Raw genomic sequence first — 43,009 nt, forward strand, 5'->3', positions numbered from 1 at the left:
ATACAGGGTATGGGTGTACTATGCCTAATTTTAGGCAATTAACTGGGTGATTTTTGTTTAAATTTTTTCTTGACATATTACCCTACCACTTAGTAGTTATATATTAAAGTTTGCTTTAATTGTAATTATATATAATTACAATTAACAAGATTTTCTATTCTTGAGCTAGCATTTAGAGGGGGGAATCTTTTGGTATTTTGAAGGTCTTTTAACTTAGATGCTTAAACTATATATTAAGATAATGATAATTATAATTCCAGAAGGAGTGATCAGATGTTATATAGTGTAATTATAAGGTTTGAAGTTAAGAAGGAAGGAAGCATTAAGTATTATCCAGGAGAGGCCCTTCATGGGATGTTCTTTAATATCCTAGCCCAGGTAGATGAGCAGAAGGCAACCTTGCTCCATGATGAGTATGATACCAAGGCCTTTACAGTCTCACCTATATTGCCTTATCCAAGATTCAAGAAGGGGAGGAGGGTGCTAGAGGGTGGTAAAGAGTACTTCTTTAGGATTACCTTCTTAGAGGATGAATGGTACCTGCTTTTCATCGACCACTTCCTCTATAATGGATCCAAGCTTTCGCTACAAGGGGTAGAGATAGAGGTAATAGAGGTGCTGACCACCTCTAATGATGATAAGAGGTGCAATGCAATAGAGTATAAAGAGCTAAGGGAGAGGAGTAGTAGCAATAGGAGGATAGACCTACAATTCCATTCGACTACCACCTTTAGAGTTGGAGATAAGCACATTATCTTCCCTATGCCCGAATACCTCTTTTATAACCTACTAAAGAAGTGGGAGGAGTTTAGTAGTATAGAACTATCATTGGAGCTAGAAGACTTTGAGAAGGTTTATGCTTCTAGGTACAAATTAGAATCTACTATGGAGACCTTTAAGAGGTATAGAATCAAAGGATTTAGAGGTGAGTGCCAATACGAGATAGATCTTTGCCTGTCTAAGGATAAGGTAAGGGATATAAATTTATTGGTTGATTTCGCCTTTTATTGTGGTGTTGGTTATAAATCTACTATGGGCTTGGGGCAGGTTGCGAGGAAGAGCGGTTGAGAGTTGAAAGTTGATAATTGAGAGTTGAAAGATTAAGAGCAAAGGCGTTTACGCTGACTAAGTTCTGATAAGAGCTGACAAGTTCCCGACAAGAGCATAAAGAATAAAAAACAAAAAAGGTCTAGTCAGATTTTAGTCATCTTTTGTCTAGGACCTTGTCTGAGCTAATGCCTTTAATCTTTTAATCCCCTGTTGATTCCAGACTCCTAATTCCCGATTCCAAAAAAATCTTGCATTCCACCCATAAATGGTGTATAATGTTAATAGTGTCAAAAGAAGCACCGCCTTATCAGTAATGGTTCCTATCTCCGACCTCTAAAGTAGCAAAAAAGAGGGGGGGTTCGCGCAAATGGATCATAAGGGAGATAGAGTGAGTATTAGTGAGGATGATAAAGCTAATCAGATCCAGATTTTCGCACTTTTTCTGAGATTTTCAGAGAAAATAGTTCAAAAAGTGGGGGTCCGCGCAAATGCCATTTTGAGCCCAGTAGTTATAAGGGTTCGCGAGGGATGCTCTAACAATAATCATAATTCCGCTTAAGGAATTGACACAATGTAGCAGTTGAGGATAATAGTTTATCTCTGTCGCCTAACAATAATCATAATTCCGCTTAAGGAATTGACACAAGATCAAACATTCCACATACCTTTTCGGCCAACTGTCCAGCTAACAATAATCATAATTCCGCTTAAGGAATTGACACTGTACCCAAGGGGTTCCATCTCCTACAGGCTCACCATCTCTAACAATAATCATAATTCCGCTTAAGGAATTGACACAGCAACTGCTTTCAGCCAAGCAATTGTTTCGCCTTTGGCTAACAATAATCATAATTCCGCTTAAGGAATGAAGAGCAAGGGATAAGGGATAGTTAAAAATTCAAAATCAAAAGCCAAACACCATCACAAAGTAGCACTTGTGATGGTGTTTGGCTTTTTGTAATTAGGTAGTTAGGTGGGTAGGTGTTTGGGAAGTTCTTAACCCATCAACCTAAGGAGTTAAAAATTTAACTCCTTAGGTCTTTAATCAGATATAATCGGCTTTTATTCTCTCTTATCCGTGCCTGACCTTTAATCTTTTAGTCTCTCACTGATTCCAGACTCCTGACTCCCGATTCCAAAGAAATCCTTATCCAGCTAACAATAATCATAATTCTGCTTAAGGAATGAAGAGCAAGGGGTAAGGGATAGAGGATAAGGGATAGTTAAAAATTTAAAATCAAAAGCCAAACACCATCACAAAGTAGCACTTGTGGTGTTATTTGCTTTTTAGTTAATATATAAGTTGAGAAGTTGATATCTTTATAAATATCTAAAGGTGTCTATCTCATTTGAAATATCAAAGATATAAATAAGGCTAATTTAATCTCAAATAATCGGGAATGATAATGATATCAAATAGCTAAAGGGGGACTCTAATGGAGCGAATATATATTACAAAACGGGGAACAAAGATATCTAAGAGGGGAAAGAGGATTATAGTAAAGGAGGAAGGAAAGAAGATAGCCGATATTCCTTTAATCAATGTAGATCAAGTAGTTGCTTTAGGGAGTGTAGGTATAACAGGTGCAACTATACAGCTTCTCCTGAAGGAAGGAATACCAATTACATACCTATCTTACTATGGGAGGTTTAAAGGGCGCTTGGTTCCAGAGTATTCTAAGAATTCTATATTCCGACTTAGGCAGTTTAGTGCCTACAATGATGAGAAGGTTTCTCTAAGACTTACTAAGGCCTTTGTAAGGGGTAAACTGAAGAATATGAGAACTGTATTAATGAGAGATAAGAATGGAAAAGGAGAAGCGGGTATAAAAGAGGGGTGCAGTAGAATAAAGGGGTTTATAAAAAGCTTGGATGAGGTAGATGATATAGAGAAAATTAGAGGGTATGAGGGTATAGGGGCCAAGGTCTACTTTGAAAACTTTAAGTATCTCTTAAAGGATGGTTTTGAATTTGCTGGTAGGAATCGAAGGCCACCAAAGGATCCAGTCAACTCTCTATTGAGCTTTGGGTATAGCCTCTTGTTAAATGATGTTATAACCGCCTTATACCTATCAAGTTTTGATCCTTATATAGGCTTCTTCCACTCTATAAAGCATGGCAGACCTTCCTTAGCCTTAGACCTGATGGAGGAGTTCAGACAGCCAGTAGTCGATAGGCTGGTCAAAGCTCTTTTAAATAAGGGAATGTTGACTTTAGAGGACTTTAGAATAAAGGAAGAAGGAGTACTCTTAACAGAAGAAGGGCGTAAACTATTCTTAACTGAATATGAGAAGAAGTTGGAATCTCTTATCGCTCACCCTAGTTATCAAGAGAGTATTAGTTGGAGAAGGTGTATAGAGGAACAGTCTAGGCTGTTGCGCAAAAGTATTGAAAAAGGTGAAGATTATATAGCTATGGGGGTTAGATAATGGTTAATTTGGTGATATCCTATGATATATCTGATGATAAGAGGAGAAATAGAGTCTTTAAGACTTTAAAGGATTATGGTCAGAGGGTACAGTATAGTGTTTTTAGGTGTGATATTGATAAGGAGATTTATTTAGATCTTAGAGATAAGTTGGAGGGTGTTATTAAGAAAGGGGAAGATTCTATACACTTCTACTCTCTATGTGCCGACTGTTGGGATAAGTCTTATATCTTAGGTGAAAAGGACAAAACTAATATTGAGGATAGGGTTATTATTATATAGCTTAGTTTAAAACCTTAATGTCTTAAACTAAGGTTCTAAGTTGATAGTTCACAATTATAATTTAGATAGTAAAACAAAGAAGGCAGTTTATTCAGATGAATTGCTGTTTTTTTACTTTTTTTGCAGGAGATTATCAACTTTTGAATAAAGTATTTATTGGTATATCTTTCTAATTATATAATTATTTAAAATATATGATGGAGGTGGAGCCATGGAGAAAGTAGGGGGTAAGAGCTCCAAGAAGATAGAGTCTAAGCTTGAAAGGTTAATTGATAAAGGGGTTAAGGTTGAAGATTTATATGAGAGTTTAGACCTGGATAAGGAGTCTTTTATAAAATTTTTAGAAGAGAAATTCTATGAAGAGAGGATATATATTTATGAGGATGGTTTAGAAGAAGGGATGAGAAGGGCCAACAAAACTTTACAAATGTTCTTAAAGGCCACAGAAGGTGATAAGGGCTACGTAAGAAGACGAGCCAACCTTATGGGTCAGATGGGTGATTTGATTTATTTCACGACTTCACATAAACAAGGGCTCAAAGGAGAAAAGGAGGCGATCTCCTGGTTAGAGAAAGCACTAGATGAAGATAGGGAGAACTACTTTGCTAAGGGGAGGCTAAAGGATTTAAAAAGGAGCCTACTCTTGAGGCAGCAGATAGATAAGTTTAACCATGATGCATCCTCTAAGATATCCTTCTTAAGGGATAAGGTAAGAGGGATGATTAAGGAGGAAGAAAATAAACGTATAGAAGATGATTTGTTAGAGGTCTATGAGCAGATAGAGGTCATAGAAGGGATCTTTAGGTTGACAAAAGGGGAAGGTCCAAAGTTTGAAATAGTGAATATAGAAGAACTTTTGAAGAATTTAGTATTATCCTTTCCAGAGCTTGATGAGAAGGCATTATATATTAAAGGGGAATCCAGAGATATAGAGGTTGATAGGAGTTATCTAATTATTGCTCTAAGAAATTTAATTAAAAATGCTTTGGATGCTTATCGAAGCCGAGGGATAGAGATCTCTGATAGGCCAATAATTTTGACATTCAACTATGATAGGCTCACATTTAAGGTGAAGGATAAGGCAGGGGGGATTGAGGAGAAGCTCAAGGACAAGGATAGACTCTTCTCACCCTATGTTAGCTCTAAGGGCTCCTATCAGAATGTGGGTCTAGGGCTAGCTTTAGTAAAGGAGGCGGTCCAACTTCAAGGAGGAAGTATAGATTATTCTAATAAAGATGGTGGAGCAGAGTTTATTATAAAATTAGAGGAGGGTGAATTTTAGTGAAAAGAGAAGATTTTAAGATTCTTTTTATGGATGATGAGATAGATATAACTGGACAAGCAAAGCTTGGTTACCAAAACTTAATAGATAGTGGGTATCAAGTAGATAAGTCTGATAAGATATCTGAGGTTATAGATGGCTTTGATGATAACTTTTATCATCTTTATATCTTGGATATAGATATGCAGAAGGTGGATGATGTAATTAAAGGTACCGGAATGACTGTAGGTGAGACTCTAAAGCGCTTAAGTTCAATCTCTGAGATATTGATCTTTAGTGCCTTAGGTAATGTAGAGGACTGGTTTGAAGCAGCTAACTACGGCTTTAGGGGTTATGTACATAAGCAAGAAGGTATAGAGAGACTCTTAGAGAAGATCGATGAGTTTAGGCAGAACTATCAATTAGATGATACTTTCTCTTTAAGGATAGATAAGCCCAAAGAGGATAAGGCCCTACTTTATTATAAGGGTGGCGATAAAGTCTTAGAAAAAGATAGAATAGTAGATCTTTTAAAGACTAAGGGTATAAAGGAAGTTGATAAGGTCAGCAAGTTAAGTAAAGCACTAGAGAAAGTAAAGAAGGAAGATTATAAGATTATACTATTTTTTGCAGATACCTTCCCAAATAGGGGGAGAGTATATGAGCCATTAATGGAGGTGGCTAAGCTATCGCCATCCCCACATATTATAATAGGCGTTTATGGTGATGAAAGAAGTAGAAATGATATTATTCCCCTCGTTAATTTAAGGCCCTTTAGATTATTAAATTTAGGATGGGCTAACTTAATGACACGTCTAGAAGAAGGGGTAGAGGATGCCTTGACTTGGTATGGAAGAAGAGAGATACTAGATCTTCCAGAAAAGGAAGGAGCAATATCTAAAGGCTTGGATAGTAGAGATTTTAAAGGATTAATAGAAGAGTCGGGTATTTTATTAGAGGAAGAGGGTGATGGTAATGAGTAAGGAGAAGATATTTATACCTGATACCAATGTACTGTTATTTTTAACATCATTTTATCTTGATGATGCCCCGGATAATTGGCAGAATGCTAAGGCAAAGAAGTTTTATAATAAGGCTAAGGATAGAATCTATATCCTTGATCTAGTTTGGGCTGAGTTTTTAGGTATCTTCCTCCATAAATCAATTAATTTTTCTCGCTATGATCTCTGGTATAGAAATAGAAGATCATTGATTGAGAAGTTGTTTAGTGAATTTATAAGGGAAGGGGTTAATTATATAAGTATTAATGATGGTGATAGCTATAAAGATTTATTTGAGATATCCCGTTCTTTTACTAATGGTCTTCATATTAAAGGTATAGCTAAAAAGATTAATGAAGATAGTGTTAGTAAACTGCAAAAAAAGATAAAAAAAGCAAAGAGATGGGGAGATAGAAATAAGGTCTGGTCGCTCCAAGATACGGTAAAGAGAATAAAAAGTGATGGAAAGATATTTGATGGTATAGATTCTGCTTTAGCAGTCTATGCTTATTTGGTCTCCAAGGACAATCCTAAAAAAGAGGTTATATTAGTAACTGCCGATAAAAGCTTAGAGGTAGGGATTAATTACTGTAATAAGATTGAATATTCTTTTGCTAAAGAAGAGAAGTGGGATATAAAAGCAGTTGGCCTTTATAATGCAATTGAGTATTGTTAAATTTAGTGTCTTATTTAGATAGGATATATAGGCTTAATCTGTAAAAGGGGGAGAGCAATGATAGTTAGTATTGACTGGGATAGGGGTAGTGATTTTAAAGATAAAGCTAGGCAATCCTTTGCCCATGAAGATTATCTAAGTACAGTCAAAGTTCTAGAAGAGTATTTAGATAGGTACTTAGATGAAGTGGAGGGGCTATTTACTAAAGAAAGGGAGGTTATAACCTCTTTAATTGTTTCTAGCATATCGCCTTCTAATCTAAAGCAGCTAAGATTATCATCTAAGAGAAGAGATCTAGTCTTTCAAAGTTTCTGTCAAGAGTATCTTAATGCTTATCTCAGTAGTTTGGAGGGTTATCTGCGGGATAAGGTGGATATTTTAGATATGCTAATGGTCTCTTATTATAATCTAATTAAGGAAGGTGTCTATGATTTAAATAAAGTCGGAAGTTTTGAGATTTATAGAAGTGAGTACTTTGAGATTGCTAGGTGGTTTAAGGAAGAAGGTAAATTAAAGAGCTGGAGTGAGGCAAAGCTTGAGAATCTGATTCGTTATAATATAGAAATCATATTTAAGAAATTTACAGAAGTTAGGTGCCAATCCCTTAAGCAGATGGAGGTTCAAATTAAAGGAAAATTAAGGGGGCTTCTCTCTAGTTTTCTCTCTACCTTCACCCCAACTTTCTCTGAATATCTCTTTATTAAGCAGGTACTAGTGAATATATATGATGAACGCCAGAATTTTAGGAGAAAGGGGTGGGATAGGTATCAGAATATAAGAAATACAGAGTGGCTTATAGATATATTCTTGGAATTTACTCAAGGTAATGAGGAGTATAGAGATGTAAGGGGAGATCTAATGAATTTGATGGCCGATATAACTTACTTTTTCAGTGAAAATCAAGGTGATAGAGGAAGAAGAGAGAGAAGGGCAATCAAATGGTTAGAGAGAAGTTTAGAGGAATTTTCTGATAATCGCTTTACTGAAAGCAGGATCAAAGAGTTAAGAAGGAATATAACTACAAGAGATCAGATCAATAAGTTTAGACATGATACTATAAATAAGATCCACTTTCTGCGTGAGAACCTAAGCCTTCTCCTAGCAGAAGGTAGGTCTCAAGAAGAGATGAAAACTGATATAAAAAAACTTATCCAAGAGGTAGAGGATATAGACCTTCTCTTTAGAGTTACAAAAAGGGAAAGCCCTAAATTTGAAGTATTTAGCCCAGAAGAGATAATAAAAGAGATAGAAGCAAATCTTCCTTCTAAGCCTAAACTTTCTCTAACCTTTAAGGGGGAAGAGAGGGAGATTGAAGGTGATAGGGGCTACTTTAAGATAATCTTGGAGAACTTAATTGAAAATAGTCTTGAAGCTTATAAAAGGATTGGGGTTGGTCCAGAAGCTTCTCAGGTCATAGTCGAGGTAGACCCTCAAAGTATGGAGTGGAAAGTTATAGATAATGCAGGAGGTATTCCAGAAGAATTTCAAGAAGGTAATAAATTATTTGAGCCTTATATAAGCTCTAAAGGAGTTTGCCAAGATGTAGGCTTGGGGTTGGCCCAGGTATCTGCCGCCGTTGAGGTACAAGGTGGAGAGATAGATTATAGTAGTGATTCTAAAGGTACCGAGTTTAGAATTAAGATCCCTTTAGAGGAGTATTAGATAAAATAAAGCGAAATAAATATAGAAGTTATAGATTATGTAATTAAAGTACTCATTATAGCAATAATAATAGTAGCAAAGGGTTAAAAACTAGAAGGGGTGTGGTGGGTAGTTATGAAAGATTACCTATTCTTATTGGGCGGTAAGGACTTAGAGATGGTAGAGATAAGGAAGATTCTCGAGAATGAAGGGTTAAATTTTATAGATAAGGACTTAAGCTGGGGAGCAAAGCTTAGCCATTATAAGGAAGAGATAGGAGAGATAACTGAAGATAAAACCATTGTTGGAATTGAGCTTTTAAAGGATATGGAGGTGGGTCAGGAATATATAGAGGTAGACCATCATAACCAGAGTACAGATAAGCCTTCATCTATTGAGCAGATAGCAAAACTCTTAGATATAGACCTTAATAGGTTTCAGAGGCTGGTAGCAGCTAATGATAAGGGGTATATAGATGCAATGAAGGATCTTGAAGCAACTAAAGAGGAGATAGAAGAGGTAAGGCTTAGAGATAGAAGGGCTCAAGGGGTGAGTCGAGAGGATGAGAGGTTGGCCCGAGAGTCTATAGAAGATAACAAGAAGATCTATGGAGATCTAGTAGTCGTTAAGGCCAAGACCGACAAGTTCTCTCCAATAGCAGATAGGCTCTATCCAACTGAGAAGCTATTGATCTATACCGATAAGGAGTTGACCTACTATGGTGTGGGAGCAAGGGAGTTAGGTGAGCGATATATGAAGGAGTATGGAGAGGAAAAGGTCTACTATGGAGGGGGTGATGATGGATACTTTGGCTTTGGCAAAGGGGCTTTTAGTAGTGAGAAGATAGAAAAGAGGGTAGAGGAGGTAATCGAATTTGGAGGATAATAAGCTAAATAGTTATCACATCTTTATGTTCCCTTTTAAATGGGACTATAAGGCAGAGGATAAAGCTTTAAATGAGATAAGCTTTGAGAAGAGAACGAGTGTAGAGAAGGTACAAGAGATCTTAGAAGAGGGTGAATGGGAAGAGGGAGAATTTGATGTAAATAAAGAGGATAGAAATTATAATGAATATGTCTACTTCCATGAGCATGTCAGAAGGGTAGTCTACAATAATAAGGATAATAGGGTTACGAAGTACTTTTACTATGAGGGTGGCGAGAATGGTAAGTATAATATTACTATTAAAAAAGGCGATAGGTGCATAAAAAGTAATTTAGATAGTATAGATGAGGAAAACAAATTAATTTTTGGCTATGATCACCTTTATTTATATAAAAAGAATAACAAAAAAGAACTTTGCATATTTGATGGTCTAATGGCTGAAGAGATTGATGAAGAAGTTTTAAATGATTATGAAAAAATTGAGTTAAAGGATGTAAAGATATCTATAGAGGATGAAAAAAAATTAATACTAGAAAAAGATAGCGAAGTAATAGTTAGAACTGATAATATCAAGGAAAAACTATATTATAGTTTAGAATTGGATGGGGTAGCATTAAGGCTTTATGATACTGGTATAGGGGTCTTATCTTACCATCTAAAAAACAGTAGGTATAGCAAAAAAGAGGATATCTTGAAGATAAATGAATATGGTAGGAGGATATATCCTCAATACTTACCTATTAATAAAGTAAAAAATTCTTTTCTGGCAGACAGGTTAGAGCTAAAGATGGATAAGAAGGATCCTATCTGTGAAGATTTTGAGGGGGGTTGCGGTCCTTCTGATGATTATGAACTTGGGAGATTATCTAAAACGGTTATGGACCTACTTGGAGACAAATTTAGAGAGAAAGATTTTATAGGTAAAAGTGTGAAAAAAGGTGAGGTTGTTATCTGTCCAGTGATTGATGATAGAATGTTTACTATCTCTTGGTATCTAAATGATGAAATAGCTAATGAATTAAAGCGTTCTGGTTATAGAGGAGAATACAAGTACTTGAAAGATGATTTTTGGCATAGATATACATTTGTAGATGGTGGGGATAAGAGCTGCCACCATCGAGATATGTTCAAGGACTTTAATAGAGATATAACTTACGAAAGATGGGTGGATTATGGTAGCTTTTTTGGTATAACTAGATACTCTTTTGTTTTTTTAGGGTACGAATCTGACTTTAATAATGATGTTATATTAACGCATATAAGGACAATGTACTATCAATTGGTAGTTCTAGCCTTAGTGCAGAGGGCATCTATATTAAGGTTCTCTGAAGAGGTCTTTAATATTTCTGAATTGGAAGAGAAGAAAAATATCTACAATCTGGTTGATAGGATTAGGGAGTTGCACAAGCATTATATACAATTTATAAATAAGATCTACTTTAGGGATATTACAGCCCAAGAGCAGGGGGCTGAACTTTATAACAAGTTATTGCAAGCAATGGATACCGAAAGGGAAATAAAAGATTTGGACAATGAGATAGATGAATTGCATAAGTATGCTACTCTTATAGAAGAGAATGAAAGAAATAAGAGGTTAAATTGGTTAACAATAATAGGAGCTTTATTTGTAATACCTTCTTTCTTCACAGGATTTTTTGGAATGAATATAGTCGATATAAATAATGAGTTATTTACATCGGATGGTCCTTTGACATTAGGTAGGGTTTTGTCAGCGCCTTCATTTTGGGATTGGGCATTCACATATCTAGTATTACCAGCAACTCTTATTGGATTTTTTATTTGGAGATTAAAGGACTGGTTATATAACTTTTATAGATCTAAGAAAAAGGTAGGAAATGTATTGTTCTATCTATTAATATTTATAAGTTTTTTAGTATCATTAGTTGGAATTGAAACTCTGTTTTCCTTCATAAATAAATTCATCAAATGGATATTAAGGAGTTGATTAAATGCCAAGGTTGAATGTTAAGTTAAAGCAACACACCCCTATGATCCATTTTCAAGCTGAACAGAAGGGTGCTACTTTAAGAGCTACTGAGTTAAAACCTAAGTTGGACAAGTTTCTGATTGATAAGATGAGTGCTAATGGGTCTGATAGTTATAAGAAATATTTAATTGGTTATAAAGAAGGTAATAAAAATGATGGTTCTTCTGATATTATGTCATTAAACTATAAAGTTAGAGTTCTGAATCCTATATCTTGGACGAGAGAGAAGATTGATGATAAATATCCTTTGTTTTTTGCTAACATGGGTGAGGGTAAGGATAAAGAGTTTACCTTCTGTAAAGAGTTAACGTTAGAGTTTTTTAGTTTAAAAAGTGATTTAATAGAGAATATAAGAGATAATTTAGCCCAATTTTTAATGTATAATAATTTTGGGACTAGACAGTCAAAGGGGTTTGGTTCTTTTTATATTGATCCATCAGATGATTTATACGAGGAGAAGAAACTAAGGTATCAATTTGATGTTTCCGTAGGTAAAGGTCTGGATGAACTTGACTCATCTAGGAAAGTTTTTGAAGAAATAGAGGTGTTCTATAATTCGATGAGAAAAGGTCTTAATTATAATAAGTTTGATCCTATGATAAAGAAGTATTGTGATTTTAAAAAGATAAAGTGGGATAAACAAGTTATAAAAGAGAGGTATTTTAATGAAAAGAAGAAGCATGGTTATAATGAAGAAAATCTATTAATGAAAGATCTTTTTGGGTTATCGGTCGAAGAAAAGTGGATTAATCAAAAACCAAGGGGAAAGATTAGTAAAGAAGATGTTAATGAGAATGTTACAAGGTTTAAATCCCCTATATTATTTAAGCCGATTAAGTTATCTGCAAAAAAATATAGAGTCTATTTTGAGGCTTTTGAGATTAATAAGGGTTTCTTAGGTACAGAGTTTAAGATTAAAAATTGGGGGAAAGGCGATTTGAGATTAAAGATACCTGAAGAATTTGATTTCAATGATTTTTTCGATTATATCTTTAATAATGATATTAATTATGGGGACGCAACTGGGGTTTATAAAAAAATCAAGGATAATTATAAAATAGGTGATAATAATGGATAAAAAGTATATTGGAGTTACCATTGGGCCAATAATTAAGACGTTAAACAATTCTAAAAAGACAGGCCAACTTTGGGGTGGTAGTTACATTTTTTCTTATCTGATGAAGAATATCATTTCGATGGTTAAAGACAAGGGGTTAGCTAAGAATATCATATTACCTTATGCAGAAAAGGATGAGGTATTTAATGAAAAGTTAGGCGTTGGACGACTTCCAGATAGGTTCATATTTGAGGCAGAAGATAATGCATTTGAAGATATGGGAAAAGTGGTAGAAGGGGTCTTAAATAATTTAGCAGAAGAGATTAGCGAAGAAATTTCTAAAGATAAAGAGAAGGTTAAGACCTTCTTAGATGAGTATATACAGATATACTATTTAGAGAAAGAGCTAGAAGATAGTTCTAATCCTATTTTGGAGTTATCACCCCATTTAGATATCTTGGAATTGAATGAGAAGGTAGTTGCCAAAGAAGAAGAAAATTACTTAATGGAGTTTTTGAAAAATAAAACTGTAAAGAAGAGTTTTCTAGTAAAAGATGCTTTTAAAAAAAATGAAGTTAAAACTCTTAATTTCAAGAAAGATAAAGAGACTGGCGAACTAAAAGCATATAATAAATCTGAGATGAATATAAAGTCAATACCCGAGATTGCAGTATCAGGAACTGAACTGGATGAAGAGGATATAGCTAAGGTAGCTTATAAAGCTCAAAAAGAAGATAAAGATTTTTATAAAGTATTGAAGAGGGAATATCCAAAGATAAAGTTGAATAAATATCACAAATATATAGCAATTGTACAAGCAGATGGCGATAATATAGGGAAGGTAATTAAGAATATAGATAAACTTTATGGAGATGAAGATCTTAATCAAATGAGCCAATATGAATTCTTCTCAAAAAAACTCTTCGATTATGCTAAAGATGCAGTTAAGATTATAAAAAGCTATGGTGGTTTTCCCATCTATGCAGGGGGAGATGATCTACTATTCTTTGCTCCTATAGTAGGAAAGAAGTCGAATATCTTTGAAATGTTGGATAGCATATCTGATGAATTTAACTCTAAATTTCAAGTAGAGATTCAAAGTGATACTTTGAAGAAGAAGCCGTCTCTATCCTTTGGCTTGTCTATCTCTTATTATAAATATCCATTATATGAAGCATTAAATAGTGCATTAGGGCTTTTATTTGGTGAAGCAAAGAGTTTTAAGTCTAAAGATAAAGGAAAGGATGCAATTGCTTTTAAAGTTTTAAAGCACAGTGGTCAATACTATGGTGCTACAGTTGGAAAGAGTAGTGACTCATATGATAAGTTCAAAAAGCTATTGAAAAAAAATATAAATGATAACAATTTCTTAAGCTCATTGCAGTATAGAATACAGGAAGATAAGGTATTGATTAGTGAAGCTTTAAATAGAGAAGGTGGAAATTTAACTGCTTACTTTGACAATAACTTCGATGAAGATGCTCACGAGGAAGCAGGAGAGTTTTTAGAGGGTGTAAAGGAATTAATTGAAGTAACTTATGAGGAAGTAATCACTAATGAAGATAATAATAAAAGCAAACAAGATGGAGATGAAAAGAAGAAAATTGATACTACCTTCATTGATATAGTTCATTCTTATTTGAGGTTTATTAAGTTTTTAAATGTAGAGGAGGGGGAAAATGCCTAAATATATGATAAGGTTAAAGCCACTTGGAGAGTTCTTCTTTGGTGGTGAAGAGGGATTTGAGGACAAAAAATGGGGAAGATCTGAAGATAATCAAACTAATATAATCAAGTCTAGGCGTTTCCCACAGCAGACTGCTCTTTTAGGGATGCTTAGAAAAGAGGTTCTTATACAGGATGATGAGTTTGAATTGAAAGCTTCTTTCAATTATAAAGACAAAGAATGTAAAAGGATGAAAAGTTTAATAGGTAAAGGAAGTTTTAATATAGAGAATAGTAAGCAATCTTTTGGATTGATAAATAGTATTTCACCGTTATTACTCACAAAAAAAATTGATGAACGCCATTTTTATATGCCAACGCCACGAGACCATAGTAAAAAGGGTCATGGTGAGAAGAAAGAAAAAATGAATACCTCATATTCTCCCTTTGAAAGGGAAGAAGGTGAGACAATTAGAACCAATTTTGGTGAAATAAAAGCCTTTAAAAAAGGTAGTTTTGATGCTAAAGAAGGTTTGAGTGACTCTTTTATAGATTTAACTGATAAAAAGAAGATTATAAAGTCTGAGAAGAGTGGTAGCGATGAAGGTATCTTCATTAATTTTGAAAGGGTAGGTATTGAAAAGAAGGGTGAAAAAGATGCATTCTATAAGCAAAGTTTCTATAAATTGAATAAAGGTTTCGAATTTGTCTTCTTTGCCGATGTTGATACTCCTTTAAAGTCTAGCATAGTAGAGTTAGGTAAGGGGAGGTCAACCTTTAAGATGGAGGTTGAAGAGATTGATATAAGTTACAAAGACATTGTTGGAGGATTGAATAATGAAAGTGATAAAATTATCTTAACAAGTGATGCTTATATTGAAGAAGATATAGATAAGGTGATAGACTTCTCAATTAAAGGAAGTATATCCTTTAGAAATATAAAGACTGATAAGAGGCTTATTAGGTCAAAGAAGAAGTATAACTTTTGGCAACGAGGGTCGGTAATCTACTTAAAAGATGAAAAAAAAGAAGATGTAATTGAAAAGATTAGAAAGGAAAATTTAAACAAGATAGGCTATAATAAATTTGTATAGGAGGAGATATAGATGAAAATTGATATTTATAATATAAGAGCGTTGACCAATATGCATGTAGGTAGTGGTGATGTTAACTTTGATATTATTGACAATCAGGTACAAAGAGATGTAGTCAGTAAATTTCCGACAATTAATTCTTCGAGTTTAAAAGGGGCATTGAGAGAGCATTTTGATAGTAAAGAAGGATTTGCATCAGTAGTTGAGATATTTGGAGGTAAAAAAGAGAAGGAAAAGGATAATATAACTGGGACACATAGATTTTTTAGTGGGAATCTTTTATCTTATCCAGTTAGAAGTAATAAGCGTCCATTTTTTAGAGCAACCTGCCCTATGATCATAGAGGAGTTTATATCTACTTTGGATAATTTCTCTTTAGAGTATGATTTGAAGGATGAATTAGAAGAGTTTGGCAATTTGTTTGATGAGAGTTTTGATGAGAGTGATGAAGAAAAAGTATTAGTCTTCGAAGAGAGTCTTGATGGAGCAGTTATAGAAGATAAGGAAGCAGAATACAATGATTTTTCAGAAGTTAAAGCCTTAGAGGGTTTATTTGGTGAAAATATAGTGTTGTACTCAAATGAAGATTTTAAAGATTTAATGGATGAACTGCCTGTAATAGCTAGAAATAAGCTTGAAAATGGAGAGAGTAAGAATCTTTGGTATGAAGAGGTGGTGGCAAGAGAGAGTAGATTCTATTGTGTAATTATAGATTCAAGCAAAAATGATAATAATGATTTTGAGAAAGCCTTAGAATCAGATATAATTCAAATCGGGGCCAACGCCTCCATCGGTTATGGGTATACTAAATTCAATAAGATAGTTGGTGGTAGCAATGGGTAAGAAGAGGATTGAGAATTATATTCCAAAGGCTATAGAAGTTATAGAGAAAGAGTTTAAAGGTGAGTCAATACCAAAGGTTTATAAGAGTTATATATCCTCCTTTGGTGCGAGTATAGTACAGAGTGGTTTAAAGCCTACCCTTGCTTTTTATGAGAAGGATGATAATGTTTCTCAAGGTGATAAAGGGTCTAAACATGATAAAGGTCCTAAACATGATAGAAGTAGACTGAGTAGGATGATATTGAAGTTGATTGATGATAGTGAAGGCTCCTTGCTTAGATATGTAATCGAGGAGGAGGAGCAGGGAAAGGATGGAAGGAGTTTAAGGGAAAAAATTAAAGATGCTGCTATAGCTATAAAGTTAGCTCTAAGAACCTTTAAATTGTCTGAAGATAGTGGTGGTAATGATGAAGGGTAATTATAGTGGGAATTTGGGCTGGTTATTTCATAATGATTACTATCGTAAGAATGATTTGAGTACCGTAATCAATAAGGATTGGCTTAAAATTAACTATGAGGAAGAAGATAAAAAGATTAAAGCTGAAATAAATCGTGTGCTAGATAAAAAGAATAAACAATTATTAAGCTTTAAGTTAAAAGGAAGAAAAAATGATAATATAGGTAAGCAGAAGATTGAATGTAAGACTATCTATCCTGGTCTTCTAATTGGAAGCGGGTTAATTCATGGTATCGGAGAGAAGGAAGATTTCACTATAGGTTTTCAATTTGATCATACTAGTGGGTTGCCTATTATCCCAGGGTCTTCTGTTAAAGGGCTTTTAAGGAGTGTGTTTCCAGAAGATGGGGATGTCTATAAGGAAGAGAAAGAGGAGTATATAAGGTCGCTTATAGAAGATATCACTGAAGTTCAGGTAGATATAGAGTCTTTAAGAGATGAAATATTTGAAGGTAGACTTAAGGATGGAAAGAGGATGCCTCTTGCAAAGCGTGATATATTCTTTGCTGCTCAGGTAATTAAAGGGGATAGAGATAATATGGTATTAGGTGAGGACTATATAACTCCACATGGAGATCCCCTTAAAGATCCACAGCCATTGAAGTTTTTAAAGGTACTACCAGATGTTGTCTTTGAGTTTAACTTTGATTTGAAGGATAGTAATTTAGGGTTTAGTAAGAAGGATAAGTTAAAATTATTTAAAGATATAATCCTAGATTTTGGTGTAGGGGCCAAGACTAATGTAGGCTATGGATATTTTGATAGGGATTATACAGATAAGATGATTAGAAAGAGGGAGGAAGAGTTGGAAGCTAAGAAAGAAGAGGAAGCACGTAAGAAGAGAGAAGCAGAGTTGGCAAAGATGAGTGAGTTAGATAGAAGGTTAGCTACAGTTTTTGATGACCCTAACATAAATGAAGTAGAGAAAGAGTTAAAGGAGTTATTTGATGATCTCGATGAATTTGGTGAAGAAGATAAAATGAAAGTAGCAAAGTTCTTAAAAGATGGATATTTGAGGGTGGAGGCTGAGAAAGAAGAGGCTAAGTGGAGTAAAAAATTTGGTAAACCAAGCAAGAGACAGAAGAAGAAGATTAAGAAGATAAAAGGTATTTTAGGTGAGTAGTAAGAGTTAGAGGATCTTCGATAGTATTATCGAAGGTCTTCTTTTATATTTAAGAGAAGAGAACCCTCTCTTTAATTCTTTCCCTGATAAGGAGAGGAGAGAAAAAATCTCTTGCATTCCATCCATAAATGGTGTATAATGTTATCAGTGGCAAATGAAGTGCTATCTTATCGGTAATAGTTCCTATCTCTGACCTCTAAAGTAGCAAAAAAGAGGGGGGGCGCGCAAGTGGAGTATAAGGGAGATAGAGGGAGTATTGTTGAGAATGATGGAGCTAATCAGATCCCGATTTTTGCACTTTTTCTGATAATTTCAGCGAAAACAGTTCAAAAAGTGGGGGTCCGCGAAAATGCCATTTTGAGCCCAGTAGTTATAAAGGTTCGCAAGGGGTGCCCTAACAATAATCATAATTCCGCTTAAGGAATTGACACTGTAGCCTTAGGGTCAAATAGTCCACCCTCATACTCCTAACAATAATCATAATTCCGCTTAAGGAATTGACACCTCATTTACAACAATATACAACCAAGATTTCGAATCGTTGCTAACAATAATCATAATTCCGCTTAAGGAATTGACACTCAAATCTTTTTTTCCATTGCTTACTACCCATTACATCTAACAATAATCATAATTCCGCTTAAGGAATGAAGAGCAGAGGATAAGGGATAGTTAAAAATTCAAAGTTAAAAGCCAAACACCATCACAAAGTAGCACTTGTGGTGGTGTTTGGCTTTTTCTAATAGAGGATAAATTTGATCATAGATTAATAAATAGGCATGCTTTATTAAGAGCTGAAATTGGAGGTTGGAGAGGAAGGGATTATCGTCTTTTTTTTGAGAGGAGGTTTTAAAACACTAATTCAAGTAAAAGTGATTTTTATTATTTGATTGGTTTAACTTAATGGGAGCAGATCAAGAAAAGAGTGTTGACCTTTCTTAATTTGCAAATTAAGTTGCCGACATTTTGCCGACATTCTGCCGACAAATTAAATGAAAGCTAATTTTATTTATGATAACTTATGTTATACACGATGCACAAACCCTCTAATATAGAGGGTTTAATGCTTTTAATTTTTAGTTAAGAAATCCTTTAACATAGCTGGGGCTTGGGGTGGATGAGTTAACTTTATAGTTTTAAAGTCTTAATATTTATAGATAAGAGAGTTCTGAAAGGAAATATTTTTTATAGTCTTATTTGATTTTAATATATAATCTTACTGAAATAAATGGATCCTTTTAAGTCTATACTTTCTTTTTTCCTCAATATTACTTTTAAATATAAGAAATTATGTTATAATAAATACTGATACATACAATAAAGCACTTGTTCTAAAGGAGGAAATATAAATGTCAAAACATAAAGATAAACTCGCGTGTATCATCACCTACGGTTGTCAAATGAACGAGCACGACTCCGAAAAGTTAGCTGGAGTCTTAGAAGGAGAAGGATATAAAGCAACAAAAGAGCTAGAAAAAGCCGATATAATAATCTTAAATACCTGTTGTGTCCGTGAAAATGCAGAGCTTAAGGTCTATGGTAAGGTGGGCCAACTTAAGAGGCTTAAAGAAGAAAATCCCGACCTTATAATCGGTATTTGTGGATGTATGATGCAACAAGATGAGGTTGTAAAAGAGATTAAAGAGAAGTATCGCCATGTAGATATCGTCTTTGGAACTCATAATATCCACCACTTCCCTGAACTATTACAAAAGGCCAAAGAGGATAAGAACCCTCTGGTTAGAGTCTGGGACGAATCAAAGGAGTTAATTCCAGATATGCCGGTACAAAGAACCGATGACTATCGAGCATGGGTCACCATTATTTATGGATGTAATAACTTCTGTACATACTGTATAGTTCCTTATGTTAGAGGAAGAGAGAAGAGTAGACCTTTAGAGAATATTGTAGGAGAGATTAAAGGCTTGGTAGAGGATGGCGTCAAAGAAATAACTCTTCTTGGCCAAAATGTTAACTCTTATGGAAATGACTTTGAGGATGGTACAGACTTTGCCGATCTATTAGCAGCAATTAATGAGGTTGAAGGTTTAGCTAGAATTAGATTTATGACCTCCCACCCTAAGGATTGTAGCGATAGGCTTATCGAAGCTGTAGCTAAATTGGACAAGGTATGTCCTCACTTCCACTTGCCTGTACAAGCTGGTAGCAATAATGTATTAAAAGCTATGAATAGAGGATATACTAGAGAGGAATATTTAGAACTGGTAAGTAAGATACGAGAGAGTAATCCAGAAGCATCTATAGGTACAGATGTTATAGTTGGATTCCCAGGAGAAACAGAAGAAGACTTCCAAGATACCTTAGATTTATTTAAAAAGGTTAAGTATGATATGACCTATAACTTTATCTACTCTAAGAGAACTGGGACTCCAGCAGCTAAAAAAGAGGATCAAGTATCTGAGGAAGAGAAGAAAGAAAGATTACAAAGGTTGATCGATCTACAAAAAAATATCAGTATGGAGAATAATCAGAAGTATTTAGGGGAAACTGTAGAGGTATTGGTAGAAGGTGAAAGTAAGAACAACCCAGATAGGTTAACTGGTCGAACAGATACCAATAAGATTGTCATCTTCGAGAGTGACGAGGATTTGACAGGTGAATTGGTAGATGTTAAAATAGACAAAGTGCAGAGTTGGACATTATATGGAAATTTGGTTGATTAACTCTGTCTAATCAGAATAAGGGGGACATTATTTTATGTCAATTATGAAAAAAGCTGAAGAATTAGGAGAAGCTATTGTAGCCTCTCAAGAATATGATCAAATGAAGGGTGCTGAGGATAAGATGCAAGCTGATGAAGCAGCTAAAGCTATCCTACAAGAGTTCCAAACTAAGCAAAGAATGGCACAAATGGCACAGATGAATGGTCAACAAGTAACTGAAGATATGCAAAAAGAACTTCAAGCGATCCAAGCTAAGATGCAAGGTAATGAGAACATTAAAAACTTTATGGAAGCTCAAGAGAAATTCAATAAAGTTATGCAAACTGTAAACCAAGTTATCACTGCAGCCTTAACTGGTGAAGAACCACAAGAGTGTGGTTCAGATTGTGGCGCTGGATGCTGCTAATTAAATAGAATTTATCAAAACCTCTAGGCGACTAAGCTTAGAGGTTTTTTCTTGTTTAGGTATCTGGAATTAGGAATCAGGAGTCTGGAGCCTGTAAGGTCAAAGCATTGACTTAAAACCTTAAGTTCAAAGAATTGACGCTGACAACACCTACGACTAAACCTTTGACTGGATCTGACTAGACCTCTTTTAATTTTATTTTTTTATGTTCTTGTCCTGGTTTTGTCAGCCTTTGTCCGAACTTAGTCAGAGTCCAGCCTTTGATTTTGACCTTCTTAAAACCTCAAATTCAAAGACTTAGCACCGATTAACGCAGATCAGATCTGATTAAGTCTGATTTCAAAGCTTTTTAATATTATCTTTAAATGCTTTGATCGGATTTTTATCGGCTCTTATCAGATCTAATCAGCGCAAAAGTCTTTAGTTTTTATCTTTTTAAAATCTTGACTTTGAACTATGCTCTTACAGATTCCTGATTCCTGATCACCCTTTAAAAGAAACCTCTTTTATGATATAATGTCCTTTTAGTAATGCAGGATCAAATTAGAATTCTAAAATTTACATAAATCTTTTAGCTGACGACTGATGGCTGAAAGCTATACAGGAGGTATTTAAAATGGCAAAGTTGACACCGATGATGCAGCAGTACTTATCGATAAAAGAAGAGAACCAGGATGCTATTCTCTTTTTTAGGTTGGGTGATTTTTATGAGATGTTCAACGAAGATGCTAAAATTGTAGCTAAAGAGTTGGAATTGACTTTAACAGCACGAAATAAAGGGAAGGGCCAACCTACTCCTATGGCTGGAGTTCCTTATCATTCGGCTGAGTCTTATATCTCCCAACTAATAGAGAAAGGCTATAGGGTAGCAATCTGTGAGCAGGTTGAGGATCCTAGTGAAGCTAAGGGGATCGTTAAAAGAGAAGTTGTTCGAGTTATAACCCCAGGAACTGTAATTAATAATAAAATACTAAAGGATAAGGATAATAACTACTTAGTCTCTTTAGTTGGATCCAAGGATGGTTATGGCTTCTCCTTTGTTGACATATCTACAGGGGAGTTTGGACTGACCCAAATAGATGGACAAGATTCTATAGACAAGGTGATAGATGAGATATCTAGGATAAATCCAGCTGAGGTGATAATAGATGAGACGATAAGTTCTTCTAAGAGAATTATGAATTTTATTAAGTCTAATATTACATCAATAATTACAGATATAGAAGAGTCATTTAATTATGATCGAGCCTATGAACTGTTGACTGATAGCTTGGAAACTATGAGTCTAGATGGCTTTGGATGTGAAGGACTTAATATCGGTATTGAAGCAGCAGGAGCTATTATAGATTTTTTAAACAAAACTCAAAAGAGGAGTTTATCCCATATCAACTCTCTTCTTACATATTCGACCCTTGATTATATGGTTATGGATGCCAATACCCGTAGAAACTTAGAGTTGGTTAAGACTATGCGGGATAAGAGAAAGAAAGGAAGCTTACTGTGGGTAATAGATAAGACTGTAACGGCTATGGGTGGGAGGATGTTAAAGAAGTGGTTAGAACAGCCTCTTTTGGACGTTAAAGAGATAAATAAACGTTTAGATAGTGTTGAAGAGATATCTAAGAATATCTTACTCAAAGAAGAGTTAAGGGATCTTTTAGACCAAGTTTATGATATTGAGAGGTTAATTGGTAAGGTTGTCTATGGCTCAGCCAATGGTCGAGATCTGATAGCTTTAAAGAACTCTTTGATCATACTTCCAAAGTTAAAGGAGGTATTAGAGCAATTCTCAACACCTAAGTTAAAGGATCTAAAGGAATCCTTAGACAATTTAGAGGATGTAACAGCTTTGATTGAAAGTTCTATCCAAGAAGAGCCACCTACAACAATTACTGAAGGTGGTCTGATTAAAGAAGGATATAATGAAGAATTAGACAAGTACCTAGATGCTATGAATAACGGCAAGGACTGGATTGTTGGACTTCAAAAGCAAGAAAGGGCGAGAACGGGAATTTCCTCGCTTAAGGTTGGACATAACAAGGTCCATGGTTATTATATCGAAGTTACCAAGGCCAATTTAGATGCAGTACCTGAAGATTATGTTAGAAAGCAGACTCTAAGTAATAGCGAAAGGTATATAACTCCAGAGTTAAAGGAGAAGGAGTCACTCATCTTTGAAGCCCAAGAAAAGAGCGTTGATTTAGAGTATAAGATTTTTCTTGAGGTTAGAAAAAGAGTTGGTAAAGAGATTGATAGAATCCAAGGGTCAGCCCAAGGCTTGGCCCAGTTGGATGGGCTTATATCCTTAGCTGAGGTGGCATTGAATAATAATTATAAGAAGCCTATAGTTGATAATGGAGGTACAATTAAGATTGAAGGTGGGCGTCATCCAGTTGTAGAGGAGACCATTGAAGAGGAGGTCTTTGTTCCTAATGATACTTATTTAGATGGAGAAGGGAGCAGATTCTCTATTATTACTGGGCCAAATATGTCCGGTAAATCTACCTATATGAGACAGGTTGCTCTTATTACCTTGTTGGCCCAGATTGGAAGCTTTGTCCCAGCCTCTAAAGCCCAGATTGGGATCGTCGATCGGATATTTACTAGAGTTGGAGCCTCTGATGATCTTAGTACAGGCCAAAGTACCTTTATGGTGGAGATGAATGAGGTGGCAAATATCTTAAATAATGCTAGTGATAAGAGTTTAGTTATCCTAGATGAGGTAGGGAGGGGAACCAGTACCTATGATGGTCTAAGTATAGCTTGGGCAGTAATTGAATATATTAGCGATAAAGAGAAGATAGGGGCCAAATCTCTCTTTGCTACCCACTATCATGAACTAACAGAGCTAGAGGATAATCTCCCAGGGGTCAAGAATTATAATGTAGCTGTTAAGGAAGAGGGAGAGGATGTAGTTTTTTTAAGAAAGATAGTCCCAGGTGGAGCCGATCAGAGTTATGGAATCGAGGTAGCCAAGAGAGCAGGTGTTCCTTATCAAGTAATAGAGAGGTCAAAGGAGATATTGGCCCGTTTAGAAGAAGGGGAGGAGAGAACCCTTCAACTTGCTAAAGAGGATAGCTTTGTAGAGAAGAAGGTAGAAAAAGATCCTTCTAAGGTAAAAGAATCTCCAGCCCAGCTACCTTTATTTAGTGAGCCTAATGATGAAGTGGTTGAAGAACTCTTAGAGTTAGACATAATGTCTATGAACCCTCTAGAAGCTATGAACGCCCTACACCAGCTACAGCAAAAAGCGAAAAACAGATAACAGATAACAAAAGGGGGTGTAAAAATGGGAAAGGTAAAGTTATTATCTGAGGAGGTAGCTAATAAGATAGCTGCCGGTGAAGTGATAGAGAGGCCTGCCTCTGTGGTCAAGGAATTGGTTGAGAACTCAATAGATGCAGGAAGTGATAGGATAGAGATCAAGGTTAAAGATGGTGGTAAGTCCCTGATTCAGATAATCGATAATGGCGAAGGGATGGATGAAGAGGATGCAAGGCTTGCCTTTGAGCGCCATGCCACCAGTAAAGTAGAAAGGGCCAACGACCTTTTTGCTCTAAGGACCCTTGGTTTTAGAGGGGAAGCTTTGTCTAGTATTGCTGCAATATCTCGCCTAACCCTAATTACTAAAACCAAAAGCTCCTTAAGTGGGTCCAAAATTAGAATTGTAGGAGGAGAGGTGGAAAAGGAAGAGAGCTGTGGTGCACCTGTAGGTACCAACATTAGCGTTAAAGATCTCTTCTTTAATACCCCAGTTCGTTATAAATACTTAAAGCAGACTTCAACAGAGATTGGTCATATTAGTGATATAATTAATCGACTTAGCTTGGCTTATCCTAATATATCCTTTTCTCTAGAGCATAATGGGAGAAAGATATTAGAGACTACAGGTAATGGAAATTTAATTGATGTGATCTTTAATATCTATGGAAAAGATCTAGCTAAAGAGATGATAGAGATCGATTATTCAGATGATTATATGTCAGTGAAAGGTTATGTCTCTAAACCAAAGGTTACTCGCTCTTCAAGAAAACATCAATCTTTCTTTGTCAATGGAAGGTATGTTAAGAGTTATCTAATGAGTAAAGCGGTTGATGATGCCTACCACACCTTATTAACTGTTAATCGATACCCAATTGTAACCTTAAGCCTTAAGTTAAATCCTATTCTTGTTGATGTGAATGTTCACCCTACCAAGTTAGAAGCCAAATTTAGCCGTACTGATAATGTATATGATCTAGTTAAGATAGGTGTTAGGAAAGCTTTGGGAAATAGTGATCTAGTTCCTAAGTTAGAGCTGAAAAATCAAGTTAAAAAGAAAGAAAAGCTAGTAGAACAAGGAGAATTGGAATTAAAGAAAAAGAAACTTTCTTCTCCCAAGAAGGCTAAAGAAGCTAAAGACTACTCTAAAGCTAAAAGCTCTTATAGAGGTAATTATGATAACTTTAAGCCAAAAGATAGCAAAGAAGAGCGAAGAGAAAAGATAGAGAAGCTCTTTGGGGTGAATAAAACTGGAGGTAAAGAGGGTATTAAGGTTAGTAAAGTTGAAGATATTAATGTTCCTAAAGAAAGTATCAAGGAGGAGCAGGGAGAATATAAAGAGGATCAAGAACTTAACTTGATTCCCATAGGTCAGATACACCAAAGTTATATAGTTGCTCAAGGCTTGGATGGGATGCATATTATAGATCAGCATGCAGCCCATGAGAGGGTTATGTATGAGCAATTGACCAAGGAATTTAAAGGTGGAAAGCTTAGATCTCAAGAATTATTAATTCCCTTGACTTTAGATCTTACTCACCAAGAAGTGGAGGTTCTAAAGGAGCGAGGGGAAGAACTCCAAAAGGTAGGTTTTTCTTTAGAGGAGTTTGGCGGTAATAGTTATCTACTCAGATCAGTTCCCGTAGGCCTCTTTAACTTAAATAATGAAGAGTTGATTTATAAATGTATAGATTCTTTGTTAGAGGGCCAAGAGATTGATGGATATAAATTAATTGAAGATATTTTAATAACAATCTCCTGTAAGAGTGCAATTAAGGCTGGAGATAAATTATCTTCACAAGAGATGAATAAATTAATTGATGATATGGAAAAGTATGGAGTAACCAACTGTCCTCATGGAAGGCCAGTAATGATGCACTTATCTAAAAGTCAGTTGGAGAAGGAATTCAAGAGGAAATAAATTTAGAACGATTGATAGTTGAAAATTTAGAATGAAGAATTAATAGGTTGTGAGGTTATTGTATAGTATAAATTAAAAGATCAAAAAAGTTAAAATCTTTTTTGGAACCACTAATAGGTACTAATTAACACTAATATAATTTAAATTATTATTAGATTATAGTGTATATATAGGAGGTTTATTAAATTAAGATAGATTAGATGTTTTAATTTTTTATTCGTATTCATTAGTGGTAAAAAAGATTTTATTTTTGGTTTTAACTCTCAACTATTAATTAACTTAGGGGAGGTTTTTATTAATGCGAGAGCCTTTATTGGCAATTGTCGGGCCAACGGCTGTGGGAAAGACTAGACTTTCTTTGCAGTTGGCCCAAGATTTAAAAGGAGAGATAATATCTGCTGATTCTATGCAGGTATATAAGGGGATGGATATAGGAACTGCTAAGGCTTCTAAGAAGGAGCAGGAGTTAGTTCCTCATCATCTAATAGATATAATAGATCCTAAAGAAGAGTTTAGTGTAGCAGATTTTCAAGAAAAAGTAGATGGGTTGATCCCGCAAATTTATAATAAAGGTAAATTACCAATGCTTGTAGGGGGTACAGGACTTTATGTTAAGTCAGTAATTGAAGGTTTTATCTTTCCTGAGATGGAGACTAATTGGGACTTAAGAGAGAGCTTAGAAGAAGAGGCAAAAGAATTAGGTAATCAACATATCCATAATAAGTTAAGGGAGGTAGATCCAGATTTAGCAGATAAACTCCACCCAAATGATCTAAGAAGGGTAATCCGGGGGATTGAGGTTTATAAGCAGACTGGAAAAACTACAACTCACTTCAAAAGGTTGGCCCAAGAGAGAAAGCCGCGTTATAAAGCACTGAAGATAGGTTTAAAAAGGGATCGAGAATCTTTATATCGAAGGATAAATAAGAGGGTAGATTTAATGATAGAAGAAGGATTGCTAGAGGAGGTTAGAGAATTATATAATAAAGGTTACCATCGTGATCTTATATCTATGCAAGGTCTTGGTTATAAGGAAATATTAGCTTATTTTGAAGGTGAGTATGATTTAAAAGAAGCAATTAGGTTAATTAAAAGGGATACTCGCCACTTTGCTAAGCGTCAATTTACTTGGTTTAAAAGGGATAAGAGTATTAAGTGGTTTGATGTAGATAGGTATGAATTTGAGAATCTTCTTATTGAGGTTAAGAAAATGGTTAATAATAAGTTTAGGACTTAGTTTAAAATCGAACTTGATTGTTATGACTTAAGTTGGGAGTGAGCAATTTGCTAAAGTATAATGAAGAGATTGCCAAGTTATTACTTAGGTTGAAGAATAAGAGTGATGTGAAGGATATAAAGAAGGATGACGCTATAAAGGGGAAGGTTAACTGTCCTATTTGTAACTGTGAAAGTCAAGAGCATGAAGAGTACAGTTATTGTGAAGTAGTCTCCTCTTATATCTGTGATATCTGTTGTCGTTATGAAGTCTGTAATGATTACAAATTAGTAAATAAAGCACTAAAAAAAGAAGTTTTTAAAGATAATAAAGAGCTTATAGCCTTATGCGAATACTGTAACTAAGGACACCCAAGGTGGGTGTCCTTTTTTATGTTCAGCTTAAAGTTTAAATTACTAGTAATAAAGCTCAGCTTTATTACTTTTATCAATTCTATTTTACTTCCCTTTAAGCATATAATATAAAAGAAGTTATAAAGGGGGTATTGTAGATGCCCTTAAATAGTATAAAGAGAAGGGAACTTTTAAGGCGCTTTGAAGCTGGTGATATCTCACTTACCCAATTCTTTAAGATGGCAGATGATACTAAAGAGATGGATTTAGACAGGCACGATTCTTCTAAGCTAAGTGAAGAAGGGATAGAGGAGATCTTAAAAGACTTAGATAGTATGATAGGATTAAAAAAAATCAAAGAATTAGTGACTCAACTAAGGGCTTTTGTTATGGTACAAAGAGAGAGAGATAGGCAGAATTTAAAGGTTGATTCTTTAGTCTTGCATATGATCTTTAAAGGAAATCCTGGTACCGGAAAGACTACAGTTGCTAGAATACTAGCAAAATTTTTTAAGGAGTTAGGGGTCTTAGAAGATGGTGGCTTTAAAGAGGTAGATAGGGGAGATTTAGTAGGAGAATATATAGGCCATACAGCCCAAAAGACAAAGAAAGTGATTAAAGAAGCTCTAGGAGGGATATTATTTATCGATGAGGCTTACTCCTTAGCTAGAGGTGGTCATAGGGATTTTGGTAAGGAGGCTATAGATACTATGGTAAAAGCAATGGAGGATAAAAGAGATAATCTAGTTATAATCTTAGCAGGATACCCAAAGGAGATGGAAACCTTCCTTAGCAGCAATCCAGGTTTAAGATCTCGATTCCCAATACAAGTAGACTTTGAAGATTATTCCCTAGAAGAATTAATCGAAATAGCCAAGATGATGATAGCTGAACGGGAGTATAAGCTTACTAAAGGTGGGGAAGCAAAACTTTACAATATCTTAAGTACAATTAGAAAGGGTGTTGGCCCAGAAGAGGGTAATGCTAGAACGGTACGCAATATAATTGAGGAGGGAATTAGAAATCAAGCTTTAAGGTTAATGAAGAAGGATAAAGTAACTAAAGAAGATCTAATGGCTATTACTAGAGAAGACTTGAGTCTAATTCTTAACTCTTAACTCTTAATTAATATAACGCGAGGTGATAAAATGGTATCGGTTTTAATAATAGGTCAACCTAATGTTGGGAAGACCTCCTTTCTTCTTAATTTTGCTAGATATTTAGGTTTAGAAGAGGTTAAATTTATGATAAAACAGCCAGCAGGTTTTATCTCTACTAGAACATATACATTAGACCAAGCCTACGATACCTTAATATCAGATGATCCTCATAAGACTGATAATATTCATAGTATAAAACTTAACCTGCCTGTTGGCAAGCATAATAAGGTAATACGTTTAGTTGATAGTTGTGGTCTAAGTGATGAAGGAGATATTAATATAAAAAATAGAAAGGCTATGGCTCAAACTCTCCAAGAGTTAATAGAGTCTGAGATAATCCTTCATATGATAGACTTAAGCCAATTTCAATCTGATTTCCATTTAGGGGTTATTGATCAAGAAATTTATAGTTTTTTATTCAATAAAGCAGGTTATAAGGTATTGGCCAATAAGGTAGATTTAGATTTTGGGTTTAAGAAATTATCTAAGTTAAATAAAGTAGTAGATAAGCGTTTAGTAATTCCAATTTCAGCTCTTTATCAAGAAGGATTTACCAAGGTTAAATCGTTTTTATTAGAGAATGTTTAGGGGGATAATATGGAAGGATTGAATGATTTTTCGGTTATCTTCTTGACCGGTTTGGTAATTAAATTGATGGACGACTATCTAGACCAGGAGATTGATAGATTAAATGGACGCAAGACCTTGGTCCTGAGATTAGAGAGGGGAATTCTTCCTTATGTACTTATATTGATGACATTTTCATCTTTGATAGATCCTTATCTGACAGTATCTCTGTTTTGGGCTAGTTATATAATTGGAATGGGTATGGATATGGATGGAAATAAGTTACCTACTGGATTAAAAGCTTATCAAGAGGTTATAGTAATGTTAGGACTAGGATTTATAGCTTTAGATAAGGAGGAGTTTATCTTTTCTTTAGCAATAATGCTTTTCATACAGTTACTAGATGATTATATAGATTATTATTTAGAAGAGTTTATTAATAGGGATAACTTTATCAATTATTTGGGTAAAGGGGGGACAGTTTTATTATCTTTTTTATCTCTTGTAATATCCTTAGGGATAAGTTGGGAGAGAAGTGTAATTGTTATTTTTGCTACACCAATAGTTGTATGGCTTCTTCATAGATAATGATGGGAGTGAATTATATGATTTATAGAATATTAATAATCGTACTATCTTCTATGCTGTTTGGTTATCTTTTAGGAAGAAAATTAGGCCGGGAAGAAGGGCTAAAAGAAGGAATATTATTTACCCCAATTATCTTAAGAAAGAGAAGTTTAGAAGAAGGTAAGTGTACTAGCTGTGGTAGAGAGTACTTTGATTTAGACGGTCAAAGTTAAAGTTGAGTTGATAAATGGGTAATGAGTAATATTAAAATTTAGCCTCAATATGTCTTGTGATTTTACTCATTACCAGTAATAAAAAAGGAGGAAGGTTAATGAAAGGGCAGATAAACTTGCAAGATAATTTCTTAAATGAGTTAAGAAAGAGAGAAGAGGAAGTAAAGGTCTTTTTAGTTAATGGTTTCTGTTTATCAGCAGTAATAGAAGGTTTTGATAGTTTTGTGCTTGTAGTAAGAGAAGGAGAAAGACAGCAGATGATATATAAACATGCAATATCTACAATAGTTCCACAAAATTTAGTTGATAATCTTTTTGAAGATAATTAATCTTACAAAGAATTAAGAAATATTGTTTTTGTATTTATCTTTTATATTAAGCAGGTATAAGCTCCTGATCTATTGAATAATGTAATTAAGTAAGAAAAACTTGCTATTGTAGTTTCTGTCGGGGTATAGTTAAAGTATAGATTACATTTAAATCATATAGATTACGGAGGGATTAATATGAGAAAAGTATTATTCTTTTTTATGATTATATTGGTATTATACTCATCAACCTCTTTTGCAAGCAGTAGATTTGAAGAACAGTGGCAAGAAGCATTAAGGATTAATGAAGATTTAAGAAGTGAATCAGGTGAAGAGAATATAGTGTTAGATTATCAATTAGCTGTTATTTATGCCAATTTTGGAAAAATAGAAGATTCTATGGATGTCTTACAATCTATAGATAAAAGTGAAGGGCGTGAGAAGTTAAGAGATATTATTCCTGAATACGAAGAAAGGTTTTCAATTAATCCTTTAGATATAGTAAATAGTAATTATTTGGCTTTTGCTTACTATATTGTAAAGGATTATGAAAAAGCAAGGGAGGTCTTTACAGAACTTAGTTATATAGACGATCAAAATATCTGGACATATAATTATCTAGCAGTTGTAGAGCATCAGTTAGAGGATTACGATAAGGCCCATAAAACTTTAGAGAGGTCATTAGAAATTGAAGATAATGAATATACCCACTTTCTTTTAGGTGTTAATTATTATAAGAATGGGAGTTACTTTAGAGCTATGAACCATATTAGAAGAGGGAGAAGGGGAGTTAGGTTATTTTTAGATTAGCTTTAAAAATCTTAGGTACCATAATTATTTAGCTTGATATTAATATAAGTCGAATTGTTTATAATTTTCCAAGAGATATATTTCTAGGTGATATAATAATAATAAATTTTGATATTGGATCACCTGCCACTTTAAGGTTTAATTATCATTAATAGGCTATAAAACCCTTTAATTTTACTGCTTTTTCTGTTATAATGAGGGTAGTTAATAATTTTGGTGCTTATATTCCTCGATTTTTTCTAAGCTTAAGGAGGAATTTTTTTAGATATGGAGAAAAAAGTAGAGAGAAGTTTATATAATAATTGTATCTATATTGGGAATAATATGATGTAGTAGTAGATGTGCTACTGTGCTGGAAGGGGAAGCAATTATGGAGATTATCTTAGCAAAGCATGCAGGATTTTGTTTTGGTGTTAACCGTGCTATGGATCTAGCTTTAGAGATTGGTGATAAAAAGGAAGGTGCAGTACATACCCTTGGCCCTTTAATTCATAACCCTCAGGCTGTTAAAAAACTTGAAGGTGTTGGGATAGGAGTAGAAAAAGAGATAAAGAATATAGAAGAGGGAACAGTAATAATTAGATCACATGGTGTCCCTCCAAATATAATCAACCAAGCTGAAGATAAAGGTTTAGAGGTTGTTAATGCAACCTGTCCTTTTGTTAAAAGAGCCCAAGATAAGGCTAGAGAGTTACTAGAAGATGGATACCAAGTTGTAATAAGTGGAGACAAGGATCATCCTGAAGTAGTAGCTATTTTAGGGTATGCAGATAATAAGGCAATTGTTGTAGAAGATGAATCAGATTTTTCAAAGTTAGATACTTGTAAAAAGGTTGGAGTTATCGTCCAAACTACTCAGTCTTTGGATAGATTACAAAAGCTAAGTAACTTTCTCTTAGAAAGGGTTGGAGAATTGAAAGTTTATAATACCATCTGTACTACAACAGGTCAACGTCAGGATGAGGCGGGTCGATTATCTCAAAAGGTAGATTTAATGATAGTTATAGGTGGTTACAATAGTGCTAATACCAATCGTTTAGCCCAAATCTGTCGTCAAAATGATGTACAAACTTATCATATTGAATCTGCAGATGAGTTAAAAAATGGTTGGTTTGCTAATAATATTAATAAAGTGGGTATTACCGCAGGGGCATCAACCCCTAATTGGATAATTAAGGAGGTCTTAAGTCGAATGACAGAAATTAATGAAGAAGTTCAAGAGAATTTTGAAGCTGTTGAATTAAGTAAAAATGAAGTAATTAGTGGAAAAGTAGAGCAGGTGAATAGTGATGGTGCTTATGTTAATATAGGTACTAAAACAGAAGGGTTTGTGCCTGCTAATGAAGTTAGTGATGCAGGAAAGGAAGTAAGTGAAGTTCTTTCTGTAGGAGATGAGGTTAATCTTTTAGTTTTAGAAGTAGAAGATGAAGAAGGAAAAGCTATACTATCCAAAAAGAGGGTGGATAGAGAGCAAGCATGGGAAAAAGTAGAAGAGCTTGTTGAAAGTGGTGAAGTTATAGAAGCAGAAGTGACAAGAGAGGTAAAGGGTGGCTTAGTTGCTGATATCGGTCTAAGAGGTTTTATTCCTGCTTCTCATGTTTCAGTAGACTATATAGAAGATTTAAGTCAATTTGTTGGAGAAAAATTAGAATTAAGGGTTATTGAAGTTGAAAGAGAAAATAATAATGTAGTTCTTTCTCACAAGGTAATCTTAGAAGAAGAGCTAGAAGAGAAGAAAAAAGAAGTTCTAGCTTCTTTAGAAGAGGGTCAAGAAATAGAAGGTGAAATTACAAAACTTGTAGACTTTGGTGCTTTTGTAGATTTAGGAGGAGTAGAAGGGTTATTACACATATCTGAAATTTCTTGGGGAAGAATTGCACACCCTTCTGAAGTTTTAGAAGAAGGAGAGACAATTAAGGTTAAGGTCTTAGGTGTAAATCCTGAGAAAGAAAGAATCTCTTTGGGATTAAAGCAGATTCAAGCAGATCCTTGGGATGAATTTATTGAAGAGAGTGAAGCAGGAGATAAGGTTAAAGGAAAGATAACTAAGATAGTAGATTTTGGAGCCTTTATGGAAGTTAAGCCTGGTGTAGAAGGTTTAATTCATATTTCTCAACTATCTAGAGAGCATATCGATAAAGTAGAGGACGTATTAACTGTTGGTCAAGAAGTTGAAGCTAAGGTTATTAATATAGAACCTGGAGATAGAAGGGTTGGTTTAAGCCTGAAAGAGTTAGAAGAAGCACCAAAGGTTAAAAAGAAAGTAGCTAAAAAGACTTCAGCTCCTAGAACCGAGCAAGTTAATGATGATGAAGGTTCTGGAGTAAAATTAGGTGATGTGTTTGGAGATTTATTTAATAAATAATTTCTTCTTAAATAACCCCAGCTGTTAACTCAGCTAGGGTTATTCTTATTTTTGAGTTATAATTTAATTGGGCCAACATTTATTTTTTATCATCCTTCATATCCCTTCTAATAGGACCATAAAATTAAATTAGGAGGGATGAATATGTTAAATAAGATATGGTGGATAATGATAATTGGTGGAATAATAATTGGAGCTATAAATGGGAGAATGGAAGAGGTCTCTATAGCAATCTTGGAATCTGCTCAAAATAGTGTTCAGATAGTTATTAGATTAATAGGGCCAATGGCTCTTTGGTTAGGATTGATGAAGATTGCTGAAGAGGCTGAATTGACTAAAGTCTTAGCTAAATTATTTAAACCTATAGCCAGGGTCTTATTTCCAGAGATACCAAAAGACCATCCAGCATTGGGGTCGATAGTTATGAATTTAAGTGCTAATTTATTGGGCTTGGGTAATTCGGCTACTCCATTAGGTATCAAAGCTATGAAGGAGTTACAAGAGTTAAATAGAGATAAGGAATCTGCATCAAATGCTATGTGTACTTTTTTAGTTATAAATACCTCTAGTGTAACCTTGATTCCTACAACAGTTTTGGCCTTGAGGGTAGGAGCTGGGTCTAGTAGTCCAACTCAAATTATTGGAACGACTATCTTTGCTACAGCAGCCTCTACTTTAGCTGGAATAAGTGCTAATAAGTTACTAGCTAAGCTGAGAGGTAATTTTTATGATTGAGTTGGTTAATAACATATCTCAGTGGGCTATCCCAATTATAGTGGCAATTATTTTAGTAACTGCAATAACTAAAAAGGTAAATGTATATGATACTTTTACTGAAGGTGCTGTAGAAGGAATTGGAGTTGGAGTTAAGATATTACCCTATTTGGTTGCTATGCTAATGGCTATCTCTATATTTAGAGCGTCTGGAGCCTTAGATCTATTACTAGGAGTAATTGCCCCTATATCTACTGCTTTAGGTATTCCTGAGGAAGTCGTTCCTTTAGCATTGCTTCGCCCTTTATCGGGAACAGCATCATTGGGTATTGTAAGTGATCTAATTAGTGAATATGGTCCTGATTCTTTTATAGGTAGATTAGCCTCTACTATGCAAGGAAGCACAGAGACTACTTTTTATGTGGCTGCTCTTTATTTTGGTTCAGTTGGAATTAAGAGAAGTCGCCACTCTATTGTAGCAGGATTAATAGCCGATTTTGTAGGATTTTTGGCAGCAGTTTTTATCTGCAAGTTGGTCTTTTTTTGAAAGAGGTTTTTTATTTATTATATAGAAGTAGTTATTTAGAGAAAAGATAAAATTAGTGTTTATAGATAGTATATTTTAAAGATTGCTTAGTTTTAGTATGGTTTTAAGGTTTTTAGCTTAAAGCACATAGCTTATTTTATACTAGTAGAGTAATCGATTTTGTGTTAAAATAAACTTAGTATGCAAAAATAACAGAGTAGGAGTGGAGATATGTCTGAAAAATACGTTGATTTACATTTACATACTACTGCTTCTGATGGGAGTTTTACTCCTAAGGAGCTGGTTAAAAGAGCTGTAGAATTAGGTTTTAGTGCAATAGCTATTACAGATCATGATACAGTAGGTGCTTTAAAAGAAGGAGTAGAGCTTGCTAAAGAAAACGGGATTGAAATGGTACCTGGAATTGAGTTAAATACAGACTATGAGAATACAGAGATTCATATCTTAGGGTATTATATCGATTTTTCAGATGAAAAATTAGTAAATAAGTTGATTTCTTTACAAGAGGCTAGATATAATAGAATCAAGAATATTGTCCAAAAGCTAAATGAAGTGGGAATTGATATTGATTTTGATAATGTTGCTAATCTTGCCCAAGATGCTGCTTTAGGTCGCCCTCATATTGCTCAACTGATGCTAGAAAAAGGCTATGTTAAAGAGTGGAGTGACGCCTTTGATAAGTATATAGGTAAGGGTTGTCCAGCTTATGTAGAAAGGAAGAAGCTAACCCCTAAAGAAGCAATCCAATTAATTAAGGGGGTTGGAGGTGTTCCCATTCTTGCTCATCCAGTTTTAATGGAGAGAGATGATCTACTTCCTAAATTGATTGAGTGGGGAATTGAAGGTTTAGAGGTCTATCATACAGAGCATGATAAAGGGGATATAAAGAGATATTTAGAATTTGTAAGGGAGAATAAGCTCTTGATGACAGCAGGTTCAGATTGTCATGGACCAAAGAGGAAAAAAGAGATATTAATGGGTAAGATCAAAGGGCCAATTTCAATCTTAGAAGAATTAAAGTCTGCTAAAAAATAACTTAAAAGATCTTCTGCCACGAATCTAAACTAATAAAAGCTTAAAAATAAATTATAAAGTTTAAAAATAGTTTTGATTTGTGGCTAAGTAATTATAGTTGATAATTTTTAGAATTTGATCTTTAAATTTCAATTAAAATCTAAAGTCAATATTACTCATAAGATTCGTTGTTGAAGTAAAGATGTTTTCAGATGGATTGATCTTTTAATTTAACTTGGGACATACTCTAGTTGCAAATTATTAGATTATAAAAAGAAAAATTCACAACAAAGAGGAGGAGAACTTATGTTAGAAATTTTAAAATCAGGTGGAGTTACAGTCATACCTCTAGTAATCTGTTCAGTTATTAGTCTTGCAGTTGCTTTAGAAAGGTTTATTTATTTAAAGAAGGCTAAAGCAAATAATTTCAAGTTGATTAAAAAGGCTAAGTTGAAGATGGATAGTGGTAAATTTGTTGAAGCTAAAGCAATTATTGAAGAAGAGAGAGGGCCAGTTGCTGGTATTTTAAGAGAAGGCATGAAGTATTATGGTAAGGAAAAGAGTGAGATTAGAAGTAATTTAGAGTTGATAGGTCAAAATGAGGTTAAAAAGATGGAGAAAGGTCTTAATGTTTTGGATGTAATTGCTACAATTGCACCATTGCTAGGACTTTTAGGTACTGTTTTAGGAATAATAGATAGTTTTAATATTTTGGCAGGTGCTCAAGGTATGGCATCACCTAGTGCTTTAAGTGTTGGTATCTCCCAAGCACTAATCAGTACAGCAGTTGGTTTGATAGTAGCTATTCCTACTATGCTAATGTATAGTTACTTGGTTAGTTTAGTTAATGATAGAGTAAAGGAGATCAATACTTGGTTTGTAGATTTGGCGGATCTTCTAAGTCAAGGTGATCAGAATGTTCAAATCTAACTTAAAGAGAACCCCTAATATTCAAATATTACCGATGATTGATGTTATATTCTTTCTTTTAGTATTCTTTATGCTATTTACTACCTTTAAGGTAAGTCCAACTGGTTTGGAGATTAATTTGCCTACAGCAAGGACTGTAACTGAGCAAGAAGAAGATTTGCAGGTTAACATAACAATTGATAGTAATGGTGAGGTTTATTTAGATGATGAGAAAGTAGAGATGAGATACTTAGAGTTTGAAATAAGTAAGTATATTAATGATAGTCCTGATGCCTTATTCATTATCAAAGGTGATAATGATGTAAAATATGAGAGCATAGTTAAAGTTATGGATATTGTAAGAGATATGGGTGGTTATCGATTAGCTTTAGCAGCCGACAAAGAAAGTTTAAATTAGGTGATAATATGAAAAATGACAATGGATCTAGAGGGAAATTTTTCAAATATCTATTTTCTTCTTTATTAATCCACTTAGTAATTCTCTTCTTATTCTCAACTATAACTGCTGGTATTCAGCCAGCTTTTCAAAGTCAGCCTACTGATAAAGTAAGTCAGTTGAATTTAATTCATTTAGAAGAGGAAGTTATTGATGAGTCTGATTACTCTACTAAGGTTGATGAAGAAGTGGTAGATGAGGTAGAAGAGGATGAAGAAGAAGAGTTAGAAGAAGATCTTAAAGAAGGTGACTTAGAAGAGTTACAAGAAGAACCTAAAGATGAGATTGAAGAGGTTGCTGGAGAGTTAGAAGAAGAGAGTGAGCAAGAAGTTGTACAAGAAGAGGTTGGTTCAGAGGAAAAAATCATAGAAGATGAAGCTGAAGATATCCCTGATGAGCCTACTATAGACGAAGATCAAGAGGAAGAGTCTGAAGATATATTGACAAGTGAAGATAGCACAGAAGAGGTTAAGGTCTCAGAAGGTGAAGGTGAAGAGAAGCAGAAAGAAAAAGATTCTACCAAAGAGGAAAATGAAGAGATCAAAGAGGGTGAAGAAGTAGAAGGTGAAGAGGTTAAAGAAGAAGCTAAAGAGGATCCTCCACCACCTCCAGTAGCACAAGATATGATCTTTTCTAATATAATTCCAAGTTACCCTAAAAATGCAGCAAATGCTGGAGTAGAGGGTGAAGTGGAGTTATTGGTTAGAGTTAGTGCAGATGGTAGTATTCAAGGAGTAGATATTGTAGAATCTTCTCAAAATCAGAATCTTGATAATGTAGCAAAGCTTACTGTTGAAAGAGGTTGGGAGTTTGAGCCTTATAACTCTGACTATAGTATTCGCTTACTGGTCACCTTTGAGGATAGAAATCACGTTGATGTTAAGTATTTAGATCTCTCTTTTGAGGAATGAGGTGTTAATAGATGAATTGGAAGTTGAAATTTAGTCTTTTGTTAGTATTAGTGATGATCGTTCTTGTTTCTTCTCTTGTCTATGCTAATACAGACGAATATGGTAACTTGCAGTTGAAAAATGAATATGTAGAGATTATTGTTAATCAAAATGAACTTAATAATGGACGATTCGGTATTAATGTTACAGGGGGAGATCCTATAAGAAGTGATGATAATAATAAACCATTACTATATGGATATCCTTACCCTTGGAGTTCTTATACTACAATCAGAATTGATGGTGAGAACTATATCTTTGGTGGTGAGACTGACAAAAGAGCTGGTAAGTCTGGCAGTTATGGAAAAGTTGTAGAAGATCCAAGGATAAAGGACGATAGCATTTCAACTAAATATAGGTTTGATGATATCTTAGTTGAACAGGTACTTTCATTTGTCCAAAGTACTACTACTGGTTTACCAGATACAGTACAGATTGAATATAGAGTTGAGAATAAGGGCCAAGAGCTTAGAGATGTTGGAGTAAGAGCTATGATTGATACTATGTTAGGGGAGAATGATGGTGCTCCTTTTAGAGTTGGTGATGAAGCAGTAACAGGCGATAAATTATACTCTAAGGACGATATGCCAGTTTTTTGGCAAGCCTTTGATCAATTGAGTAATCCTAAGGTAATGGCCCAAGGGACTGTTATTGGACCAGGCTTAACTACACCTGATAAGATGTACTTTTCAAATTGGGGTAGTTTGGCTGATGAGGCATGGGAATTTGATTTTAATCCAGGAAGAGAGTTTATTAGAAAAGGGGAATTTGAACTTGATAGTGCTATGGCACTATTTTGGGATGAAGAGCCATTAAAGCCAGGTGAGAGTAGGAGGTATACTACTGACTATGGTCTTGGTGGAATCACTTTGGTTCCAGGAATATTATCTTTAGGTGTTACTTCACCTGCTGAAGTTGTAGTAGATGAACGTGGTAATCAGGTTCAGATTGTTGCTTACATTCAAAATACAGCCAATATTACTGCTAAAGATGTAAATATTGACTTAGATCTTCCAGAAGGTCTTAAGTTGAACTCTCCATCTAAGAGAATATCTATTGGAGATTTAGAAGCTGGAGGAACAGCTCAGGTAATGTGGGAGGTACAACCTGAAGGAGTAGCAAAGAGTGAGGTCGAGTATCAAGTTAGAGCAAGTGCAGAGAATACTGATGATAATAGAGTAAGCAGGTCCTTAGGAATCATTGGACCGCCTAATTTAGAGGTGGAATGGTTTGGCCCGAAGGGAATTGGAAGAGTTGATAATTCACTAGTGGCTGATATATTTAGGGCTAGAGCAATGATAATTAATCGTGGTGCTTCGCCAGCCTATGGTGTTGATACTTATTTAGCACTTCCACCGGGCTTAGCTTTAAGTAGAGGTGAGAGATCTGATAAATATATAGGTTCTTTGCAACCAGGAGAGTCTATAGAGGTGCCTTGGTTATTGAGAAAGGTAGGGAGTGTAAATGGTGATCTTCCTTATTCTATTTATGTAGATAGTAGTAATGCAGGTAATGTTGAAGAAGGAAATACTATTTTTATACCTGAATTGAGCAATGAAGTAAGGTTAGAGCCTTTAAAAGATAAGAGGTATGAAGTAGGAGATTATATGACGATTCAAGTAAAGGCTAAGAATGTAAAGGAATTTTATGGTTTTAGAGGAGAACTTGGATTTAATGAAGAGGTCTTAGACCCTATATATGTATCAAGGGGTAGGCTTTTTATTGACAATGGAGAACTTCTAAGTTGGAATAAGCCAAGTGTTGATTATCAAGCAGGTTTGGTTGAAGGGATCTCTGCTTCCTTGGATAAGCCTACTGAGGTTCAAGAGGGTATTATAGCAAATATCCACTTTAAGATAAAGGGTGAAGGAGATTTTGATTTTGAATGGGTTGATCTTAACCTGTATGATGGATCAGATAGTAAGATAGATATAGAAATTATAAATAACCGGTTTTAAGACTAGGGGGGATCGATATGAGAGTAAGGATAGGTAGTTTTATTTTAGTAGCTTTATTTTTGATAAATCTTAGTACTCCAGCTTTGGCCAGTAGTAATATTGAGGATCTCCCAAGAGATCACTGGGCCTATGAAAGCGTGGTAGAGTTGGTAAATAGGGGGTATATGTCCCTTCATCAAGATAATAACTTTAATGGTGATAATGAGGTAAGTCGTTATGAATTGGCTAATGTTGTAGCTAGGATACTACGTGATATCGAAGGAGGAAGATTCGTAGCAGAAGAGGGAGATATCTTAACTCTTAAGAATTTAGCAACTGAGTTTCGCGTAGAATTAGTAGAGATAATGAGAAGTAATGAGAGTTTAAGAGATGACCTTGATAAGATTGAAAAGGATCAAGCTATAGTTAAAGAAGACCTTGTTGATACAAATTATAGAGTTAATAGTGTAGAAAGACAGGCTAAAAGAGTATTAGATAGTTTAGAGAATGAAGCCATTAGAATTGCTAAGTTAGAAGTAGAATTAAATGAATTAAAGAATAATAATATAGAGTTACAATCTAGAGTTAATAATTTGGAGAATAGATCAGGTAGTCAAGAAGATGTAGAGAAGTTAAATAATAGGATCTTTTGGTTAACTGGAGGATGGATAGTATCTACTCTGTTATTATTAAATAATTAGAAAGAGGGTAAGTAAGATGAAGAAATCCTTTAGAGTAATTTCTTTGACTTTGATTTTTTTATTACTTTTTCCTTATTTAGCTTCTTTTAATTCGCCTTATAAGCATATAGCCTATGCAGAAGATTTAGAAGATAAGACTGTATATAAAGGTGTTGCCGTTGCCCTTCTTTTGATGTACTTTGCTAATCGTTTTAGTAGTTCAGGTAATAGGAGTTCTTCTAGAAGGGGAGCAAGAATTGATTACAGTAGCTCTGATTTGAATGTTTTGGCTAGGGCAGTTCATGGTGAAGCTAGAGGGGAGCCCTATGAAGGGCAGGTGGCTGTAGCTGCAGTGATAATTAATCGGGTCTTAAGCGATGAATTTCCTAATAATATCTATGATGTTGTTTATCAAAAGGGCCAATTCTCTGCTGTTGATGATGGTCAGATAAACTTAACGCCAAATGAGACTTCATTTAAAGCAGCTAAAGAAGCTTTATATGGAAGTGATCCATCTCTTGGTGCATTATATTTCTACAATCCAAGGACAGCTAGAACCTTATGGTGGTTAGAGACTAGACCAACACTAATTGATATAGGAAACCACAGATTTGCTGAATAGATGAAAAAAGAGACCCAACAGGGTCTCTTTTGTTTTTTAGTGTAGGTTTATAGTGATATAGTGGCACAAAAGTGCAACTATATCACTATAAGGTGTTATTTAAGAAAAAGGAACATTGTATAATTAAATGCACGGATAGTGCAAAAAATAAATGACACATATGAATACCTCATATATAATGTTAAATAACCACAAATAACATAAAGTGAGGTATTGATATGTGCCAAGATAATTATAACACAAATGAGAACAAAGGTGAACACTTAAAATGGGAAGATAGAAAAGTAATAGAACACTTGTATAATCAACAAAACAAGTCTCCCAAAGAGATTGCACAAGAGTTAGGTAGACATAGAACTACAATAAGCAGAGAGGTTAAAAAAGGCAAAATAGAGCTATTAAATTGGGACTATACAATTAGAATAGAATATGATGCATTAAAGGCTCAAAAGGTATATGATCAAAATGCTACAGCTAAAGGAGCTAAAATAAAAATAGGTAAAGATCACAGGTTAGCTGAGTTTATAGAGGAAAAAATCAAAGATAAGTATTCTCCAGAAGTAATTGCAGATATGATAAAAAATAGTGAAGATTTTGAAATAGAATTACATTGGAAGACTATCTATAATTATATAGATAAAGGCATCCTATTTGTAAGTAGAGAAGAGTTGACCTATGGTAATTATAAAAAGTCTAAAAAGACAAAGAAGAAAGAAAAAGAATCAACTAAAAGACGTAAAGAAGGTAGAAGAATATCAGATAGGCCTAAAGCAGCTGATGAGAGGTTAGAAGTAGGTCATTGGGAAATGGATCTAGTAGAGGGTAGAAAGGGAAAAGGAGAGCCTTTCTTATTAGTTCTAACGGAGAGGTATAGTAGAAAAGAAATAATAGAGATTATACCTAATAAGACGCAGGAAGCTGTAATAAGAGGTCTGGATCGAATAGAAAGAAGAATAGGAGTAAAGAAGTTTAGAGAATTGTTCAAGACTATTACAACTGATAATGGGAAAGAATTTTATAACTATACAGGAATAGAGACTTCTTTACAAGAAGTAAATTCCAAGGACAAAGCAATATTATGCTGATGCTTACTCTTCTTGGCAAAGAGGGAGTAATGAGAACTTAAATAAAATGATTAGAAGGTTTTTGCCAAAAGGAAGTAGCTTTAAGAATCTTAGTAGAAATCAAATTAAAAGAATTGAAAAATGGATTAATAATTATCCTAGGAAGATGTTTGGTTTTAAAAGTTCTAATAATATATTTGAAATAGGTTTAAATGTAGCATAAATAAACACATCATATGAGGTGTTTTTTTCCATAAAGGCTGTGCATTTTATATTGCAATTTTCATTATTTAAGAAAAATATATTTTACAGTTGGAAAATGATTATAAATATGTTATAATATAAAAAGGATATATTTAACACAAAAAACAAATTAGTCATAACAATGTTATTATATCAAACTGGATATATATTAGAGTGAAGAAGCATAACTTGTTAATTTGGTTGCCTTGAGTTATGTAGAGCTAATGGCAAACCCACCAAAAGAAATTATTCTTTTTTTGGTGGGTTTTTTATATACAAAGTAATAAGTATAGAAGGAGATACTATATAAAATTAAATTGACCGAACTACTAAGATGAGAAAGGAGGATAGATAATGGTTAAAATAAGCTGGGAAGATAGTATCTTTTCTGATGTATCTAAAAATTTTGTCAATAACCCAAACCCTGACTTGGGTGAGAAGGTTGAAATTTTATTTAGAGTATTAAAAGGAGCGCCAATAAAAAGTGTTATACTTTGTTATGTACGCAATGGAGATGAAAATATCATTGTAACTAATTACAGCACAGGTG

General features: G+C 34.4%; 39 protein-coding genes, 1 pseudogene and 1 CRISPR repeat array. All 40 genes and pseudogenes read left to right on the forward strand.

All coding sequences use genetic code 11. From position 1 onward, the window contains the following. Window positions 1-273: 273 nt before the first annotated feature. Window positions 274-1,068, forward strand: coding sequence for a CRISPR-associated endoribonuclease Cas6 (gene cas6 / locus HALSAC_RS0110575; RefSeq protein ID WP_027340237.1), 795 nt, complete (start codon window positions 274-276; stop codon window positions 1,066-1,068). A 515-nt stretch (window positions 1,069-1,583) separates the two neighbouring features. Next, window positions 1,584-1,923: direct repeats of the CRISPR family, unit length 37 nt; unit sequence CTAACAATAATCATAATTCCGCTTAAGGAATTGACAC. 563 nt (window positions 1,924-2,486) lie between these two features. Next, complete coding sequence (gene cas1 / locus HALSAC_RS0110585; protein ID WP_027340239.1) at window positions 2,487-3,479, forward strand: CRISPR-associated endonuclease Cas1; 993 nt, start codon at window positions 2,487-2,489, stop codon at window positions 3,477-3,479. Continuing rightward, a complete protein-coding gene (gene cas2 / locus HALSAC_RS0110590) occupies window positions 3,479-3,760 on the forward strand; it encodes a CRISPR-associated endonuclease Cas2 (RefSeq protein ID WP_035571779.1) in 282 nt (93 codons plus the stop codon). The genes cas1 and cas2 overlap by 1 nt, the downstream gene beginning before the upstream one ends. Window positions 3,761-3,971: 211 nt before the next feature. After that, a complete protein-coding gene (locus HALSAC_RS0110595) occupies window positions 3,972-5,042 on the forward strand; it encodes a sensor histidine kinase (protein ID WP_027340241.1) in 1,071 nt (356 codons plus the stop codon). After that, on the forward strand, window positions 5,042-6,004 hold the full coding sequence (locus HALSAC_RS0110600; protein ID WP_027340242.1) for a response regulator: 963 nt from the start codon (window positions 5,042-5,044) through the stop codon (window positions 6,002-6,004). Before HALSAC_RS0110595 ends, HALSAC_RS0110600 begins: the two co-directional genes overlap by 1 nt. Further along, window positions 5,997-6,698, forward strand: coding sequence for a hypothetical protein (locus HALSAC_RS0110605; RefSeq protein WP_027340243.1), 702 nt, complete (start codon window positions 5,997-5,999; stop codon window positions 6,696-6,698). Before HALSAC_RS0110600 ends, HALSAC_RS0110605 begins: the two co-directional genes overlap by 8 nt. Before the next feature lie 57 nt (window positions 6,699-6,755). Further along, window positions 6,756-8,360, forward strand: a complete 1,605-nt coding sequence (locus tag HALSAC_RS0110610; RefSeq protein WP_027340244.1) for a sensor histidine kinase — start codon at window positions 6,756-6,758, stop codon at window positions 8,358-8,360. Between the two features lie 114 nt (window positions 8,361-8,474). Then, window positions 8,475-9,224: a hypothetical protein gene (locus HALSAC_RS0110615; protein ID WP_035571781.1), complete on the forward strand. Its 750-nt coding sequence runs from the start codon at window positions 8,475-8,477 to the stop codon at window positions 9,222-9,224. Then, window positions 9,214-11,190: a CorA family divalent cation transporter gene (locus tag HALSAC_RS0110620; protein ID WP_027340246.1), complete on the forward strand. Its 1,977-nt coding sequence runs from the start codon at window positions 9,214-9,216 to the stop codon at window positions 11,188-11,190. The genes HALSAC_RS0110615 and HALSAC_RS0110620 overlap by 11 nt, the downstream gene beginning before the upstream one ends. A 4-nt stretch (window positions 11,191-11,194) precedes the next feature. After that, the gene (locus HALSAC_RS0110625; protein WP_027340247.1) at window positions 11,195-12,310 is read left to right on the forward strand and encodes a hypothetical protein; all 1,116 of its coding nucleotides are present in this window, start codon (window positions 11,195-11,197) and stop codon (window positions 12,308-12,310) included. After that, on the forward strand, window positions 12,303-13,976 hold the full coding sequence (cas10, locus tag HALSAC_RS0110630; protein ID WP_027340248.1) for a type III-B CRISPR-associated protein Cas10/Cmr2: 1,674 nt from the start codon (window positions 12,303-12,305) through the stop codon (window positions 13,974-13,976). Before HALSAC_RS0110625 ends, cas10 begins: the two co-directional genes overlap by 8 nt. Beyond that, window positions 13,969-15,048, forward strand: coding sequence for a type III-B CRISPR module-associated Cmr3 family protein (locus HALSAC_RS0110635; RefSeq protein ID WP_027340249.1), 1,080 nt, complete (start codon window positions 13,969-13,971; stop codon window positions 15,046-15,048). The genes cas10 and HALSAC_RS0110635 overlap by 8 nt, the downstream gene beginning before the upstream one ends. 12 nt (window positions 15,049-15,060) lie before the next feature. Further along, the gene (cmr4, locus tag HALSAC_RS0110640) at window positions 15,061-15,891 is read left to right on the forward strand and encodes a type III-B CRISPR module RAMP protein Cmr4 (RefSeq protein WP_027340250.1); all 831 of its coding nucleotides are present in this window, start codon (window positions 15,061-15,063) and stop codon (window positions 15,889-15,891) included. Then, a complete protein-coding gene (gene cmr5 / locus HALSAC_RS0110645; protein ID WP_027340251.1) occupies window positions 15,884-16,309 on the forward strand; it encodes a type III-B CRISPR module-associated protein Cmr5 in 426 nt (141 codons plus the stop codon). Before cmr4 ends, cmr5 begins: the two co-directional genes overlap by 8 nt. Next, window positions 16,299-17,471 (forward strand): type III-B CRISPR module RAMP protein Cmr6, encoded by a 1,173-nt coding sequence (cmr6, locus tag HALSAC_RS15700; protein WP_051412189.1) that lies wholly within the window; start codon window positions 16,299-16,301, stop codon window positions 17,469-17,471. Before cmr5 ends, cmr6 begins: the two co-directional genes overlap by 11 nt. 228 nt (window positions 17,472-17,699) lie before the next feature. Then, complete coding sequence (locus HALSAC_RS17850) at window positions 17,700-17,891, forward strand: hypothetical protein (RefSeq protein WP_027340252.1); 192 nt, start codon at window positions 17,700-17,702, stop codon at window positions 17,889-17,891. Between the two features lie 929 nt (window positions 17,892-18,820). Beyond that, on the forward strand, window positions 18,821-20,155 hold the full coding sequence (miaB, locus tag HALSAC_RS0110660; protein WP_027340253.1) for a tRNA (N6-isopentenyl adenosine(37)-C2)-methylthiotransferase MiaB: 1,335 nt from the start codon (window positions 18,821-18,823) through the stop codon (window positions 20,153-20,155). Between the two features lie 34 nt (window positions 20,156-20,189). Then, window positions 20,190-20,561 (forward strand): YlbF/YmcA family competence regulator, encoded by a 372-nt coding sequence (locus HALSAC_RS0110665; protein ID WP_027340254.1) that lies wholly within the window; start codon window positions 20,190-20,192, stop codon window positions 20,559-20,561. Window positions 20,562-21,177: 616 nt separating this feature from the next. Further along, on the forward strand, window positions 21,178-23,826 hold the full coding sequence (gene mutS, locus HALSAC_RS0110670) for a DNA mismatch repair protein MutS (protein WP_027340255.1): 2,649 nt from the start codon (window positions 21,178-21,180) through the stop codon (window positions 23,824-23,826). 24 nt (window positions 23,827-23,850) lie between these two features. Beyond that, a complete protein-coding gene (mutL, locus tag HALSAC_RS0110675) occupies window positions 23,851-25,743 on the forward strand; it encodes a DNA mismatch repair endonuclease MutL (protein WP_027340256.1) in 1,893 nt (630 codons plus the stop codon). A gap of 298 nt (window positions 25,744-26,041) precedes the next feature. Continuing rightward, window positions 26,042-26,980, forward strand: a complete 939-nt coding sequence (gene miaA, locus HALSAC_RS15705; RefSeq protein ID WP_035571783.1) for a tRNA (adenosine(37)-N6)-dimethylallyltransferase MiaA — start codon at window positions 26,042-26,044, stop codon at window positions 26,978-26,980. Between the two features lie 47 nt (window positions 26,981-27,027). After that, window positions 27,028-27,324: a hypothetical protein gene (locus HALSAC_RS0110685; protein ID WP_027340257.1), complete on the forward strand. Its 297-nt coding sequence runs from the start codon at window positions 27,028-27,030 to the stop codon at window positions 27,322-27,324. Between the two features lie 146 nt (window positions 27,325-27,470). Continuing rightward, complete coding sequence (locus tag HALSAC_RS0110690; RefSeq protein ID WP_027340258.1) at window positions 27,471-28,430, forward strand: AAA family ATPase; 960 nt, start codon at window positions 27,471-27,473, stop codon at window positions 28,428-28,430. A gap of 30 nt (window positions 28,431-28,460) precedes the next feature. Continuing rightward, window positions 28,461-29,060, forward strand: coding sequence for a GTPase (locus tag HALSAC_RS0110695; RefSeq protein ID WP_027340259.1), 600 nt, complete (start codon window positions 28,461-28,463; stop codon window positions 29,058-29,060). 9 nt (window positions 29,061-29,069) lie between these two features. Then, window positions 29,070-29,627, forward strand: a complete 558-nt coding sequence (locus HALSAC_RS0110700) for a hypothetical protein (RefSeq protein WP_027340260.1) — start codon at window positions 29,070-29,072, stop codon at window positions 29,625-29,627. A 17-nt stretch (window positions 29,628-29,644) separates the two neighbouring features. Continuing rightward, on the forward strand, window positions 29,645-29,839 hold the full coding sequence (locus tag HALSAC_RS15710) for a hypothetical protein (RefSeq protein ID WP_035571785.1): 195 nt from the start codon (window positions 29,645-29,647) through the stop codon (window positions 29,837-29,839). Between the two features lie 98 nt (window positions 29,840-29,937). After that, complete coding sequence (gene hfq / locus HALSAC_RS0110710) at window positions 29,938-30,168, forward strand: RNA chaperone Hfq (protein WP_027340261.1); 231 nt, start codon at window positions 29,938-29,940, stop codon at window positions 30,166-30,168. A gap of 177 nt (window positions 30,169-30,345) precedes the next feature. Continuing rightward, window positions 30,346-30,957 carry a tetratricopeptide repeat protein gene (locus HALSAC_RS0110715; RefSeq protein ID WP_027340262.1) on the forward strand — a complete coding sequence of 204 codons (612 nt, stop codon included), beginning with the start codon at window positions 30,346-30,348 and terminating at the stop codon, window positions 30,955-30,957. Window positions 30,958-31,327: 370 nt separating this feature from the next. Continuing rightward, entirely contained in the window at window positions 31,328-33,322 is a 1,995-nt protein-coding gene (locus HALSAC_RS0110720) for a bifunctional 4-hydroxy-3-methylbut-2-enyl diphosphate reductase/30S ribosomal protein S1 (protein WP_027340263.1), read from the forward strand. A gap of 144 nt (window positions 33,323-33,466) precedes the next feature. Beyond that, window positions 33,467-34,057: a nucleoside recognition domain-containing protein gene (locus HALSAC_RS0110725; RefSeq protein WP_027340264.1), complete on the forward strand. Its 591-nt coding sequence runs from the start codon at window positions 33,467-33,469 to the stop codon at window positions 34,055-34,057. Beyond that, window positions 34,050-34,583: a spore maturation protein gene (locus HALSAC_RS0110730; RefSeq protein ID WP_027340265.1), complete on the forward strand. Its 534-nt coding sequence runs from the start codon at window positions 34,050-34,052 to the stop codon at window positions 34,581-34,583. The genes HALSAC_RS0110725 and HALSAC_RS0110730 overlap by 8 nt, the downstream gene beginning before the upstream one ends. A gap of 210 nt (window positions 34,584-34,793) precedes the next feature. Further along, complete coding sequence (locus tag HALSAC_RS0110735) at window positions 34,794-35,618, forward strand: PHP domain-containing protein (RefSeq protein ID WP_027340266.1); 825 nt, start codon at window positions 34,794-34,796, stop codon at window positions 35,616-35,618. A 285-nt stretch (window positions 35,619-35,903) separates the two neighbouring features. Continuing rightward, window positions 35,904-36,527, forward strand: coding sequence for a MotA/TolQ/ExbB proton channel family protein (locus HALSAC_RS0110740; protein WP_027340267.1), 624 nt, complete (start codon window positions 35,904-35,906; stop codon window positions 36,525-36,527). After that, window positions 36,514-36,924 carry an ExbD/TolR family protein gene (locus tag HALSAC_RS0110745; RefSeq protein ID WP_027340268.1) on the forward strand — a complete coding sequence of 137 codons (411 nt, stop codon included), beginning with the start codon at window positions 36,514-36,516 and terminating at the stop codon, window positions 36,922-36,924. The genes HALSAC_RS0110740 and HALSAC_RS0110745 overlap by 14 nt, the downstream gene beginning before the upstream one ends. Before the next feature lie 8 nt (window positions 36,925-36,932). After that, window positions 36,933-37,874, forward strand: coding sequence for an energy transducer TonB (locus tag HALSAC_RS16575; RefSeq protein WP_027340269.1), 942 nt, complete (start codon window positions 36,933-36,935; stop codon window positions 37,872-37,874). Window positions 37,875-37,885: 11 nt separating this feature from the next. Then, window positions 37,886-39,871 (forward strand): cohesin domain-containing protein, encoded by a 1,986-nt coding sequence (locus tag HALSAC_RS0110755; protein WP_035571787.1) that lies wholly within the window; start codon window positions 37,886-37,888, stop codon window positions 39,869-39,871. A 17-nt stretch (window positions 39,872-39,888) separates the two neighbouring features. After that, window positions 39,889-40,551, forward strand: a complete 663-nt coding sequence (locus HALSAC_RS0110760) for an S-layer protein (protein ID WP_051412190.1) — start codon at window positions 39,889-39,891, stop codon at window positions 40,549-40,551. A gap of 16 nt (window positions 40,552-40,567) precedes the next feature. Beyond that, a complete protein-coding gene (locus HALSAC_RS0110765; RefSeq protein ID WP_027340272.1) occupies window positions 40,568-41,152 on the forward strand; it encodes a cell wall hydrolase in 585 nt (194 codons plus the stop codon). A gap of 218 nt (window positions 41,153-41,370) precedes the next feature. Further along, a pseudogene (locus HALSAC_RS15720) lies at window positions 41,371-42,439 on the forward strand (IS30 family transposase). Window positions 42,440-42,813: 374 nt separating this feature from the next. Further along, the coding region (locus HALSAC_RS17270) for a hypothetical protein (protein WP_035571789.1) at window positions 42,814-43,009 on the forward strand (196 nt) is incomplete at its 3' end.

Source organism: Halonatronum saccharophilum DSM 13868, assembly GCF_000517025.1.
Lineage (GTDB): Bacteria > Bacillota > Halanaerobiia > Halobacteroidales > Halobacteroidaceae > Halonatronum > Halonatronum saccharophilum.

What these genes read in the sequence shown, in the direction of transcription:
- cas6 (WP_027340237.1), top strand. Translation starts at nt 274, where the DNA reads ATGTTATATAGTGTAATTATAAGGTTTGAAGTTAAGAAGGAAGGAAGC.
- cas1 (WP_027340239.1), top strand. Translation starts at nt 2,487, where the DNA reads ATGGAGCGAATATATATTACAAAACGGGGAACAAAGATATCTAAGAGG.
- cas2 (WP_035571779.1), top strand. Translation starts at nt 3,479, where the DNA reads ATGGTTAATTTGGTGATATCCTATGATATATCTGATGATAAGAGGAGA.
- HALSAC_RS0110595 (WP_027340241.1), top strand. Translation starts at nt 3,972, where the DNA reads ATGGAGAAAGTAGGGGGTAAGAGCTCCAAGAAGATAGAGTCTAAGCTT.
- HALSAC_RS0110605 (WP_027340243.1), top strand. Translation starts at nt 5,997, where the DNA reads ATGAGTAAGGAGAAGATATTTATACCTGATACCAATGTACTGTTATTT.
- HALSAC_RS0110610 (WP_027340244.1), top strand. Translation starts at nt 6,756, where the DNA reads ATGATAGTTAGTATTGACTGGGATAGGGGTAGTGATTTTAAAGATAAA.
- HALSAC_RS0110615 (WP_035571781.1), top strand. Translation starts at nt 8,475, where the DNA reads ATGAAAGATTACCTATTCTTATTGGGCGGTAAGGACTTAGAGATGGTA.
- HALSAC_RS0110625 (WP_027340247.1), top strand. Translation starts at nt 11,195, where the DNA reads ATGCCAAGGTTGAATGTTAAGTTAAAGCAACACACCCCTATGATCCAT.
- cas10 (WP_027340248.1), top strand. Translation starts at nt 12,303, where the DNA reads ATGGATAAAAAGTATATTGGAGTTACCATTGGGCCAATAATTAAGACG.
- HALSAC_RS0110635 (WP_027340249.1), top strand. Translation starts at nt 13,969, where the DNA reads ATGCCTAAATATATGATAAGGTTAAAGCCACTTGGAGAGTTCTTCTTT.
- cmr4 (WP_027340250.1), top strand. Translation starts at nt 15,061, where the DNA reads ATGAAAATTGATATTTATAATATAAGAGCGTTGACCAATATGCATGTA.
- cmr5 (WP_027340251.1), top strand. Translation starts at nt 15,884, where the DNA reads ATGGGTAAGAAGAGGATTGAGAATTATATTCCAAAGGCTATAGAAGTT.
- cmr6 (WP_051412189.1), top strand. Translation starts at nt 16,299, where the DNA reads ATGAAGGGTAATTATAGTGGGAATTTGGGCTGGTTATTTCATAATGAT.
- miaB (WP_027340253.1), top strand. Translation starts at nt 18,821, where the DNA reads ATGTCAAAACATAAAGATAAACTCGCGTGTATCATCACCTACGGTTGT.
- HALSAC_RS0110665 (WP_027340254.1), top strand. Translation starts at nt 20,190, where the DNA reads ATGTCAATTATGAAAAAAGCTGAAGAATTAGGAGAAGCTATTGTAGCC.
- mutS (WP_027340255.1), top strand. Translation starts at nt 21,178, where the DNA reads ATGGCAAAGTTGACACCGATGATGCAGCAGTACTTATCGATAAAAGAA.
- mutL (WP_027340256.1), top strand. Translation starts at nt 23,851, where the DNA reads ATGGGAAAGGTAAAGTTATTATCTGAGGAGGTAGCTAATAAGATAGCT.
- miaA (WP_035571783.1), top strand. Translation starts at nt 26,042, where the DNA reads ATGCGAGAGCCTTTATTGGCAATTGTCGGGCCAACGGCTGTGGGAAAG.
- HALSAC_RS0110690 (WP_027340258.1), top strand. Translation starts at nt 27,471, where the DNA reads ATGCCCTTAAATAGTATAAAGAGAAGGGAACTTTTAAGGCGCTTTGAA.
- HALSAC_RS0110695 (WP_027340259.1), top strand. Translation starts at nt 28,461, where the DNA reads ATGGTATCGGTTTTAATAATAGGTCAACCTAATGTTGGGAAGACCTCC.
- HALSAC_RS0110700 (WP_027340260.1), top strand. Translation starts at nt 29,070, where the DNA reads ATGGAAGGATTGAATGATTTTTCGGTTATCTTCTTGACCGGTTTGGTA.
- HALSAC_RS15710 (WP_035571785.1), top strand. Translation starts at nt 29,645, where the DNA reads ATGATTTATAGAATATTAATAATCGTACTATCTTCTATGCTGTTTGGT.
- hfq (WP_027340261.1), top strand. Translation starts at nt 29,938, where the DNA reads ATGAAAGGGCAGATAAACTTGCAAGATAATTTCTTAAATGAGTTAAGA.
- HALSAC_RS0110715 (WP_027340262.1), top strand. Translation starts at nt 30,346, where the DNA reads ATGAGAAAAGTATTATTCTTTTTTATGATTATATTGGTATTATACTCA.
- HALSAC_RS0110720 (WP_027340263.1), top strand. Translation starts at nt 31,328, where the DNA reads ATGGAGATTATCTTAGCAAAGCATGCAGGATTTTGTTTTGGTGTTAAC.
- HALSAC_RS0110725 (WP_027340264.1), top strand. Translation starts at nt 33,467, where the DNA reads ATGTTAAATAAGATATGGTGGATAATGATAATTGGTGGAATAATAATT.
- HALSAC_RS0110730 (WP_027340265.1), top strand. Translation starts at nt 34,050, where the DNA reads ATGATTGAGTTGGTTAATAACATATCTCAGTGGGCTATCCCAATTATA.
- HALSAC_RS0110735 (WP_027340266.1), top strand. Translation starts at nt 34,794, where the DNA reads ATGTCTGAAAAATACGTTGATTTACATTTACATACTACTGCTTCTGAT.
- HALSAC_RS0110740 (WP_027340267.1), top strand. Translation starts at nt 35,904, where the DNA reads ATGTTAGAAATTTTAAAATCAGGTGGAGTTACAGTCATACCTCTAGTA.
- HALSAC_RS0110745 (WP_027340268.1), top strand. Translation starts at nt 36,514, where the DNA reads ATGTTCAAATCTAACTTAAAGAGAACCCCTAATATTCAAATATTACCG.
- HALSAC_RS16575 (WP_027340269.1), top strand. Translation starts at nt 36,933, where the DNA reads ATGAAAAATGACAATGGATCTAGAGGGAAATTTTTCAAATATCTATTT.
- HALSAC_RS0110755 (WP_035571787.1), top strand. Translation starts at nt 37,886, where the DNA reads ATGAATTGGAAGTTGAAATTTAGTCTTTTGTTAGTATTAGTGATGATC.
- HALSAC_RS0110760 (WP_051412190.1), top strand. Translation starts at nt 39,889, where the DNA reads ATGAGAGTAAGGATAGGTAGTTTTATTTTAGTAGCTTTATTTTTGATA.
- HALSAC_RS0110765 (WP_027340272.1), top strand. Translation starts at nt 40,568, where the DNA reads ATGAAGAAATCCTTTAGAGTAATTTCTTTGACTTTGATTTTTTTATTA.